At 67.3% G+C, this 57,671-nt stretch carries 45 protein-coding genes and 1 tRNA gene (2 of these 46 running past the window's edge); 27 read left to right on the top strand and 19 right to left on the bottom strand.

Going from position 1 to position 57,671, the window contains the following annotated elements; translation table 11 throughout:
• Positions 1-163, top strand: partial view of a glycosyltransferase gene (locus Q9R31_RS13330; RefSeq protein ID WP_397428246.1) — the 3' portion only. 3,203 nt of this gene lie to the left of the window's left edge; 163 of the gene's 3,366 nt are visible here — the last part of the coding sequence; its start codon lies off the left edge, out of view; the stop codon is at positions 161-163.
• The gene (locus Q9R31_RS13325; protein WP_311263201.1) at positions 156-1,886 is read left to right on the top strand and encodes a DUF5719 family protein; all 1,731 of its coding nucleotides are present in this window, start codon (positions 156-158) and stop codon (positions 1,884-1,886) included. The genes Q9R31_RS13330 and Q9R31_RS13325 overlap by 8 nt, the downstream gene beginning before the upstream one ends.
• Positions 1,887-1,912: 26 nt before the next feature.
• Here the strand turns inward: Q9R31_RS13325 and Q9R31_RS13320 are convergent, their stop codons facing one another.
• The gene (locus Q9R31_RS13320; protein WP_311263200.1) at positions 1,913-2,425 is read right to left on the bottom strand and encodes a metallopeptidase family protein; all 513 of its coding nucleotides are present in this window, start codon (positions 2,423-2,425) and stop codon (positions 1,913-1,915) included.
• 87 nt (positions 2,426-2,512) lie between these two features.
• Here Q9R31_RS13320 and Q9R31_RS13315 point away from each other — a divergent pair, with 87 nt between their 5' ends.
• From Q9R31_RS13315 to Q9R31_RS13300, 4 genes are all read left to right on the top strand, one after another.
• Complete coding sequence (locus Q9R31_RS13315; protein WP_397428245.1) at positions 2,513-2,929, top strand: DUF3499 domain-containing protein; 417 nt, start codon at positions 2,513-2,515, stop codon at positions 2,927-2,929.
• A gap of 78 nt (positions 2,930-3,007) precedes the next feature.
• Positions 3,008-3,235, top strand: coding sequence for a hypothetical protein (locus tag Q9R31_RS13310; RefSeq protein WP_311263198.1), 228 nt, complete (start codon positions 3,008-3,010; stop codon positions 3,233-3,235).
• A 75-nt stretch (positions 3,236-3,310) separates the two neighbouring features.
• The gene (ahcY, locus tag Q9R31_RS13305) at positions 3,311-4,777 is read left to right on the top strand and encodes an adenosylhomocysteinase (protein WP_311263197.1); all 1,467 of its coding nucleotides are present in this window, start codon (positions 3,311-3,313) and stop codon (positions 4,775-4,777) included.
• Between the two features lie 64 nt (positions 4,778-4,841).
• On the top strand, positions 4,842-6,080 hold the full coding sequence (locus Q9R31_RS13300; RefSeq protein ID WP_311263196.1) for an Ig-like domain-containing protein: 1,239 nt from the start codon (positions 4,842-4,844) through the stop codon (positions 6,078-6,080).
• Position 6,081: 1 nt separating this feature from the next.
• Here Q9R31_RS13300 and Q9R31_RS13295 read toward each other — a convergent pair whose 3' ends face one another.
• Positions 6,082-6,882, bottom strand: a complete 801-nt coding sequence (locus Q9R31_RS13295) for an RDD family protein (protein ID WP_311263195.1) — start codon at positions 6,880-6,882, stop codon at positions 6,082-6,084.
• Positions 6,883-6,978: 96 nt separating this feature from the next.
• On the opposite strand from Q9R31_RS13295, the gene Q9R31_RS13290 reads away from it, so the two are divergent.
• Both Q9R31_RS13290 and Q9R31_RS13285 read left to right on the top strand, forming a co-directional pair.
• Entirely contained in the window at positions 6,979-7,971 is a 993-nt protein-coding gene (locus Q9R31_RS13290; protein ID WP_311263194.1) for a stage II sporulation protein M, read from the top strand.
• 124 nt (positions 7,972-8,095) lie between these two features.
• Entirely contained in the window at positions 8,096-9,433 is a 1,338-nt protein-coding gene (locus Q9R31_RS13285) for a TIGR01906 family membrane protein (protein WP_311263193.1), read from the top strand.
• Here Q9R31_RS13285 and Q9R31_RS13280 read toward each other — a convergent pair.
• On the bottom strand, positions 9,424-11,253 hold the full coding sequence (locus Q9R31_RS13280) for an AMP-dependent synthetase/ligase (RefSeq protein WP_311263192.1): 1,830 nt from the start codon (positions 11,251-11,253) through the stop codon (positions 9,424-9,426). The two genes, Q9R31_RS13285 and Q9R31_RS13280, sit on opposite strands and share 10 nt — an antisense overlap.
• Before the next feature lie 67 nt (positions 11,254-11,320).
• Positions 11,321-13,048 carry a phospholipid carrier-dependent glycosyltransferase gene (locus Q9R31_RS13275; protein ID WP_311263191.1) on the bottom strand — a complete coding sequence of 576 codons (1,728 nt, stop codon included), beginning with the start codon at positions 13,046-13,048 and terminating at the stop codon, positions 11,321-11,323.
• Positions 13,049-13,093: 45 nt separating this feature from the next.
• Here Q9R31_RS13275 and rsmI point away from each other — a divergent pair, with 45 nt between their 5' ends.
• Together rsmI and Q9R31_RS13265 are read left to right on the top strand one after the other, a co-directional pair.
• Positions 13,094-13,969 carry a 16S rRNA (cytidine(1402)-2'-O)-methyltransferase gene (gene rsmI / locus Q9R31_RS13270; protein WP_311263190.1) on the top strand — a complete coding sequence of 292 codons (876 nt, stop codon included), beginning with the start codon at positions 13,094-13,096 and terminating at the stop codon, positions 13,967-13,969.
• Between the two features lie 181 nt (positions 13,970-14,150).
• Positions 14,151-15,650, top strand: coding sequence for an NAD-dependent succinate-semialdehyde dehydrogenase (locus Q9R31_RS13265; protein ID WP_311263189.1), 1,500 nt, complete (start codon positions 14,151-14,153; stop codon positions 15,648-15,650).
• A gap of 60 nt (positions 15,651-15,710) precedes the next feature.
• Here the strand turns inward: Q9R31_RS13265 and Q9R31_RS13260 are convergent, their stop codons facing one another.
• Genes Q9R31_RS13260 through Q9R31_RS13250 form a run of 3 tightly spaced genes read right to left on the bottom strand, consistent with a single transcriptional unit; the run spans position 15,711 to position 20,839 of the window.
• Complete coding sequence (locus Q9R31_RS13260) at positions 15,711-18,251, bottom strand: DUF3488 and transglutaminase-like domain-containing protein (RefSeq protein WP_311263188.1); 2,541 nt, start codon at positions 18,249-18,251, stop codon at positions 15,711-15,713.
• Positions 18,248-19,729, bottom strand: coding sequence for a DUF58 domain-containing protein (locus Q9R31_RS13255; protein WP_311263187.1), 1,482 nt, complete (start codon positions 19,727-19,729; stop codon positions 18,248-18,250). The genes Q9R31_RS13260 and Q9R31_RS13255 overlap by 4 nt, the downstream gene beginning before the upstream one ends.
• A 9-nt stretch (positions 19,730-19,738) precedes the next feature.
• Positions 19,739-20,839, bottom strand: a complete 1,101-nt coding sequence (locus Q9R31_RS13250; RefSeq protein WP_311263186.1) for a MoxR family ATPase — start codon at positions 20,837-20,839, stop codon at positions 19,739-19,741.
• Between the two features lie 161 nt (positions 20,840-21,000).
• Here Q9R31_RS13250 and Q9R31_RS13245 point away from each other — a divergent pair, with 161 nt between their 5' ends.
• The 5 genes from Q9R31_RS13245 to Q9R31_RS13225 all read left to right on the top strand — a co-directional run bounded on the left by Q9R31_RS13245 (position 21,001) and on the right by Q9R31_RS13225 (position 27,185).
• The gene (locus Q9R31_RS13245; RefSeq protein WP_311263185.1) at positions 21,001-21,906 is read left to right on the top strand and encodes a TatD family hydrolase; all 906 of its coding nucleotides are present in this window, start codon (positions 21,001-21,003) and stop codon (positions 21,904-21,906) included.
• Between the two features lie 281 nt (positions 21,907-22,187).
• Entirely contained in the window at positions 22,188-23,366 is a 1,179-nt protein-coding gene (locus Q9R31_RS13240; RefSeq protein WP_311263184.1) for a ubiquitin-like domain-containing protein, read from the top strand.
• Positions 23,367-23,478: 112 nt separating this feature from the next.
• Complete coding sequence (gene rsmA / locus Q9R31_RS13235) at positions 23,479-24,351, top strand: 16S rRNA (adenine(1518)-N(6)/adenine(1519)-N(6))-dimethyltransferase RsmA (RefSeq protein ID WP_311263183.1); 873 nt, start codon at positions 23,479-23,481, stop codon at positions 24,349-24,351.
• Positions 24,348-25,325, top strand: a complete 978-nt coding sequence (locus Q9R31_RS13230; RefSeq protein WP_311263182.1) for a 4-(cytidine 5'-diphospho)-2-C-methyl-D-erythritol kinase — start codon at positions 24,348-24,350, stop codon at positions 25,323-25,325. The genes rsmA and Q9R31_RS13230 overlap by 4 nt, the downstream gene beginning before the upstream one ends.
• Positions 25,326-25,358: 33 nt before the next feature.
• Complete coding sequence (locus Q9R31_RS13225) at positions 25,359-27,185, top strand: ABC-F family ATP-binding cassette domain-containing protein (protein ID WP_311263181.1); 1,827 nt, start codon at positions 25,359-25,361, stop codon at positions 27,183-27,185.
• On the opposite strand, the gene Q9R31_RS13220 is transcribed toward Q9R31_RS13225, so the two are convergent.
• Positions 27,182-27,808: a TetR/AcrR family transcriptional regulator gene (locus Q9R31_RS13220; RefSeq protein WP_311263180.1), complete on the bottom strand. Its 627-nt coding sequence runs from the start codon at positions 27,806-27,808 to the stop codon at positions 27,182-27,184. The two genes, Q9R31_RS13225 and Q9R31_RS13220, sit on opposite strands and share 4 nt — an antisense overlap.
• 133 nt (positions 27,809-27,941) lie before the next feature.
• Here Q9R31_RS13220 and Q9R31_RS13215 point away from each other — a divergent pair.
• From Q9R31_RS13215 to sufU, 9 genes are all read left to right on the top strand, one after another.
• Positions 27,942-28,013 (top strand) — tRNA-Gln (locus Q9R31_RS13215).
• A 102-nt stretch (positions 28,014-28,115) separates the two neighbouring features.
• Complete coding sequence (gene glmU / locus Q9R31_RS13210) at positions 28,116-29,594, top strand: bifunctional UDP-N-acetylglucosamine diphosphorylase/glucosamine-1-phosphate N-acetyltransferase GlmU (RefSeq protein ID WP_311263179.1); 1,479 nt, start codon at positions 28,116-28,118, stop codon at positions 29,592-29,594.
• Positions 29,595-29,596: 2 nt separating this feature from the next.
• Positions 29,597-30,577, top strand: a complete 981-nt coding sequence (locus tag Q9R31_RS13205) for a ribose-phosphate diphosphokinase (protein ID WP_142030676.1) — start codon at positions 29,597-29,599, stop codon at positions 30,575-30,577.
• Between the two features lie 223 nt (positions 30,578-30,800).
• Positions 30,801-31,412: a 50S ribosomal protein L25/general stress protein Ctc gene (locus Q9R31_RS13200; protein WP_311263178.1), complete on the top strand. Its 612-nt coding sequence runs from the start codon at positions 30,801-30,803 to the stop codon at positions 31,410-31,412.
• A 107-nt stretch (positions 31,413-31,519) separates the two neighbouring features.
• Positions 31,520-32,125: an aminoacyl-tRNA hydrolase gene (gene pth, locus Q9R31_RS13195; RefSeq protein ID WP_311263177.1), complete on the top strand. Its 606-nt coding sequence runs from the start codon at positions 31,520-31,522 to the stop codon at positions 32,123-32,125.
• A gap of 211 nt (positions 32,126-32,336) precedes the next feature.
• Positions 32,337-34,973, top strand: coding sequence for a LuxR C-terminal-related transcriptional regulator (locus tag Q9R31_RS13190; RefSeq protein ID WP_311263176.1), 2,637 nt, complete (start codon positions 32,337-32,339; stop codon positions 34,971-34,973).
• Positions 34,974-35,043: 70 nt separating this feature from the next.
• Entirely contained in the window at positions 35,044-37,617 is a 2,574-nt protein-coding gene (locus tag Q9R31_RS13185; protein ID WP_311263175.1) for a helix-turn-helix transcriptional regulator, read from the top strand.
• A gap of 540 nt (positions 37,618-38,157) precedes the next feature.
• A complete protein-coding gene (locus Q9R31_RS13180) occupies positions 38,158-39,483 on the top strand; it encodes a SufS family cysteine desulfurase (RefSeq protein WP_311263174.1) in 1,326 nt (441 codons plus the stop codon).
• A 23-nt stretch (positions 39,484-39,506) separates the two neighbouring features.
• The gene (gene sufU / locus Q9R31_RS13175) at positions 39,507-39,956 is read left to right on the top strand and encodes a Fe-S cluster assembly sulfur transfer protein SufU (protein WP_142030681.1); all 450 of its coding nucleotides are present in this window, start codon (positions 39,507-39,509) and stop codon (positions 39,954-39,956) included.
• 105 nt (positions 39,957-40,061) lie between these two features.
• Here the strand turns inward: sufU and Q9R31_RS13170 are convergent, their stop codons facing one another.
• Genes Q9R31_RS13170 through Q9R31_RS13160 form a run of 3 tightly spaced genes read right to left on the bottom strand, consistent with a single transcriptional unit; the run spans position 40,062 to position 42,333 of the window.
• Positions 40,062-40,283 (bottom strand): SCO4848 family membrane protein, encoded by a 222-nt coding sequence (locus Q9R31_RS13170; RefSeq protein WP_311263173.1) that lies wholly within the window; start codon positions 40,281-40,283, stop codon positions 40,062-40,064.
• Between the two features lie 3 nt (positions 40,284-40,286).
• A complete protein-coding gene (locus tag Q9R31_RS13165; RefSeq protein ID WP_311263172.1) occupies positions 40,287-40,784 on the bottom strand; it encodes a DUF2505 domain-containing protein in 498 nt (165 codons plus the stop codon).
• A gap of 43 nt (positions 40,785-40,827) precedes the next feature.
• Positions 40,828-42,333 (bottom strand): SDR family oxidoreductase, encoded by a 1,506-nt coding sequence (locus tag Q9R31_RS13160; protein WP_311263171.1) that lies wholly within the window; start codon positions 42,331-42,333, stop codon positions 40,828-40,830.
• A gap of 384 nt (positions 42,334-42,717) precedes the next feature.
• On the opposite strand from Q9R31_RS13160, the gene mfd reads away from it, so the two are divergent.
• Positions 42,718-46,362: a transcription-repair coupling factor gene (gene mfd / locus Q9R31_RS13155; RefSeq protein ID WP_311263233.1), complete on the top strand. Its 3,645-nt coding sequence runs from the start codon at positions 42,718-42,720 to the stop codon at positions 46,360-46,362.
• A gap of 6 nt (positions 46,363-46,368) precedes the next feature.
• Positions 46,369-47,181 carry a metal-dependent hydrolase gene (locus Q9R31_RS13150; RefSeq protein ID WP_311263170.1) on the top strand — a complete coding sequence of 271 codons (813 nt, stop codon included), beginning with the start codon at positions 46,369-46,371 and terminating at the stop codon, positions 47,179-47,181.
• Positions 47,182-47,330: 149 nt separating this feature from the next.
• Here Q9R31_RS13150 and Q9R31_RS13145 read toward each other — a convergent pair whose 3' ends face one another.
• From Q9R31_RS13145 to nirB, 6 genes are all read right to left on the bottom strand, one after another.
• Positions 47,331-47,594, bottom strand: a complete 264-nt coding sequence (locus Q9R31_RS13145) for a hypothetical protein (RefSeq protein ID WP_311263169.1) — start codon at positions 47,592-47,594, stop codon at positions 47,331-47,333.
• A gap of 52 nt (positions 47,595-47,646) precedes the next feature.
• Positions 47,647-48,366, bottom strand: coding sequence for a deoxyribose-phosphate aldolase (gene deoC / locus Q9R31_RS13140; protein WP_311263168.1), 720 nt, complete (start codon positions 48,364-48,366; stop codon positions 47,647-47,649).
• 90 nt (positions 48,367-48,456) lie between these two features.
• Positions 48,457-49,353: an FAD-dependent oxidoreductase gene (locus Q9R31_RS13135; protein ID WP_311263167.1), complete on the bottom strand. Its 897-nt coding sequence runs from the start codon at positions 49,351-49,353 to the stop codon at positions 48,457-48,459.
• Between the two features lie 225 nt (positions 49,354-49,578).
• Positions 49,579-50,826, bottom strand: a complete 1,248-nt coding sequence (locus tag Q9R31_RS13130; protein ID WP_311263166.1) for a uroporphyrinogen-III synthase — start codon at positions 50,824-50,826, stop codon at positions 49,579-49,581.
• Between the two features lie 14 nt (positions 50,827-50,840).
• The gene (gene cobA / locus Q9R31_RS13125) at positions 50,841-51,872 is read right to left on the bottom strand and encodes a uroporphyrinogen-III C-methyltransferase (RefSeq protein ID WP_311263165.1); all 1,032 of its coding nucleotides are present in this window, start codon (positions 51,870-51,872) and stop codon (positions 50,841-50,843) included.
• Positions 51,873-51,874: 2 nt separating this feature from the next.
• Positions 51,875-54,517 carry a nitrite reductase large subunit NirB gene (nirB, locus tag Q9R31_RS13120; RefSeq protein WP_311263164.1) on the bottom strand — a complete coding sequence of 881 codons (2,643 nt, stop codon included), beginning with the start codon at positions 54,515-54,517 and terminating at the stop codon, positions 51,875-51,877.
• A 258-nt stretch (positions 54,518-54,775) separates the two neighbouring features.
• Between nirB and nirD the strand changes: the two genes are divergently transcribed.
• Positions 54,776-55,156 carry a nitrite reductase small subunit NirD gene (gene nirD / locus Q9R31_RS13115; RefSeq protein WP_311263163.1) on the top strand — a complete coding sequence of 127 codons (381 nt, stop codon included), beginning with the start codon at positions 54,776-54,778 and terminating at the stop codon, positions 55,154-55,156.
• Between the two features lie 106 nt (positions 55,157-55,262).
• Here the strand turns inward: nirD and Q9R31_RS13110 are convergent, their stop codons facing one another.
• Positions 55,263-57,011 carry a phospho-sugar mutase gene (locus Q9R31_RS13110; protein ID WP_311263162.1) on the bottom strand — a complete coding sequence of 583 codons (1,749 nt, stop codon included), beginning with the start codon at positions 57,009-57,011 and terminating at the stop codon, positions 55,263-55,265.
• A gap of 56 nt (positions 57,012-57,067) precedes the next feature.
• Positions 57,068-57,671 carry the 3' portion of a purine-nucleoside phosphorylase gene (locus Q9R31_RS13105; protein WP_311263161.1) on the bottom strand. The gene runs 215 nt beyond the window's last position, so the window shows 604 of its 819 coding nt (coding positions 216-819); its start codon lies beyond the right edge, outside the window; its stop codon occupies positions 57,068-57,070.

The raw sequence follows: 57,671 nt of genomic DNA, 5'->3' as shown, positions 1-57,671 counted from the left end.
CACCGTTCGCTATGAAAACCCCTGGTCGTTCTGGACTGCAGCCGCGCAAATCACCGTGATAGGACTCACGGTCATCCTTGCCATCCCCATGCCGGCCCGACGACCGCGGACCGGCCTCTCACGTGACGAGGGCTCCCTGCGTAAGGAACACCAACATGCATGACAACATCCCGCCGGCCCCGCCGACGCCACCGGCTGGCCCCGAAACGCCAGGTACAAACGAACCGCCGCTTGCAGGCGGAAAACCGGCTCGGGGCGGGACCGGGACCGGTGCAGGCAGGAAGGCATCCGGCCGCGGTGCTACCCTGCTGCCGGGCGGCAAGGGCCGCGCCGCAGCCGTGGCCGGGGTGGCCGCAGGAGTCCTCATCCTTGCCGGCGGAGCGGCCGTAGTGGCCGCAGGTTCATTGACTCCGCACCCTGAAACCAGCCGGATTGTGCCGGCCGCGGAAGCCGCTGTCCCCGCAGGCGCCAGCGTCGGCGTCTGCCCCGGCCCTGCACGCCTGCTGGAAGGGACGGATGCCGGCACTGACGCCCAGTTCCGGCCTGAGTCCGCCACGGCGGCAACCAGGATCAATGCCGCCGTGCTCAGCGCAGGTGGTGTGCTGCCGGGGAGCCGGCTGGCACGGCTGGACGGAACGGCCGCCGTCGAAATCGCCAAGGACGCCGGTCCGGCACCCTCTGCCGGTGCTCCCCAGGAGCTCCTCGCCGGAGTGGTTGCCGACCGTGCCGTGGACCAGGTCAACGTCCTCACCGCCAACGCGCTGGCAAACCAGAACGCGTCCTCTGCGGGAGCCGTGAAATACACCGCCAGTGACGGTGACCTGCAAGGCAGTGCCGCGGCAATGTGCGGGCAACCCTCGAACGACCAGTGGCTGGCAGGCGCCGGCACCGCTGTTGGACGCACCTCCGTGCTCGCGCTGACCAACGCCTCCAGTACACCCGCCACCGTAAGCCTGGAGCTGTTCGGGGCCGGCGGCCAGATCCAGGCACCGGGCAGCCGCGGCCTCCTGGTTGCCCCCGGCACCACGCGCAGCGTCGTCCTCGCCGGCCTGGCACCCAACGAGTCCCAGCTCACCGTCCACGTCCGCAGTGCGGGCGGACCGGTTGCCGCATCCATCCAGCAAAGCGTCCTCCGCGGCCTCACCCCGGGCGGGGTGGATTTCATTAGCCCGGGGACCGCACCCGCGGTGCGGCAGGTAATGACAGGAGTGGACATCCAGGACCCCGCCGGGGTGGCCGCACTGACGGCGCGGCCCGGATACCAGGACGCCGGGCCCGCCGTGGAGCTGACCGTTCCCGGCGCTTCCGATGCCGTGGTGGAAATCAAGCTCTACGGACGGGACGGGCAGCACGCGCTTCCATCCGGCGGCGTTATCACCGCAAAAGCCGGGTCAACCACAGAGGTATCCCTGGCCGGGGTTCCTGCCGGGCAGTACACCATCGCCGCCTCATCCGACGTATCCTTCATCGCGGCAGCACGCATGAGCCGCGGGCTCCAGGCGGGGCAGGCCTCGGATGTGGCGTGGGCGGCCTCCGCCGTGCGCCTGGGCAGCCAGCACGTGGTTCCCGTCCCCAAGGGAGGACTTCGCCAATTGGTGTTCGGGGCACTGGACGCCCGGGCCACCATCACTTACGCGCCCATCACGGCTGATGGGAAGGTGCGGGCAGCCGCTGCTGCGGACATTGCCGGCGGAACAACCGCCTCCATCAGTGTTCCGGAGCAGGCCGAAGGGGCCGACGTCGTGGGCTTTGTAGTGTCAGCATCAGGTGACGCCGCCTATGGCGCCGTGCTCGTGGGCCAGGACGGCCGGAACGATGTCTCCTCCCTGCCGTTCCTGGCCGCCGCAGCCGGCCGCGAAACAGTCACGGTCGCACTGGGCTACTAAGGTACTGAGCTTCCCTGCTGCCCGTATCAGTAGCGGCGGCGGTACACGGGATCCAAGGTCTCCGGCGCCACGCCCAGCATCTCCGCAGTGTGTTCCACCACCACATCGTGGACCAGGTCCTGGAGCTCTTCCGCGCTGGAGCAGGCCTGCTCCACCACCCGCCGGTACACGGTAATCATGGGCCCATCCTCACCGGCAGCAGGAGTGTAGGAACCCATGGGCGCCGTCGACGCATTGGCGGCCAGCTGCTCAAGGTCCGGCGGGATCTCGTCCACGCCAAAGCGGACACCGTCGAGTGTTTTGCCCCAAATGTCGTGCAGCCGCTGTGCTGAGTCCAGCACCATGTCGTCAAAGCGGTCTGCACGGGTCCGGTATCCGGGGTGCGTGGGCAGCATCACCTCGCCGCGCAGGCCACGGCCGTGGCGGTTCCGGCGCCGCCGGAAGAAGCTCCTGCCGGCCGTCTCCCCGCCCGTTGCCGCGCGGGCATCCGGGTCAGCCAACCGGACCGATAAACCTGATTCATGGTTCGATGACTGCATACATCGACTGTAAACCCGGGGGAGGATTTACGCGATACATCCCCTTGGTGCGAGGGGCGCGTTGGGCCGTCCGGCAATGCGCGGTTTTTGTGCGGTGAAGGGGTAGTCTGTGATGTCGTGGGAGCTATCCGTCAGTGTTCAAGGTCTGCCTGCCGCCAGTCGGCGGTAGCCACCCTGACGTACGTGTATGCAGACTCCACCGCCGTCCTGGGTCCGCTGGCCACCTACGCGGAACCGCACTGCTATGACCTCTGTGAGCAGCACGCTGATTCGTTGACGGTTCCCCGCGGCTGGGAAGTGCTGCGTTTGGCCATGCCATCGACACCACAGCAGCCAGGGCCCGATGACCTGCTGGCGCTCGCCAACGCCGTTCGCGACGCCGCCGCCCTGCCTCCGGAGCCGCAGCAGCCCGCGCAGCGCACCCACCATTCCGCCCTTGAAGCTCCGGCAGGCGCTGAAGGGGTTCGCCGGGGGCACCTGCGGGTCCTCCGGGAACCTTCCTGACCCGCATCTGGCGGTAGGCTGGAAGCTGCACATCTTTCCGCTACCGGCGCGAGCGCGCCCGCCAGGGAGCATGAACAAATGCCAAAGATCAGTCCCGAGCTGTTGTCCGTCCTGCGTTGCCCCGTGACCGGTTCGCCGCTGGTCCAGGAGGGGGAAGAGCTGGTGGCCACTGATGCCGGGGACACAAGGATCAGGAACCGCTACGCCATCGAGGACGGGATCCCGCTGCTGCTGCCTCCGGAACTGCTGGCTGCAGCAGCCTCGGCGGGTTCAGACCAGCATGATCCGTCCGCGGCAGGGCACTAGTTCACCTGTATCCGCCCGCACAGAAACAGCAGAACGGGGACTGGACCAGGACCCGGACCAAGCAAAGGACCATCCATGACTTTTGACTACAAAGTTGCCGACATCTCGCTGGCGGAAGCCGGCCGGCACCAGATCCGCCTTGCGGAGCACGAAATGCCCGGCCTGATGTCCCTCCGCGAGGAGTTCGGCCCCACCCAGCCGCTCAAGGGTGCCCGGATCGCCGGTTCCCTGCACATGACAGTGCAGACCGCCGTGCTGATCGAGACCCTTACCGCGCTGGGCGCCGAGGTCCGCTGGGCCTCCTGCAACATCTTCTCCACCCAGGATGAGGCCGCGGCCGCCGTGGTGGTGGGCAAGGGCACCGTCGACGACCCGCAGGGCGTGCCGGTATTCGCTTGGAAGGGCGAGACCCTTGAGGAGTACTGGTGGACCGCCGAGCAGATCCTTACCTGGCCCGGCGCCGACTCCAACCCTGAACTGGGTCCCAACATGATCCTGGACGACGGCGGAGACGCCACCATGCTGGTCCACAAGGGTGTCGAGTTCGAGGCCGTGGGCAACGTGCCCTCCGCCGATCCCGAGGATTCCGAGGAATACGGCATTTTCCTCGACGTGCTGCGCCGCTCCCTGGCGGCGGATCCCCAGAAGTGGACCCGGACTGCAGCCACAATCAGGGGCGTCAGCGAGGAGACCACCACTGGTGTCCACCGCCTGTACCAGCTGGCTGACCAGGGCAAGCTGCTCTTCCCGGCCATCAACGTCAACGACTCCGTGACCAAGAGCAAATTCGACAACAAGTACGGCATCCGCCACTCCCTGCCCGACGGCATCAACCGGGCCACCGATGTGCTCATGGGCGGAAAGGTCGCCGTCGTCTGCGGTTATGGCGACGTCGGCAAGGGCGCGGCGGAAGCGCTGCGCGGCCAGGGCTCGCGCGTCATCGTCACCGAGATCGACCCCATCTGCGCGCTGCAGGCCGCCATGGACGGCTACCAGGTGGCCAAGCTGGAATCGGTCCTGGCGCAGGGCGACATCTTCATCACCACCACCGGCAACAAGGACGTCATCCTGGCCGAGCATATGGCCGGCATGAAGAACAAGGCCATCGTGGGCAACATCGGCCACTTCGACAACGAAATCGACATCGCCGGCCTGGCCCGCATCCCCGGTGTCAAAAAGGTCGAAATCAAGCCGCAGGTCCACGAATGGGTCTTTGATGAAGGCACCGGCACGGAGCGCTCCATCATCGTCCTGTCCGAGGGCCGGCTGCTCAACCTTGGAAACGCCACCGGCCACCCGTCCTTCGTCATGAGCAACTCGTTCGCAAACCAGACCATTGCGCAGATCGAGCTGTGGACCAAGCGGGACCAGCACGAGTACGAGAACAAGGTCTACGTGCTGCCCAAGGTCCTGGACGAAAAGGTGGCCCGGCTGCACCTGGACGCCCTGGGCGTTGAACTCACGGAACTGACCAAGGACCAGGCGGAATACCTGGACATCGACGTCGCCGGTCCGTACAAGCCCGAGCATTATCGTTACTGAGACGTGAGGGCCCGGGCGCCACGGAGCGCCCGGGCCGTTATTTTCTGCACGTAGGATCGAAAACATGGAGCCTGATGTAAAGCCCCGTCGCCGGAGGACTGCCAAGAAAATCCTCGCCGTGGCTGCCGTATGTGTCCTGGCTGCCGTGGGCGGGGTTTTCGCCGCCGTCGCCCCGGGCCTCGCCGGTGGACCGCTTGAATCCGAAGCAGGTTCCGCGCTGCGGACATCCCCGGGCATCGCTTCGCCGGTGGTGCCGCCGGTGGCCCTTGACGCGGTCCCGGCCAATGGTGCCAAACAGGTGAACCCGGCAGCCCCGGTTTCCCTGAAAGTGGGCAACGGGACAATCCAGCGCGTCACCCTCGCCAGCACGGCAGGGAAGACCGTGGACGGCAGCATCGACGCCAGCGGGACGGCGTGGTCCGCCACAGGGCCCCTGCAATTCAACACCGAGTACAGCTACACCTACGTGGTCAGGGACGCCGCGGGGCGCGAGACCAGCACCACGCAGTCCTTCAACACGGTGACGAGTTCACACGAGGCAGACGCCGCCATCTACCCCCTGAACGGCATGAAGGTCGGCGTGGGACAGCCACTGCAGATCATCTTCAGCGAGCCCGTGACCAACCGTGCCGCTGTGGAAAAGGCCATCAAGATCACCACCACGGCAGGGCAGGCCGGAGCGTTCCACTGGTACAGCGACACCATGGTCCGGTACCGGCCCGAGAACTTCTGGGCGGCGAACTCCACCGTCACCATGGACATGCAGCTCTTCGGTGTTGACCTGGGCAACGGCCAGATCGCCAACTTCAACAAGAAGGTGAACGTCTCGATCGGAGACAAGAAGGTTGCCGTTGCCGACGCCACCGCGCACACTTTCACGCTCAGCGTCAACGACCAGCCTGTCAAGACCCTGCCCGTCAGCATGGGGGATAAGCGATTCCCCTCCGCAAGGGGATACGCGGTGCTGATGGAGAAGAACCGTTACGACCATTTCAGGGCGGCAAGCATTGGCCTGAAACCGGACGATCCTGCCTACTACGGCGAGGCTGACGTGGAATACACCATCCGCCTCACCTTAAGCGGCGCCTACATCCACCAGGCCCTCGAGTCGGCCTACCCGTTCATCGGGAACGCCAACGTGTCCCACGGATGCATCGGCTTCCTGCCCGACGGGGCGGCCTGGGTGTTTGACAACATGGGAACCGGTGACGTGGTCCAGATCATCAACACCGAGGGTGACTTCGCGGCTAACACCGACGGTTTCGGCGATTGGAACATCCCGTGGAGCGAGTACGACAACTAGGTCAGGTGCCAAACGGCAGCCGTTGAAGCCGTTGCGCCGTCCCGGTGGTCCGCCGGCGCAACAGCGACAGCTTGGTGAACTCCCTGTTCCGCCGTTCAGCGACGACGGCGGCGAGGTAGTCATCGGCGCCCGTTCCCGGCGGCGGGGGCGGGGCAACGTGGGCGGAAAGTTCCACGGCGATTGCCTCCGCCATGCCTGCCCTCGACAGTGGTGCCATCCGGCCCGCCTGGCGGATGAACTGGGTGGCCCTGCGGGCCGTGGCGTCCGGGATGCGGCCAATGTCCGCCGCCGCAGCCCATGACTGCAGATGGGGTGGAACCAAAACCAGGATGGCCTGGTCGGCAGGAATCCGGCTGCGGACAGCGTAGGTGCCGGCCAGCAGGTCGCCGAGCCGCCGGGACTTGTCGTTGAAGAGCGCCACGGCGAGGGCAAGCCCGCCGAACGTCAGATAGATTTCGAGGAATCCGGTGAGTCCGCGGATCAGCGCGTGCCTGAACCGGATGGCGCCGCCGTCTTCGCGGACCACCCGCAGGCCCGTGGCCAGCTTGCCCAGGGACCGGCCCCTGCCCAGGGTCTCGACGCCCACCGGCACTACCACCAGGCAGAATACGACGGCGGCCAGGCCGAGTGCCCGCGCGGCCGCCTCATCAAGGTCCGCGCCGGCGGCGGACAGGCCAATCATGATCAGCACGAGCAGGACCAGGTGGACGACGACGTCGACGGCAAGGCCCAGGGCCCGCGCGGCGAAGCTCGCCGGCCGGAGTTCGAGGACCACTGCCTCGCCGGTGATTATCGGGCTCACACGGTGTCCCTGCCCTTCGCAGCCGGTGGTTCCAAGGATGAAGACCATCACATGTGCAGACGGTCAAAGTCTAATACCGGACGCTAGGCTGTAGCCGTGGACATGGATGCCTTCGCCGCCGTCAATGCTGACAAGTGGGCGCGCCTGCAGCAACTCGCCGGCAAACGCAGGCTCACCGGTGCCGAGGCCGATGAATTGCTGGCGCTGTACCAGTCCACGTCCGGCCACCTGTCGATGGTCCGTTCCGTCGCCCCGGAAAGCGGGCTGTCCGCCTCCCTCTCGGCCACGCTGGCCCAGGCACGGACCCGCTTTACCGGTGTCCGCTCCAACGCCATGGCAGACCTGGGAAGATTCTTTATCGTGGCCCTGCCGGCGGCCTTGTACCGCTTGACGTGGCTCACCGTGGCGTGCGGCACGGCTTTCGTGCTCATCGCCGCCGCGTACGCCGCCTGGATCGGGACGTCCCCCGAAGCGCTCAGGGCCGTGGCTTCAGAAACCGCTGCCGCGCAGTACGTGAACAAAGACTTCATCAACTACTACTCGGAGAACCCGGCAGCATCCTTTGCCGGTGCTGTCTGGACCAACAATGCCTGGATCAGTGCGCAGGCGGTGGCCCTCGGGATCACCGGGGTCTGGGTGCCGATGATCCTGTTCAGCAATGCCCAGGGAGTGGGCATTGCTGCCGGCATTTTCGCCTCCGCCGGCAAATCCAACGTCTTTTACAGTTATATCCTGCCGCATGGGCTGATGGAGCTCACCGCCGTCTTTGTTGCCTCCGCCGCGGGCCTCCGGATCTTCTGGGCGATGGTCTCTCCGGGGCCGCGGACCCGGGGCCGCGCCGTGGCGGAGGAAGGGCGGTCGCTGATCACCGTGGCCCTGGGGCTCGTGGCGGTGCTTTTTGTCTCGGGCCTGGTGGAAGGGTTTGTCACCCCAAGCCCGCTCCCGGCCTGGGCCAGGATCGGCATCGGGGCGGCGGTTCTCGCCACGTACTGGGTGTATGTCCTGGTGTGGGGCAGGCGCGCTTTCATGGACGGGGAGCGTGGGGACCTCCGCCGCGAAGATGCCGGGTACACGGAAATCGCTGCCTGAATCGTTGTAATCCTGCCGGGGTGGTTCCTCGCCCAGCGGAACTTCCGGACGGTAGGCTCGTCTGCAGAATGAATCGCACCGGCTGCTGTGGACCGGTGCGGAACCCAACGGAAGTGACGCTGCTGTGAATGACGAGACACCGGCCCGCGCCAAAAGCGCCGCGCCGCAGCCGGAGCCTTTCCTGGACACGTCCGGGGATTCCGACGAGCCCGCGTTTTCCTGGCTGACGGCCGCCGCCGGGGACACACCCTCCGCGGACACACCTGCCGGGGACAAGCCCGCCGGAGACAAGTCCGGCCGGGATAACTCCGGCCTGGATGAGCCTGGCGCAGAAAAAGCCGGCCGGAGTGAAGCAGCGGCAGAGACCATAACAGCCCAGCCTGGAAGCCGGGCGGACCGCAAGGCGGCGGAAGCCGCCGTCGGATCTTCCGCCACTGCCGGGTCCACAACTGCCAGTTCCTCCGCCACTGCCGGGTCCTCCACCCCCGGCTCTTCCGCCGTCACCACCACCCGCACGGCCGCGGCGGGAACGTCCACTGCAGTCCCCTCCGCCCATCAGTCCGGCGCCGGCGCCGGATCGCCGGTCTTCAAGGAACCTCTTCCCACCTCAGCACTGCACGTCCGTCCCCCGGAGGAGGAAGTGGAGCGCCGCAACGCCCAGCGCGAAAGCGCCGCCAATGCCAAGCCAGTGGCGCCGCGTGTCATGCAGGTCCTGCTGGCCATCATCTACCCGCTGATCCTGCTGATCCTGGCCGTCCGGGCGGTGACCAGCCCGCTCTTCCTCTGGGTGGAGTACAACCGTCCCGGCTTCCCCGGTGACGGATACGGTTTCAGCACCGACGACAGGATGACGTACGGCTCGTACGCCGTGGACTACCTCAGCAACTGGGCCGGCCCCCGGTACTTGGGCGACCTGGTGCACCGCGGCGGCGAAAAGCTCTTCAAGGACGGCGAAGTCAGCCACATGGCGGACGTCAAGGCGGTCATCCTGTCCACCCTTAGTGCCGGTGCAGTGCTTCTCCTCCTTGCACTGATCGCCATCCTGTACCTGCGCAGGCGCAGCACCGGCGGGATCCGGCGCGGTCTCTTCGCGGGCTCCATCATTACGCTGGCCCTGATCCTGGGCCTCGGTACGCTGGCGGCTTTGGGCTGGCAGCAGTTCTTCACTGAATTCCACCGGGTCTTCTTCGCCGAAGGATCCTGGACCTTCAGCCTGGACGACACCCTGATCCGGCTCTTCCCCAGCCAGTTCTGGATCGACGCGGGCATCGTCATCGCGGGCCTGGTGCTTGTGGCATCCATCGTGACCCTGGTGCTCACCTGGCCCACGCGCCGGCGCCGCGGCCTTGCGCCGCAGGCAAAGCCGGGCAAGGCAAATCAGGAGAACGCGGAGCAGAAAAAGGCGGAGCAGAAAAAGACCGGGCAGAAAAAGGTTCGGCAGGAAAAGGTGGATCAGCCGTAGATTCCGGCGATTTCCGCCCTGAACTCCTGAACGACCGCTGAGCGCTTCAATTTAAGGGACGGTGTCAGGTGCCCGGACTCCACGGTGAACTCAGCGTCCAGCAGCCTGAACGTGCGCACCGACTCGGCCTTGGACACCGTCAGGTTGGCCAGGTCCACCGCCTGCTGCAGGGCAGCCAGGACCTCTGGGTCGTCCGCGGCTTCGCTGAGGGGGAGCGGGGGCAGGCCGCGCTCAGAGCGCCAGTTGGCAACGCCCTCGGGGTCCAGGGTCAGCAGGGCTGACACAAACGGCTTGCCGTCACCCACCACCACGGCATGCCCCACCAGTTGGTGGCTGCGGATCTTCTCCTCCAGCGGTCCGGGGGCCACGTTCTTGCCGCCGGCCGTGACCAGGAGGTCCTTCTTGCGTCCTGTGACAGTGAGGAAGCCGTCCTTATCGAGCTCGCCAAGGTCTCCTGTGCGGAAGAAGCCATCCACGAACGCCTCGGCGTCCGCCTCCGGATTGGCGTGGTAGCCCCGGAACACACCGATTCCCTTGACCAGGATTTCGCCGTCTTCGGCCACGCGGATGGTGGTGCCCGGAATGGGGATCCCCACTGTTCCCACCTTGGTGCGGGAGGGCGTGTTGGCGGTGCACGGCGCCGTGGTCTCGGTCAGCCCGTACCCTTCCAGGACAGGGATGCCCACGCCGCGGAAGAAATGGGCATCCTCGGATGCCAGGGGACTGGCGCCGGACACCGTGTACCCCACCTCGCCGCCCAGAGCCTGGCGCAGCCGCGGGTAGACCAGCCGGTCAAACACTCCATGCCTGATCCGGCTGAGCAGGCCCGGGCCCGGCCCGTCCCCGCGGCTGTGCCGGTCCTGTTCACGCGAGTACTCGATGGCCGCAGCTGCCGCGGCGTCGAAGATCCTGCCTTTGCCTGCCGCAGCGGCTTTATGCGCGGCCGTTGCCCGGACTTTTTCGAAAATGCGCGGCACCACCAGCAGGAAGGTGGGCCGGAAGGTTTCCAGGTCCTCAAGGAGTTGGGCGGCTCCCGGGGTATGTCCCAGGGTTGCACCGGCAGTAAGGCAGACCACCTGGACGGCGCGGGCCAGCACGTGGGCCAGCGGCAGGAACATCAGGGTACGGGCCTGGTCCTTCTGCAGGATTTCGGGCAGGAACGCAACGATGTTCTTGGCCACCAGGGCAAAGTTGCCGTGCGTGATCTCGCACCCCTTGGGCTTGCCGGTGGTGCCCGACGTGTACACCAATGAGGCGAGGTCCGCCAGCCCTGCGCGGCTGCGCTGCCGCTCCAGCTCCGCATCGCTGACCCCGGTGCCGGCAGCGGCGAGGCTGGCAAGGTCCGGGGCCTCGCCGTCGTAATCCATCCGCACGACGTGGACCAGACGGTCGGCCAGCCCAGCGGAACCGGCCACCACTCCGCTGACCAGCTGCACCGTGGCGCGGTCGCCGGCGAAGACACGGCGGACCCCAGCATCCCGGATAATCCACTCCACCTGGCTTGCGGAGGACGTCTCATAGATAGGCACCGTGACGCCCCCGGCGAACCAGATGGCGAAGTCCACCAGCGTCCATTCGTAAGTGGTGCGGGACATGACGGCCACGGTGTCACCCGGTTCCAGGCCCCCGGCGATGAGCCCCTTGGCCAGGGCACTGACGTCCTGGAGGAATTTCCGGGCGGTAACATCCACCCAGCCGTTGGGGCCCTTCCGCCGGTAAAGGGCGCGGGCCGCGTTGGCGGCATGCTGCTCCAGCAGCAGGTCAGTCACGTTGCTGTCGGCGTCAAGCTCAACCAGCAGTTCCGTGCTCGCTTCTCTCACAGCAGGCCTCCGTTTCCGCTGCCACGCCGCGGCAGCGGCTCCTTCAGGTCTCTGCTGCCATCCTGCCCTAGATCCAGGACGGCATCCACATCCGGACCTTCCAGTCAACGTAGGGGATGACCTCCGCGGCCCAGATCGGGTAGAAAAACGCTGACAGCAGGACTGCCGCCGCGAGGAACAGGACTACCAGGTACATCCCGGAGCGCCGGCGCCACGGCGGATCCGAGGCCCGGCCCAGGACCAGCCCCAGGCAGTACACCAGCGCCAGGATTAGGAACGGTTCAAAGGACACCGCGTAGAAGTAGAACATGGTCCGCTCCGGGTACATGAACCACGGCAGATAGCCCGCGCCCACGCCGGCCAGCACAGCCCCGGCCCGCCAGTCCCGGCGCCCCACCCACCAGAACAGCAGCACCACCAGGGAAATGGCTGCCGCCCACCAGATCAGCGGGTTCCCGACGGACAGGATGGCGGAGGTGCACTTTTCCACATTGCAGCCCGGAGTGCCCTGGGGCGGGGACTCATAAAAGAACGACGTCGGCCGTCCCAGCACCAACCAACTCCAGGCGCTGGCTTGGTAGGGGTGCTCGGAGCTCAGTCCCTGATGGAACTTGTACGCTTCCAGGTGGTAGTGGACAAGGGACCGGACGGAGTTGGGCAGCCAGCCCCACTCCGCTGACGGGTTGGTCTCAGCCCAGTGGCGGAAGTAGGCGTTGTCCGATAGGAACCAGCCCGTCCAGGTCGCGGAGTAAACAATTGCTGCCACGGGCACCAATGCCGTGAATGCGGGAATCCCGTCCTTGATCACGCCGCCGCTGATCCAGCCGCGGAGGCCCGCCACCCGCCGGGCGTTCAGGTCCCACAGCACGGTGAGGAGGCCAAACCCGGCGAGGAAGAACAGGCCGGACCACTTGGTGCCCACCGCCAGGCCCAGGCAGACCCCGGCGGCCAGCCGCCACCAGCGCACGCCCAGCCATGGCCCGGACAGCAGCGCGCCGGCCGGGGGCTGTCCGCCGTTGGCGGCAGCGGTCCGGGCAAGCCGCGCGGCCAGGCGCCGGCGCCCGTCGTCGCGGTCCATCAGCAGGGCGCCGAAGGCGGCAAGGATCCAGAACGTCAGGAAGACGTCCAGCAGGGACGTCCTGGACATCACCAGATGGTGGCCGTCGACGGCGAGGAGCAGTCCCGCGGCGCCCGCAAGCGGAAGCGAGCGGAACAGTTTCAGGGCGACCAGGCAGACCAGCAGCACCGTGAGGGTGCCGGTGAGGGCTGCCGCGAAGCGCCAGCCAAAGGAATTCTCCGGCCCGAACAGCCACATGCCCGCCGCGATCATCCACTTGCCCACCGGCGGGTGGACAACATATTCGGGTGTGTTCAGCAGGACGTCCGGATTGCCGGCGTTGAAGGAATCGTTTGCCTTCTCCGGCCAGCTGCGTTCATAGCCGCTCACGAGGTATGAGTAGGCGTCCTTGACGTAGTAGGTTTCGTCGAATACCAGCTTGTGCGGCACTTCGAGGCGGACGAACCGGAGGATGCCGCCGGCCACCGACGTCAGGACCGGGACCAGGATGAACCAGAGCCGGAGCGAGGGCGGATAGTCCCGCCAGGACGTGCCGGCGCCGATGAGCCTTTCCCTTAGTGCCTCGGCGGTGAACGCCTCATCCGGCCGGCTGATCCAGGGCCGGGCGGGCTTCCCGCCGGTCTCCGTTCCAGTTGCCCCGGCTCCGGCGGGGGATCCCGCCGCGTCGGGTTTCCCGGGCCCCGTGGGCCGCGTCGAGGTCTGCGTCACGAGCCCCATGCTACCTTTTGCGGCTGGAAGACCCGGCGGCAGTAGGCTTGGTGGGTGGACCCGAACCCCAGCCCCCTCTCCGAACCCGGCCCTGCGACCACGGGACGGATCGTCCTCGCCGCCACTCCCATCGGGAACACCGGAGATGCCTCCGCCCGGCTGGTGGAACTGCTGGGCACCGCGGACATTGTGGCCGCCGAAGACACGCGGCGCCTCCACCGTCTGGTCCAGAGCCTCGGCGTTGCCGTGGCGGGCCGGGTCATCAGCTACCACGAACACAATGAGGCCACCAGGACCTCCGAGCTCCTGGACCAGGTGCGTGCCGGCAGCACGCTGCTCATGGTCACTGACGCCGGGATGCCGGCGGTCTCCGATCCCGGCTTCCGGCTGGTGGAGGGCGCCATCGCGGCGGGACTTCCCGTGACCGCGGTTCCGGGGCCCTCCGCGGTCCTCACGGCCCTGGCGCTGTCCGGCCTGCCCACGGACCGGTTCTGCTTCGAAGGATTCCTTCCCCGGAAGGCCGGCGAACGTGCCTCCCGGCTGGCGGATCTTGCTGGGGAACGGCGCACGATGGTGTTCTTCGAGGCACCGCACCGGCTGGAAGCGATGCTGCGTGCGCTGCGTGAGAGGTTCGGGCCGGACCGCCCCATCGCTGTATGCCGGGAACTGACCAAAACGTACGAGGAAGTCATCCGCGGGACCGTGGGCGATTTGCTCCAGTGGGCAGAGGAGACGGAGGTCCGGGGCGAGATCGCCGTAGTGCTCGGCGGGGCACCTGAACAGCCGGCCGGCACGCCGGAGGATCACGTGGCGGCCGTCAATGAGCTGGTGGCCCAGGGCATCCGGCTGAAGGAGGCCGTGGCCGCCGTGGCCGAGGACGTCCGGGTCAGCAAGCGGGAGCTCTACTCCGCTGTCCTTGCCGCCCGGTAACCAATACACGGGCCACCTCCGGCGCCTGTGCAGGTGCACAGCGAAGCCCGGATTCCGCAGTGCGCAACGGCGTAGACCATAGGAGTGCCCCGCAGTAGTCTGGCTGTTAATAAGCCCCATGATCCCGGTCACTCCGGCCGCGGCGACGGGCTGCCACAACCTTACTGACGAGGGAGTCATCGTGACTGTCACTGCACAGCCGGCCGTTACCGCCGAGCGCGAAACCCGGCTTTTGGCCTCCGTTCCCACCGGACTGCTCATCAACGGTGAGTGGCGCGACGCCGCATCAGGCAAGACGTTCGACGTCGAGGATCCCGCCACCGGCAAGGTGCTGCTGAGCGTTGCCGACGCCGGTCCCGAAGACGGAGCTGCGGCCCTTGATGCTGCTGCGGCTGCCCAGGAATCCTGGGCGAAGGTTCCGCCCCGCGAACGCGGCGAGATCCTCCGCCGGGCCTTTGACCTGGTCACCGAACGTGCAGAAGACTTCGCGCTGCTGATGACCCTGGAAATGGGCAAGCCGCTGGCAGAGGCCCGCGGTGAAGTGACCTACGGCGCCGAGTTCCTCCGCTGGTTCTCTGAAGAGGCTGTCCGTGCCTTCGGCCGCTACTCGGTCTCCCCGGACGGCAAGTCCCGCCTCCTGGTCACCAAGAAGCCGGTGGGCCCCTGCCTGCTGATCACCCCGTGGAACTTCCCGCTGGCCATGGCCACCCGCAAGATCGCCCCGGCCGTCGCCGCGGGCTGCACGATGGTGCTGAAGTCGGCCAACCTGACGCCGCTGACCTCCCAGCTGTTCGCCGCCGTCATGCAGGAAGCCGGCCTGCCCGCCGGTGTCCTCAACGTCATCCCCACGTCCACGGCAGGTGCCACCACCGGGCCGCTGATCAAGGACTCACGCCTGCGCAAGCTGTCCTTCACCGGCTCCACCGAAGTGGGCCGCCGCCTGCTTTCCGATGCGTCCGAAACCGTGCTGCGGACCTCCATGGAGCTCGGCGGTAACGCGCCGTTCGTGGTGTTCGAGGACGCCGACCTGGACGCCGCCGTGACCGGGGCCATGCTGGCGAAGCTGCGGAACATGGGTGAAGCCTGCACCGCAGCCAACCGCTTCATCGTCCACGAATCCGTCGCCGGTGAGTTCGCGGAGAAGTTCGCCGCGAAGATGAAGGAGATGACCACCGCCCGCGGCACCGAGCCCGAGTCCAAGGTGGGCCCGCTGATCGACGCCAAGAGCCGGGACAAGGTCCACGAACTCGTCTCCGACGCCGTCGCCTCCGGCGCCAAGGCTGTCCTAGGCGGCGGACCGGTGGAGGGCCCGGGCTATTTCTACCAGCCCACCATCCTGTCCGGCGTCACCGAAGGCACCCGGATCCTGTCCGAGGAAATCTTCGGCCCCGTCGCCCCGATCATCACCTTCAGCAGCGAAGACGATGCCGTGCGGCTGGCCAACAACACCGAATACGGGCTCGTGGCCTACGTCTTCACCAAGGACCTCAACCGCGGCATCCGGATGGGCGAAAAACTCGAAACCGGCATGCTCGGCCTGAACGCCGGTGTCATCTCCAACGCCGCTGCTCCCTTCGGCGGCGTCAAGCAGTCCGGCCTGGGACGTGAAGGCGGCCTGGAAGGCATCGAGGAGTACCTCTACACCCAATACATCGGCATCGCCGACCCCTACGCCGGTTAGCCCCGGCGGTTTCGCAGCCCGCATGTGCCGGCCGGGGCTTCCCCGGCCGGCACATGCCGTTTAACGCTGCCGTGCCCTGCGTCCGCCGTCGTCCGCCCCTGCGCTGGAACGCCCTCCTGCTGTTGGCTGCCCTCCTGCTGCCAGGCGGGCGGGCCGGAAGCCTTCGGCAGCGTGCACCGCTTTGCGGACGGCCCTGCCGCCCGCGCTGAACGGTGTCCTGAGCAGCAGGCCCATCCGGCGGGTGACCGACGGCGGAAGCCACGCCGCGGCCAGGCGCCTGGGCATGGTCGCATTTGCCCGGAGCGACGCCTCCACGGCGACAACCCCGGCAGCAATATCCTGTACCGCCATGCCGGTACCTGTCCCGGGGGAACCGTCACCGCCCGGGCGGCCGTATCGGTATTGTTCGAACGCCGAGGTGAAGGACGACACGGCCTGGTGCGCGTCCTGGTCCATGCCGGCAGGCTCCCCCAGCAGTTCAGCGCGGAAGCGGGCCGAGTATGCCCTGGGGGTTTCGCTGTCCGCGGCGGGCAGTCCGTAATCGGTGCCAAGATCGCTGATCTCGCTCCACGCGAGTGGGACGGCCAGATCCTGGCGCTTTGGACGCAGCCGCCGTGACCTGGTGCCCACACGGACCAGGTGCGGGGCGGCCGCCAGGAGAACCAGGCCCGCCACGGCGGCCACACCAAGGAGCCACGGCATCAGTTGCGGGCCCTCGCCGCTGTTGCTGCCGCCTGCGCCGGGGACGGCCTGCGCTGTTGCGCTGGGGGATGCAGCGGGGACCGGGGCCGTGTCGGGGATGAGCCCGTCGTTGTTGCCCAGGGACTCTGCCACGGACGGTGTCGAGGCATCGGTGGCATAATCCGGGACCACCCCGCGCGAGGGCGTCGGCTCGAACGGCACCCAGCCCAAGCCCTGGAAGTACAGCTCCGGCCAGGCGTGGGCGTCGCGCGCATCCGCCTCATATTCCGGGAGGGCGCCTTGACCGGCCACCGTGACTGTGGCGCCGGTCAACCGGCCGGGGGCATAACCCACGGCGATCCTGCTGGGTATTCCTTCCAGCCGGGCCATGACCGCCATCGCCGAGGCGTAATGGATGCAGTAACCGCTCTTTTGCTGCAGGAAGTCTGCCAGGACGGAAAGGCCGTTGCCATCGTAGCCACCCTGCACAGGAGACTGCAGCGAATACGTGAACTCCGAAGAGCGCAGGTACTTCTGGATGGCCATGGCCTTCTGGTATGGCGTCCCCGCAGCTCCAGTGACGGTCTGTGCGGTGTTTTTGACGATGTCCGGGACGTTGCCCGGAATCCGGGTGAAGATGTCAGGGATATCCCGTACGGGCGCTGAGGACTGGGCCAGGAGCAAAGCGGACAGCTTGGGCACCGCCGAGGTCACCAGGTACTCCTGCCGCCGGGTAGTGGCATCGGTGCCTTTGATGCTCAGCGTCGCGGGATCCCACGTCCACTGGCCGCCGAGCCCGCGGATGTTTTCCGGCGCGTAGGGGACAGGCAGGTAAGGACTGGTGAAGGAGCCGGCGTCGATGGCTGTCACCAGCCGCACCTGCTCGTCGGCCAGGACGGCGTAACCGGGGTCGATCCGGCCATCAAGGGGCACCCTTGACGCGGTGCGGTCGTCCGGTCCCCACGAATCGCCGTCGAAATTGTCCACGGTGACGGAACGCAGGTACAGGGGGTTGGGCGAATTGGTGGCGTAGGTGATCCGGCCGCTTCCGTCCGGCGTGCGGAGGCTGTTTCCCAGCGTGATCATCGGGTTCAGGCCGGTGGCGGCGCCCCACGGATTGAGCCGTGAGCCCTGCGGGAACGTGCCGCGGTCGAACCCGGGAATCGCCAGGGGCAACAGCAGGGTGGCCACCAGGGCCACGGCGCCTGTCAGCACTGCCCTGCGCACCAGGCCCGGGCTTCGGGCCGAGCCGCCCTGCAATGTGCCATCGGGGGCAAACCACTGGCTGCAGGCAAGGATCAACAGGTAGCCCGCTGCGGTGGCAACGAAACTCCATATCCCCACACTCTGCGGTTTGATCATGGCCGGAACCACCAGCAGGGCAAGCAGGCCTGTCCCGGACGCGGCCGGCATGCCCAGCGGCACCGCGAGTGCATCGACCAGGATGACCGCCAGGCCAAGCACCGCGCAGACCACCATGACGATCCCGGCGTTGGGCGCCACGGGCGCTGTCTCTGCCAGGACTGACTCGCTGGCCCGCCGGATCAGCCGGTCCAGATCCGGGAAGGTGGCACCGGTGGGGAGCACCCAAAGGAAACTGGAGCCGCGGAAGAACGTCAGTGTCAGGACGGCGCCCAGTGCCACGAACCCGCCTGCGGTGACCAGCAGGGGCTGGGCGCGGACGGAACGCAGGGCGGCCAGGGCGAACGCCACCACCAGCACGGTGGTCAGCGCCGGCCAGTACCAGTTCCAGCCCCGAAGGACGCCGTTCAAGGACAGGGCAGCCCCGCAGACGGCCACGGTGATGGATGCCGCCATGGCCCAGGGGTAGGCGCCGGCGCGCATGCGCCCAGGGGGCATCTCGGGACGTGGTTGTGCGTCATGCCCGGTCCCCGTTGGCCGGGCTGGTGCCATGGTCATTCGGCCACCCCCGCTCCGCGCCGGACCTCTGATGCCGGAGCCACCGGCAAGGCCGCTTCCTGGTCGAACCGGCCCCAGGCGGTGGCAAGCTGCGTCATCGGCGCCACGGCCGCCGCCCGCCAGCCGCCCTGACGCAGCACTTCCAGGACATCCTGGAACTCCGCGGGCCGTTCCACCGCCAGGATGGCGAACGAGTTGGTGCCGTACGCCGCGGCCGGTGCCAGCGCCCCGGCCTCCTCGGCGGTAATGCGTCCGAGTACCGCGATCAATGGCCCCCGCATTCGGTGGGCGGACAGTTTGTCCATCAGATGGTCGTCAAAGACCGGCGGGCCCTGCTCCGCACCGGCCGGCGTCCGGACTCCGGGAGCCCCGCGGCGCTCCACGTTCCTGGCCGCGCCGTCCCCGTGCATGCCGTCCCGATGCATGCCCTCCCATCGGGGGTGGGGCGGCCCGGACAGGTGGATTGCGGCCAGGCTTTCGGCTATGGACTGCAGGCCGGATGCCCCGCTGTATTCCTCCACCGCCGGTTCGGGGGACGAGGGCGAGTGGAGGAATGCCGGTTCCCCGCCGGTGTCCAGCAGCCGAAGGCTGTAGTTGCGCTCGGCAAGGTGCGCGCTGAGGGACATGGCGGCGACAACGGACCACTCGAAGGTGTCGCTGGTGGCCGGTCGGTGCCCCTCCGGGGCGGGCAGGCCGGGCATTGATGTGCCGGGGCCACCGCCGAAGGCCCCGGCACGGTGGTCCAGGATGATGGTGGCTTCAGGCGTGGTGACGGACTCCTCCTGGCGGACCATCAGGGATCCATGCCGGGCCGTGGCAGGCCAATGGACCCTGCGCATCGGGTCTCCGTGCCGGTACTCTCGCGTCATGATGTCGTCATCGCTGGGGTTCGCCCTGACACGGGTGGCGGTGACGCCGTCACTCCCGCGCGCTCCGGCCAGCCCGGCGGCAGGCAGGACGACGGCGGCAGGCGTCACGGTGAGGACGTCGCCGTCGTCAATTGCCTGGCGGTGCAGGGAGAGGCCGAAGGGATCGGTGAACTCCGCCGTGACCGGCCCGATCCTGAACTGCCCCCGGTGCCGGGACGTCAGGTGGTACTCGTAGCGGCTTGTGCCGCCCGTGGCGGAACGGGACGGGAACCGGAAGACAGGTGCCTGGCCTAAGTGCCACGGCAGCCGCTCCTCCATGGCCACGCGTCCACTGCCCGGGCCCGTCCTGGCCACCGCAAGGTGGACCGTTGCCGGGACGGAGGTTTCAACGGGGGAGGGGTCGAATTCGCGGTAGACGCGGAACCGCGGTTTGACCAGCCGGACTCCGGCGAGTGAGACCAGCGGCAGGACCAGCAGGAGGAGGGCCAGCGTCAGGAGGTCGCGGCGGCCCATGACCTGGGCCGCTGCCAGTGTGAACGCCCCGGCTGCGAGCATGCCCCAGCCGCGCCGGGTGAACAGGTGCCGCGGAAGCTTGTCCAGCAGGGCCATGGTCCGCGCCTAGCGGTTCCTGCTGCCGGCGGCAGCCGCGGCCCGGTTTGGCTGCCCCTGGTGGGCCTGGGGCACGGGCAGCCGGGACAGGATGCCCCGCAGGACGCTGTGCGGGGTCTCGCCTGCGCCCGCCGCCTTCCGGTCCAGGATGATGCGGTGCGCCAGGACGGCCTCGGCCACGTCCCGCACGTCGTCCGGCAGGACAAAATCGCGTCCATCCAGGGCGGCTGTGGCCTTGGCGGCACGCAGAAGCTGCAGCATGGAACGGGGACTGGCGCCAAGCCGCAGCAGCGGGCTCTCCCTGGTGGCCCGGCCCACTGACACCGTATATTCCTTCACGGATTCTGAGACATACACCTGCTGGACGGTGGCGGTCATGGCTGCGACGTCGGACGCGGTGACGACGGGGGAGACGTTGGCCAGCGGCGAGACCGCCTGGTGGGTTTCGAGCATCTGGATCTCGGCGGCCTTGTCCGGGTAGCCCATGGAAATCCTGGCCATAAAGCGGTCCCGCTGGGCCTCCGGCAGTGGATATGTGCCCTCCATTTCAATGGGGTTCTGGGTAGCTACCACCATGAACGGCTCATCGAGCTTGTAGGACGTGCCGTCCACCGTGACCTGGTGCTCCTCCATGCACTCCAGCAGGGCGGACTGCGTCTTGGCGGACGCGCGGTTGATTTCGTCGCCGATGACGATGTTTGCGAAGACCGCACCCGGCCGGAATTCGAACAGCCTCGAGGCCTGGTTGTAGATGGACACGCCGGTGACGTCCGAGGGCAGCAGGTCCGGGGTGAACTGGATGCGGTTGACGGTGCAGTCGATGGTCCGGGCGAGCGTCTTTGCCAGCAGGGTTTTTCCGACGCCGGGCACGTCCTCCACCAGCAGGTGGCCTTGGGCGAGGAGGACAGTGAGCGCCAGCTTGGCAGCATCGGATTTGCCGTCGATGACCGTATTGACCGTAGTGAGAATGCGCTGCGCCGCGGCGTGGAAGGACGCCGAATCCATGGCTGCCGGCCGGTGCCCGTTCAGGTGGCTGACGGACTCGGCGACACCGGCCAGGTTAAGGTTCGGTGCGCTTCCATCGTTGGCAGTGCGTCGGTGGGGTTCCATCGGCAACCTTTCAGCCCGGGTTTCACCTGGACGGGACAGCAAGCCTGCCTTCGCCCCTTGGTGGGCGTGCGGGTGTGTTCGTTCCAGACTACTAACAGAACTGCCGTGCCTGACAGAGAGTTCCGGCAAATATGGGGGTACTTCGCCGATATTCTGGGTGGATGTGCAATTCGACGATTCCCGCCGCTTACCGGGCGCCCGCTGAAGAGGGCACCCCGGACCCGGACGCCGGCCGCCGGAGGGATTTCCCGCCCGCGCCGGAGCCCCTGCCCGTACCGGTCATGGACAACCACACCCACCTGGACTTCCCGGAAGGAAAGGGGCCCGTCGGGATCAAAGCTGCCCTGGATGCGGCTGCGGCCGTAGGGGTCCAGGGTGCCGTGCAGGTGGGTTGCGATCTGGAATCCTCACGGTTCACGGTGGAGGCGGTGGACCGGGACGAACGTCTCCTGGGAGCCGTGGCGCTGCATCCCAATGATGCTCCGCACTACGCTGCCCGGGGAGAACTGGAAACGGCCCTTGCCGAAATCGAAAGCCTGGCGGCGCATCCCCGGATCCGTGCCATCGGCGAAACCGGCCTGGACTTCTACCGCACCGAAGGTGAGGGACTGCGGCACCAGGAGTACTCGTTCCGCCGGCACATTGACATCGCCAAACGCCTGGACCTCACCCTCCAGATCCATGACCGCGACGCGCATGGCGACGTAGTGCGGGTGCTCCAGGAAGAGGGAGCGCCGGACAGGGTGGTTTTCCACTGCTTCTCCGGGGACGAGGACCTGGCAAAGACCTGCAATGAACAGGGCTGGTGGATGTCCTTTGCCGGCACACTGACGTTCAAGAACGCCACCAACCTGCGGGCTGCGCTCGCCGTGGCAGACCCGCAGCTCATCATGGTGGAAACGGATGCGCCCTTCCTGACGCCGCACCCGCACAGGGGGCGTCCGAACGCCAGCTACATGGTCCCGTACACGGTACGGGCCATGGCAGAATTGACAGGCTCGGACCTGGCGGACCTGTGCACCGGAATCAGCGAAAATACCATACGGGCATACGGATCCTGGGCCTAACGTTACCTCCCGCCCCTGCCGCTCGTTGCATATCGGGTATGCAAAAATGTTGGCCGCTTTATAACGCTACGGTTACAGTGGGAAACTATTAGCCGGGGTCGGGGAAGGCCAACGGGTAATTTCACTTCATGCGCAGCCGGCCCGGCCTGTCCAGTAACCGGCCATGCCGCTGCGCGGAGTGTGGCGGCGCACCGGTGCCCGGACTGTCCTTTTCAAGGTTGTTCCGGGCATTTTATTGCGCGTTTCCCCGTGCCCGGATGGACCGAGAGTTACGGGCAATCGTGATCAAGTTCTTCACATCGGACGGCAAGTTCAGCTATATCAAAGTTGGCGCCCAGCTGCTGGTGCTTTGCGGCCTGGTCGCAGGCCTCGTAGCCTTCGTGGGTAATAACAAAACAGTCACGCTTAACGTGGACGGCAAAACCTCGTCCGTGCAGTCCTTTGGCGGAACAGTGGGACAGGTGGTCAAGAGCGCCAACCTGGAACTGAAGCCCGGCGACCGCGTGTCCCCTTCCCTTGACGCGACCGTCCAGAACGGCACTGTCATCAACGTCAACCAGGCCAAGGAAGTCAAGGTCAGCCTTGACGGGGCTGAAAAGACGGTGAACACCACTGCCCAGGACGTCGAAGACCTGGTGACCGAACTCGGCGTCGCCAGTGCCTCTTCCGTTTCGGCGCCCAAGGATGCCACCCTCTCGCTGGCCGGGTCCTACGTCTCGATCTCCACGCCCAAGACCGTCAGCATTGTGGCTGACGGCAAGGTGAACACCGCCACCACCACTGCCCCCACCGTTGGCAAGGTCCTGGAGGACTCCGGCGTGACCCTCGGTGCCAACGACCGCACCTCGCAGCCGGCCAACGCCAACGTCGTGAACAACATGGTCATCAAGGTCTCCCGGGTGGACACCAGCCAGACCGCCGTCACCAGTGAGAACGTGCCCTTCGAGACCGTCACCGCCGAAAGCGCGGACATGCTCAAGGGCGAGAAGGAAGTGACCCAGGCAGGCGCTGCCGGGAAGCTTGAACGGACCTTCAAGCTGGTGCTCGTGGACGGACGGGAAGCCTCCCGCACGCTGGTGTCCGAGAACGTGGCCGTGCAGCCCGTCACCGAGAAGGTCACCGTAGGCACCAAGGCCAAGCCTGCACCCCAGGCCGCACCTGCGGCCGCTCCTGCAGCTGCTGGCGCCAACACCGGCGCGGCGGCCCCGGCCATGATGAACGAGGCCATGTGGGACAAGATTGCCCAGTGCGAGTCCACCGGAAACTGGAGCATCAACAGCGGCAACGGCTACTACGGCGGCCTCCAGTTCGATATCCGCACCTGGATCGGGGCCGGCGGCGGCGCCTACGCTCCTAACGCCAGCCTGGCCACCAAGGCGCAGCAGATCGACATCGCCAACCGCGTTTACGCGCAGCGCGGCCTGTCGCCCTGGGGCTGCGGCTGGGCAGCAACCAGCTGATCCACCGGATATAGACGCACAGTAAACAGCGTGGCCGGGCCCGGGTACTCCGGGCCCGGCCACGGCCGTTAACCCGGCAGGGCCAAGGTGCCGCGCGGGATAGGATACCTAGGTGACTGAACCGACCCCCGCCGTGCCCGCACCGTTGTTCGGTGCCTCCGACATACGCCGGATGGCAGAGGAAATCGGGGTCAGGCCCACCAAGACCCTGGGCCAGAACTTTGTCATCGATGGCAACACCATCCGGCGGATCGTCGCCGCAGCAGGCGTGGGCCCGGAAGAGACAGTGCTCGAGGTCGGTCCGGGGCTGGGGTCCCTCACGCTGGGGCTGCTTGACGCAGCAGCGGCAGTTGTCGCCGTCGAAATCGATCCTGTCCTTGCGGCAAAGCTTCCGGAAACGGTGCAGGAATGGCGTCCGGCCGCCGTCAACGCGTTCCACCTGGTGCACGCCGATGCCATGAAGGTCACCGAACTGCCGGTGGAGCCGACGGCCCTGGTGGCCAACCTGCCCTACAACGTGGCGGTGCCCGTGGTGCTGCACCTCCTGCAGCATTTCCCCAGCCTGCGGCACGGCCTGGTGATGGTGCAGGACGAGGTGGCTGACCGGCTGGCAGCCGGCCCGGGATCCAAGACCTACGGGGTGCCGTCCGTCAAGGCCGCCTGGTACAGCCAGATGCGCAAGGCCGGCGTGATCGGCATGAACGTTTTTTGGCCGGCCCCCAAAATCCATTCCGGGCTGGTGGCCTTCACCCGCCGCGAACCGCCGGCCACCACTGCCACCCGTGAGCAGGTGTTTGCCGTGGTGGACGCCGCGTTCGCGCAGCGCCGCAAAACGCTCCGGGCAGCCCTGGCCGGCTGGGCCGGGGGAGCCCCGGAAGCGGAACGCTGCCTGCTGGCGGCCGGCGTCGACCCCACCGCACGGGGCGAAGTCATTGACATCGCCGCGTTCGCCAGGATCGCTGAAGCCAGGGAAAGCCGCCCGTGAGCGCGGGACGTGAAAGGGCAGGCAAAGGTCGGTTCGCCGCCAGGACGGTCCGGGTCAAGGCGCCCGGCAAAGTCAACGTCTCCCTGGCCGTAGGCCCGCTCCGGCCGGACGGCTACCACTCCGTGGCCAGCGTCTACCTCGCAGTATCCCTCTACGAGGAAGTGGCAGCCACCAGTACTGCTGCACCCGGGATCACCATCAGCCTCAGCCCCGAAAGCACCGTGGACCTCGACGCCGTCGACATCCCCCTGGACAGCAGCAACCTGGCCCATAAGGCGGCCGCCATCATGGCAGACGTCTCCGAACACGCCACGGGGGTGCACCTGGAGATCACCAAACGGGTTCCGGTGGCCGGCGGGATGGGCGGCGGCTCCGCCGACGCCGCCGCCACGCTCGTGGCCTGTGACGCGCTCTGGAACAGCGGGCTGTCACGGGAGGAACTGGCGCACCTGGCGTCCGAACTGGGCGCCGATGTCCCCTTCTCGCTCCTCGGCGGGACCGCCGTCGGCCTTGGCCTCGGCGACGAACTGTCCCCGGCACTGGCCAAGGCGCAGACCCACTGGGTGCTCGTGGTTGCCGACTATGGCCTGTCCACCCCGGAGGTCTACCGGACGCTGGACCGGCTGCGCGCGTCCGAAGGGGTCGACGCCGGTGAGCCCACGGGAGTGGATCCACAAATCCTGACGGCGCTGCGGAGCGGGGACGCCGAATCCTTGAGCCGGGTGCTGGTCAACGACCTGCAGCGGGCTTCCATTGAATTGTCACCCGCACTGCGCGATACGCTGGGGATGGGCGAATCCCATGGGGCCATCGCAGGAATCGTTTCGGGTTCCGGCCCCACCGTGGCTTTGCTGGCTGATGACTCCGTTGCGGCTGAGGCACTGGCGGAGGACCTGCAGCGCTATGGCCTGGCGGCCCTCCCCGTCCACGGCCCGGTCCCCGGGGCGCGCATCATCTCCGACACCCTCCTTTAGAACTTCCAGTCCGGCAGCAGAAAGCAGTTCCCTTTGGCACACCTTCTTGGCGGCGAGAACCTCACGGTTTCCTACGCAACCCGCACCGTCCTGGACGGCATCACCCTGGGACTGGAGGAGGGGGACCGGATCGGCATGGTGGGCCGCAACGGTGACGGCAAGTCCACCCTGATGCGGCTGCTGGCCCTGCGTTCCACCCCGGACTCCGGCCGCGTCACCAAACGCGGCGACGTCAACGTGGGATACCTGGACCAGAGCGACGTGCTCGACGGCGACCTGACAGTAGGTGCCGCCATCGTGGGGGACCAGGCCGACTACGAATGGGCCCGGAACCCGCAAATCCGCGAAATCATGGGCGGCCTGGTGTCCGACGTCGACTGGCACGCCAACGTTCACGCCCTCTCCGGCGGCCAGAAGCGGCGCGTGGCGCTCGCCAAACTGCTCATCGAGGACCACGACGTCATCATGCTGGACGAGCCCACCAACCACCTGGATGTGGAGGGGGTGGCCTGGCTGTCCCGGCACCTGAAGACCCGCTGGCGGGCCAACCAGGGCGCCTTCCTGGTGGTCACCCACGACCGCTGGTTCCTCGACGAAGTATGCAACAAGACCTGGGAGGTCCACGACGGAATCGTGGACCCCTTTGAAGGCGGCTACGCAGCCTACGTGCTGGCACGCGCTGAGCGTGACCGGATGGCGTCCGTGGTGGAAGGCAAGCGCCAGCAGCTGGTCAAGAAGGAACTGGCCTGGCTGCGCCGCGGCGCCCCTGCCCGGACCGCCAAGCCGAAATTCCGGATCGAGGCCGCCAACGCCCTCATCGCCGACGTCCCCGAACCCCGGGATTCCATGGCCCTGAGCAAAATGGCCACGGCGCGCCAGGGCAAGGACGTGCTGGACCTCGAACATGTGTCCCTTGACTTCCAGGGCAGCGACGACGGCCGGAAGCTGTTCGACAACATCACCCTTCGGCTGGCTCCGGGGGAGCGCCTGGGCCTGGTGGGCGTCAACGGGGCCGGCAAGACCACCCTGCTGAAGCTGCTCAACGGCGAGATCACGCCCGACGCCGGCAAACTGAAGCGGGGAAAGACGGTGGTCACCGCCGTCCTCACCCAGGAAGTCAAGGAGCTCGACGACGTCGCTGACCTTCGCGTCATCGAGGTGATTGAGCGGGAAAAGCGTTCGTTCAACGTCGGCGGAAAGGAATTCAGCGCCGGCCAGCTGGTGGAGCAGCTCGGTTTCACCAACGAGAAACAGTGGACGCCGGTCAGGGACCTCTCCGGCGGTGAGCGGCGCCGCCTGCAGCTCCTGCGGCTGCTGGTGGGCGAACCCAACGTGCTGATGCTCGATGAGCCCACCAACGACCTGGACACCGACACCCTCGCCGCCGTGGAGGATGTCCTGGACGGCTGGCCCGGCACCCTGGTAGTGGTCAGCCACGACCGCTACCTGCTCGAACGCGTCACCGACCACCAGATGGCGCTGCTCGGCGACGGCAAGCTCCGCGGCCTGCCCGGCGGCGTGGACCAGTACCTGGAACTGCGCGAAGCCGCCCTGGCCGGTTCCACCGTGACCGGCGGCGGAAACCCGGCCACCAGCGCCGGCGGAACCGCCGCAGCCACCGGGACCGGCCCGTCCGAAGCCGAAAAGCGGGACGCCCGCAAGGCCCTCAACAGGATCGAGCGGCAGCTCAAGAAGCTCGACCAGCAGGAGAAGAAACTCCACGACGACATGGTCAAGAGCACGGAGCAGTCCGACTTCGACGCCCTCGCCGAACAAAACAGGCAGCTCAAGGACCTGGCTGACGAAAAGGACACCCTGGAACTCGAATGGCTCGAGGCCTCCGAGCTCCTCGGGGACTAAGCCTCGGACTTCAGCTCAGGGTCCTTCTTGAGGCCGGTCAGGCCGTTCCAGGCGAGGTTGACCAGGTGCGCGGCGACCGTGTGCTTGTCCGGCTGGCGGCTGTCCTGCCACCACTGGCCGGTCATCGCCACCATGCCCACGAGCATCTGGGCGTACATGGCGCCGTCCTCGCCGCTGAAGCCGCGGCGGGAGAACTCGTCGGAGAGGATGTGCTCCACGCGGGCCGTGACGTGGGAGAGCAGGGTGGAGAAGGCGCCCTCCGGCTGTGACGGGGGAGCGTCGCGCATGAGGATGCGGAAGCCCTCGGTGCGTTCCTCAATGTAGGTCAGCAGGGCCAGGGCGGCGCGTTCGACGAGGACGCGGGGTTTGGCTTCCTCGGTGAGGGCCGAGTTGATGGCGTCCAGGAGGATGTGGAATTCACAGTCCACCACCTCGGTGTACAGCCCTTCCTTGGAACCAAAGTGTTCGTAGATGACCGGCTTGGACACTCCTGCACACGCTGCGATTTCCTCAATGGTGGTTCCGTCCAGCCCGCGGACGGCGAAAAGGCTGCGCCCGACGTCGATCAGCTGGCTTCGGCGCTGCAGGCCAGTCATCCGCATCCGCGGAAGGTTGTTGCTCACCTTCCCATCATGCCTCACCGCCGGCGGCGTGATTCGGCGGGACCTGCGGGAGCGGAATGGCCCGTGTCGCGCGGCGGCCTGAACCCATGGCAAAATAGGGACTTGTGCCCGGGCCTTGAGTCTTTCGGCACGGTCCGCTCTGGTGTAACGGCAGCACCCCGGCCTTTGGAGCCGTGGAGTATAGGTTCGAATCCTATGGGCGGAACTGCTGCGCAAAAAGCGATCATGAGGATGGCACCGGTGCCCGGCGGGCTGACCCGCCGGACGCCGAAAAGCGCCAGCACAACCAAGCAAGGAGAACCCGTACGTGATCCCCGAGAATACCGGCCCGGCCGCTGTAATCGTTCTGGCAGCAGGCGCCGGTACCCGGATGAAGTCGCGTACACCGAAGATCCTCCACGAAATCGGCGGCCTGTCCATGGTGGGCCACGCGCTCCGTGCCGCCCGCAGCATCAACCCGCAACGGCTCGCCATCGTGGTTCGGCACGAGCGGGACCTGGTGGAAAGCCACGTCGCCGCCCTGGATCCGCAGGCCGTCATCGTGGACCAGGACGATATCCCCGGCACCGGCCGCGCCGTAGAGGCCGCACTCCATGCACTGCACGCCGAACAGGACCTGTCCGGCACCGTCGTCGTCACCTACGGTGACGTGCCCCTGCTCTCCGGGGAACTGCTCACCGAACTCGTCGCCACCCATGAACGTGAAGGCAACGCCGTCACCGTCCTCACCGCTGTCCTTGACGACGCCACCGGCTACGGCCGCATCCTGCGCGGCGACGACGGCTCCGTTACCGGCATCCGCGAACACAAGGACGCCACAGAGGCCGAGCGGCTGATCCGGGAAGTCAACTCCGGGATCTACGCCTTTGACGCCGCAGTGCTCCGCGAGGCCCTGGCCAAGGTCACCACCGACAATGCGCAGGGCGAGAAATACCTCACCGACGTGCTGGGACTGGCACGCCAAGCAGGCGGCCGGGTTGCCGCCGTGGTCACCGCCGACCGCTGGCAGGTGGAGGGCGCCAACGACCGCGTCCAGCTGGCCGCCCTCGGCGCCGAACTCAACCGGCGCACCGTGGAAGCCTGGATGCGGGCCGGCGTCACTATCGTCGACCCGGCCACCACCTGGATCGATTCCTCCGTCACCCTTGAGGAGGACGTCCGGCTCCTGCCCAACACCCAGCTGCACGGCGGCACCACCGTGGCCAGGGACGCCGTCGTGGGCCCCGACACCACCCTGACCGACGTCACCGTGGGCGAGGGCGCCACGGTGATCCGCACCCACGGTTCCGGCTCGGTGATCGGCCCGCGCGCCGCCGTCGGCCCCTTCACGTACCTGCGCCCCGGCACCGTGCTGGGTGAAAAGGGCAAGATCGGCGCCTTCTACGAAACCAAGAACGTCACCATTGGGCGGGGCTCCAAGCTGTCCCATCTCGGCTACGCAGGCGACGCCGAAATCGGCGAGGACACCAACATTGGCTGTGGAAACATCACAGCCAATTACGACGGCGAGAAGAAGCACCGCACGGTGATCGGCTCGGGCGTGCGCACAGGCTCCAACACCGTCTTTGTTGCCCCGGTCACCGTGGGGGACGGCGCCTACAGCGGCGCCGGCGCGGTGATCCGCAAGGACGTACCGGCGGGCGCACTTGCGGTGAGCGTTGCCGCGCAGCGCAACGCCGAAGGCTGGGTTCCCGCAAACCGTCCGGGAACCCGCTCCGCCGAACTGGCCCAGGCGGCCACCAAAGACTCCTCAAGTACCCCGGCATCTACAGAAGAGGGCAAGTAATAATGAGTGAAATTACGGCGCACGGCGAGAAGAAGCTGGTGCTCGCCACCGGGCGGGCCCATCCGGAGCTTGCCCGGGAAATCGCCAAGGAACTCGGCACTGACCTGCTTCCCGTTGATGCCTACGACTTCGCCAACGGCGAGATCTATGTCCGGGCCGGCGAGAGCGTGCGCGGCACCGACGCCTTCGTGATCCAGGCGCACCCCGCACCGCTGAACAACCACCTCATGGAACAGCTGATCATGATCGATTCGCTGAAGCGGGCCTCCGCCAAGCGGATCACCGTGGTTTCGCCGTTCTACCCCTACGCCCGGCAGGACAAGAAGGGCCGCGGCCGTGAGCCCATCTCTGCCCGCCTGGTGGCTGACCTCTACAAGACCGCCGGTGCGGACCGCATCATGAGCGTGGACCTGCACACCTCCCAGATCCAGGGTTTCTTCGACGGGCCGGTCGACCACCTCATGGCCATCCCGCTCCTGGCGGACTACATCCGCACCCGCGTGGACGCCGAAAACATCACCGTGGTCTCCCCGGATACCGGCCGCGTCCGCGTCGCGGAACAGTGGGCTGAGCGGCTGGGCGGCGCGCCCCTCGCCTTCGTCCACAAGAGCCGTGACCTCACCGTCCCCAACCAGGCCGTTTCCAAGACCGTGGTGGGCCAGATCGAAGGACGCACCTGCGTCCTGATCGACGACATGATCGATACCGGCGGAACGATCTCGGGAGCCGTCACGGTCCTGAAGAACGCCGGCGCCAAGGATGTCATCATCGCCGCCACACACGCCGTCTTCTCGGATCCGGCCGCACGCCGTCTCTCCGAGTCCGGGGCGCGCGAAGTCGTGGTCACCAACACCCTCCCGCTGACGTCGTCCCAGCAGTTCCCGCAGTTGACGGTGCTCTCGATCGCACCGCTGATTGCCAGGGCCATCCGGGAAGTGTTCGACGACGGCTCCGTCACCAGCCTCTTCGACGGCAAGGCCTAAGGCCCGGCGCCGGGCTTCGTTTAAGGAAACGGGCCCGGCGCTGGTAAGCTGGTCAGCGATACCTTGGCGAGGGAGGGCATAGCCTCCGTTATCGACTGGGTCTGAGCAGTCCTTCAATAGAAGGACTACCTTCTTGAAGGGCAGCCGTCCGGCGCCCGGCGTTGAAGGTCACACCAGACCTCCGCCCTTGCTGAACACCGTTTAGTCTTTCAAGGAGATATCCATGTCTGAGCAGAAGCTCGCAGCAGAACTGCGCACCGAATTCGGCAAGGGCTACGCCCGCCGCGCCCGGATGAACAACCTGATCCCCGCCGTGATCTACGGCCACGGCGCAGAGCCCATCCACGTCACCCTGCCGGCAAAGGCAACCACCCTGGCCGTCCGCACCGCCAACGCCCTGCTGTCCCTGGACATCAACGGCGAGGGCCACCTTGCCCTGGTCAAGGACGTCCAGCGCGATCCCGTAAAGCAGATCATCGAGCACATCGACCTCCTGACCGTCCGCCAGGGCGAGAAGGTCACGGTTGACGTTCCGGTCCACGTTGAGGGCGAAACCGCTCCCGGCACCGTCCACAACCTGGAACTTACGGTTGTGTCGCTCGAGGCTGAGGCAACGCACCTGCCCGAGTCCGTCGTCGTCAGCATCGAAGGCCGTGGCGCGGGCGAGCACATCCACGCCTCCGACCTCGTCCTGCCCAAGGGTTCCGCTCTCCTGACGGACGCCGAGGCGCTCGTGGTGAACATCTCCGAGGCCACCGCTACCGAAGAAGAGACCGAAGCTGCCGCTGAGGCAGCAGCGGAGGCTCCCGCAGCCGAAGAAGCCGCAGCCGAGTAATCGCCCGGTAATTTCTGACAATGGCCGGACCCGGGGGTCCGGCCATTGTCATGTCCGCAGGCCGGCCAGCATGCCCGCCCGAACCGCCCCCCCATAGGATTGACCCCATGACAGATACCTGGCTGATCGTTGGCCTCGGCAACCCAGGCGCACAGTACCAAGGCAACCGGCACAACGTGGGCCAGATGGTGCTCGATGAACTTGCCGCCCGCATCGGGGCCGGATTCAAGACCCACAAAGCCCGCGCCCAGGTCCTCGAAGGCCGGTTGGGTATTGGTGGCCCGCGTGTGGTGCTGGCGAAGCCGATGAGCTACATGAACGTCTCAGGCGGCCCGGTCTCCGCCCTGGCCAATTTCTACGGAATCCCCGCAGACCGCGTGGTGGCCGTCCATGATGAGATCGACATCCCGTTCAACACAGTCAAACTCAAGCTCGGTGGCGGCGAGGGCGGCCACAACGGGCTGCGGGACATCTCCAAGGCACTGGGCACCAAGGACTACCTGCGGGTCCGTGTGGGGGTGGGAAGGCCGCCCGGCAGAATGGACACCGCCGACTACGTGCTGCGTGACTTCGGCACTGCGGAACTGAAGGAACTGCCCTTCCTTTTGGACGATGCAGCCGATGCCGTCGAGTTCCTGATCCGTGACGGACTCACTGCCGCCCAGCAGAGGTTCCACCCCGCCAAGTCGGGATCACAACAGCCGGAATCGTAAAAGTTCCTTTCGACCCTGTTTCCTTGTCAGTGCCAAGGGGTACTCTTCTTCCTATGCGGGGGAGCAATGGGGCTACATCCCGCTATTGCAGGATGTAGGGGATAAGTTCATGTCAATCGAGCCACTCAGCTGGGGACGTGGGTCGTCAACACCTCAGGGTGACGGACTGCCCACGCCAACCTCCGCGGCGCCGGAGGGCCAGCAATGGTCCATGCCTGCACGAAGCGCCAACCTGGACGACGTCCGCACAGCCCTGACCAGCGAAGACTCCCTGGGTGTTGTCATCACGGGGGCCAGGGGCGTGGGTAAGTCCTCCCTGGCGCGGGCGGCAGTGGCAGACCTGGGCCCCGATATCTGGTCCCTGCAGCTCCGGAGCGGCCCTTCCGGTTCCACTACCCCATACGGCTGCCTGTCGTTCCTGTTGGCCCGGCTGCCGCAGGCCTACATGGGCTCGCCCACCGCCATCCTGCGCGGCATCACCTCGCTAATCCGCAGCGACGCCGCGGGCCGGCCCTGCGTCATTACCCTGGACACCTCCGCCAGCATCGACGACATGAGTGCCGGGGTGCTGCTGAATGTCCTGTTGACCGGTACGGCGAAGATCATCGCGGTCGCCCCCAACGCCAGCGACCTGCCCGCGGACTTCCACTGGCTCCTGACCGAACGGAAGCTGACGGAGGTGCGGCTCAACAACCTCAACGAGCTGCAAACACGGCAGGTCCTGTTGTCCCTGCTGGGGCACCGCGTGGCTTCCTCCCTGGTCACCACCTACCACCAGATGGTGGGCGGAAATCCCCTGCTGCTCAAAGCCCTGGTCACCGAGCAGCAGCTCTCCGGAAACCTGGTCCTGTCGGATTCGGTCTGGACGCTGCGGGACAAAGTGGTGCTCGACGGCGCTGCCAGCCTCGATGACATCGTCCGGTCCCGTTGGTCCCGGGAGGCGCCGGAAACCCGGGACGTCGTCGAAATGCTTTCGTGTGCCCGGCGGGTGGAACTGGCCGGCCTGACCGCGATCTACGGTGCGGATGTCGTGGCGGACATGGAGGACGGCGGCCTGCTGGAGATCGACGACTCCGAGCACCGCTGGGTGTCGCTGCGGGAGAAATACATCGGCGACGTCGTCAGGACCTGGCTGAGCATTTCCCGCCGGCGGGAGCTGCGCAGCATATTGCTGGGCGGCCAGGAGCCGGATCCGGCGTCCATGACAGTGGAAGAGCTGATGTCTTTCGCCGCCTGGACCCATGAGTGCGAGGCCGCGCTGAGCCCGGCGCTGGCGCTCGCGGCCGCCCAAGCCGCAGTCCAGCTCTTCGACCCCCGGTTTGCCTTGACCTACGCGGATATGGTGCAGAGGACCGACGCCGGCTGGGCCGCGGCGCAACGGCAGAAGGCCGCGGCGTACCTTCAGCTGGACATGCCGGTTCAGGCCCTTTCCGCCCTGGACAGCATCTCCCGGCCGGAACTCGAGGCCCTGGATCCCCAAGAGTACGCCGAGGTTGTCGCCGCCAAAGCGCGGGTCATGCTGTGCATTCCGGACCAGGCCCATAAAGTCCGGGAACTGCTCGCCGCGGCGCGGGAACGGCTTGAGGAATCGGACAGCAACTCTTCCTGGCCTGCACCCGCAGCGGTGGCAGCGAACCGTATCTCGTTGAGTGAGTTCGAATACCTGGCCCATGCCGGCGATTACGGGGACATGATCCCGGCGCTTGAGCGGGCGGCCGATCCCGCAGCCAACCCGGATACGGGGTTCCGGCTCCAGTCCACGGTCATCCTGATGGGCGCACTCGCACTGACCGGACGCGAGATGGACGCGCTGGGCCTCATGCGAAAGCTCGGTGGCCAGCTCACCGACGCCTCGCACATCGTGGGCCTGCGCGAGCGTTATACCAGGGAGGCATACTTCGTCGCGCTGATGAGTGGCCAGTGGCGGCGCTGTATCGACCTCCTCAGCCCCTTCAGCACGGGGCAGCCCCACCGGCTTCCATACCGCAGCGCCGCCACCGAACTCGCAGCCGGCGTGGCCTATGTCTTTTCCGGCCGCGGCGAGGCCGCACTTGAGCCATTGATCTCAGCCGCCGCGCAACTGGAGTTGCAGCCTGTCCAGACCGCGCTGCGCACCGCCTACGCGGCCACGGCTCTGGCCTACGCCCAGACCGGCAACGCCACGCTTGCCCGCAAGTACCTGGCCAAACTGCAGAGGACGGCCGGCAGGGCAGGGTTCGCCGCGGAGAGCATCATCGATTTTTGTTCGCTCGTTGCTGGACGCTGGCTGGGCGACTCGGAGGCAGTGGCAGCACTGAAACAGGGGGCACGCCGGAACCTGGAAGCGGGCCGGCACACCGTCGCCGGCATCTACCTGCTGGCAGCAACAGTGAATGGCAGCGACGCCGACTTCCGCCTCCTGGAAGAGATCGCCGGCCACCGGCAGGGCCCGCTGGCTGAAGTCTCGCGGCTGATCGCCGTCGGCAGCAGGACAAAGGATGCCAAGGCCCTCCTCGCCGGTGGCGAAATCGCGGCCACGCTCGAACTCGATGCCGTTGAGGCCCGGTGCATGGCGCTGGCGGTGGACTTCGCCCGGCAGGACGGGGATGCCCTTTCCGCGAGGACGGCGCAGGCACGGCTGGACATCCTGGCCGCCACTGTGGCGAACCTTCCCATCGTGCCCAGCAGCGGGAGCCCGCTGCTGACCAGCCGGGAACGGCAGATTGCCCGGATGGCCGGCCGCGGCGTCTCCAACCGTGACATCGCCATGGAGATGGGTGTTTCCGTGCGCACGGTGGAAGGCCACTTGTATCAGGTCTTCACTAAACTTGGCGTGACTTCAAGGGGTGATCTGACTGGACTCGTCTAATGGCCACAAGCCGGCAACGGCGCACCGGCTCCTGACCGGCCGACGGGAGCCGGTGGACCGCATCTGCACCATGGTCCGGAACGGAACCCACCGGGCGGTGTTCATCATGGCCGGCCCTGGCATTGGAAAGTCGGCAGTCACTGACGCCGTGACCGAGCGCCTTGCCGGGAACATGAAAATCCTGCGCATCCACGCCAGTTCGGCCCTGGCCGGGGTGCCCTTCGGTGTCCTCACGCCGTATACCGGGGAACTTACTGCCGAGGAGTCCGTCTCGCCCGTCGCGGTGCTGCGTTCCATGTGGTCATACTTCGAGAAGCTTAAGGCCGGCAACGGGGGAGCAGTCCTGCTGGCAGTGGACGATGCCCACCACTTGGATGAGGCATCGGCAGGGGTGCTGGCCGAAGTGATTTCGGCCGGATGGGCAACGGTGCTCGCTGCCGCCAGGCCACGGCCCGGCCTGCCGCAGCCGCTGGACCAACTCTGGTATGACGGCCTTGCCGAACGGGTGGACCTTCGGCCCCTTAACCGGGAACAAGTTGAAGAGGTCCTCGCCCACGTCCTTGACGGGACCGTACCCGCCGCAACAGTTGACTCCATATGGAACGCATCAAGCGGCAACCCCCGGATCCTCGACGCCCTGCTGCACGACGCCGCTGAAGCCGGCGTCCTGGCCAAGCGCAACGGAATCTGGATGCTGCTGGGCGCGCTGCCTTCGGACGGGGTCCGGCTGGCCGGCGTGGTCACCAAAGACCATCTCCGGCGCCGGACTGAGGAGCAGGAAGCCCTGAAGCTCATCGCCCTTGCCGGACCGGTCGGCAGGAAGGTCATTGAAGACATCAGCGGGGCAACAGTGGTCCGGTCCCTGCTGGACCAGCAGATCATCGTCGAGGCGCCCGGCGTCCCGGCCGAGCTTTCCATCTGGAACGGGCTCTTTGCCGGCGCCATCAGGAACACCGTGTCGGTCTCCCGCAGCCTCCAGCTGCTGGAAAAGGTCAAGGCCCACCAGGACCCCACCCAGCTGCAGGGGGAGGGCCGGTTGCGGGCCGTGGAGTGGGCCCTGGAATGCGGCGTCCGGGTCAGTGACGACGAGATGCTGGCAGCGGCCAAAGAGGCTCTGTTGAGGTTCCGAAACGACAGCGCACGGTCCATTGCCGCCCGCATCCACGATCCCGCCATGGTTCCGCTGGCCCAGGCCATCCAGGCGCGGGCGCTGTATAACGAGGCCGCGTATCCGGAAGCCGCTGCCCTCCTTGACGAGTGCTGGCTCCCCCTCGCTGAAGACCCCCAGGGACCGGCCGTCCTGCTGCTCCGCGTTATGGCCCACCAGGCGGTGGGCCATCCACTGGGGATGATAGCGGAGGAAGTCGAAAAGCACGGGGCACTTTCCGGTGACGGCGAAAGGAGCTGGCAGGAAGAGCTCCTGCACCTGCTCCACCTTGGCGCCGAGGTGAAATTCCAGGCATTGAACGACGAAGTGGACGCGATGCGGAAGCGCCACCCGGCAGAAGCCGGAGAACCGCTCCGCGCCGTGGCTGAGGGGCTCCTGGCCCACGCCCTCGCGTCGGCGGGACGCCCCGTCCGGGGTTTGGAGGCCGCGCTGCTGGCGGCATCGGAACTTCCCCCGCTCGAAGGCAGCCTGTTCTTCTTCCCTGAGCTCGTGCTCGGAAGGCTCGTCTCCGACTACCTGGCGATGGGTGAGTGGGAGTCCGCAGAGCAGGAGATCAACCATTACGCCGCCGGACATGCGCCTGGTGCCGCCACCTTCAACGGGAGCCTCCAGTTGCTGCGGGGCTACTCGCTGCTCCGGCAGGGGCGGATGGAACGCGCTTATCAGGTCCTGCTGCCCGCCGTCGAAGCGCTGCGGCTCAACGACCCCTTGCAGCTGTACCGTTTCGGGGCGGCGCTTGGCTTCTACGCGGCGGCCCGGCTTGGGGACACCGAACAGGCACAGCGGCTGGAACAGGATCACAAGGATGCCGACGCCGGGTGGCCCGCGCACGATCTCCTCGCCGAAGCCTACGTGGCGGCGGCCGCCGAATACCTGGTCCGTGACGGCAAGGGCCTGGCCGCGCTGCAGACGCTGATGACAACCACCGAGGCCTCCGCCCGGACCGGGAACTTCCTTGAGATCCTCGCCGTGTGCTGGGACCTCGGGGACCCCTCGGTGATCCCCATTGTGCAGGCAACCGCCAAGGACGTGGAAGGCCGCTGGGCAGAGGCGCTGCTGACCCTGGCCACGGAATGGGAAAACGCCGACGGCGACGCCCTGATGGCAACGGCTGCCTCGCTGGAGGAGGCAGGCTTCGTCAACCTGGCCCGTGAAGCCTACGCCCGCGCCAGCACCGTACTGGATCAGGCGGGGGAACGCCGCAGGTCCCGGCAGGCGGTTGCCCAGCGCGAAAAGTGCGACCACGAACTGGGTGAGCGGTTCCGCGAAGGACGCTTCATCGCTGCGGCGCCCACCGTGCGCCTCACCAGGCGGGAGCAGGACATCGTCGAACTGGCTGTGCAGGGCCTGACGGACCGCGAGATCGCGCAGCGGCTCATGGTCTCCGTCCGGACTGTGGAAGGCCACCTGTACCGCACCTACGTCAAGCTCGGGGTCCGCAGCCGCGATGAGCTGGAAGCGGCCCTGCCTAAGTAGCCCCTGGCCTTCACGCCTTTGCCGCACCGCTGCCCCGACGCTGTGCTTCCGTCCGCCGTCGGGCTGCCCAGCGGGCCCCTCCCAGCGCGTCCTGCCCCGGGAGACGGCCCCGAAACGGCCCCCGGAAACCCGCTGCGGGCCGCCGTCGCGCTCCTGTGCGCAACTCACCCCGGACCGGATGGTGCGCTCGAGTGCCGTCCCGGTAGTGCGCCCGCCGGGATTCGAGTACACCCTACTCGTGTACGGAAGGGCCCCACGGGATTTACTTAAGGAGGCAAAGCAAAGCGGAGGCCCGAAGCCGCTGAGCAGCCGATCAGGACATTGAGCCCCTCTCAACTTCCGGTCCCCAGGGGCCGGGTCAAGACGGGGCCGGCGACGTCAGAGTCTTCTGAGACCGAGACTCTCCCCCCAGCCGTCGCCGGCCCTCTGCTCCCTCGGCTGAAGCCCGGGGCAGCGGTGGCGGCCGCCCCTCCCGGGCGGCCGCCACAGCCGTGTGTGGGACAATTGGGTGTCAGACATTGGCAGCCCAAGGAGTTCGTTTTGGCCGTAGTATCAACGCCAGCCACACTGGAACGTGCTGTACCTGTCATGGACAACGCCGAGGTGCTGCGCATCCGCAATGACTTCCCGGTCCTCAACCAGCTGGTGAACGGACAGCCGCTGGTCTATCTTGACTCCGGGGCCACGTCCCAGAACCCCGTGAGCGTCATCGAAGCGGAGCAGGAATTCTACGAGCAGCGCAACGCCGCCGTGCACCGGGGCGCCCACCACCTTGCCGTGGAGGCCACCGAAGTCTTTGAAGATGCCCGGCAAACCATCGCCGACTTCATTGGTGCCCACTACGAGGAAACCATCTGGACGTCGAACGCAACGGAGGGACTGAACCTCCTCTCCTACGCGCTGTCCAATGCCGGGCTGTGGGCCGCCCAAGGTCGTGGCGACCAGCGGCTCGGGGAACTGGCCCCGGGCCCGGGGGACGACATCGTGGTGACCGAGATGGAGCACCATGCCAACCTGATTCCATGGCAGGAGCTGGCCTTCAGGACCGGGGCCACGCTCCGGTACATCCCGATCGGGGACGACGGCAACCTTCGGATGGACCAGGCTGCGGGGATCATCGGCCCACGCACCAAGGTCCTTGCCTTCACCCACGCTTCCAATGTCCTGGGAATCATCAACCCGGTGAAGGAACTGGCAGCCCTTGGCCATGCAGCCGGTGCCCTGGTTGTTTTGGATGCCTGCCAGTCCGCTCCGCACCTGCCCTTGAACGTCAAGGAACTCGACGTGGACGTCGCGGTCTTCTCCGGCCACAAGATGCTCGCGCCCACGGGGATTGGCGTCCTTTACGGGCGGCAGGAGCTCCTGGATATCCTCCCGCCGTTCCTGACCGGCGGGTCGATGATCACCACCGTCACGATGGAACGGGCCGAGTACCTGCCCGCGCCCCAGCGTTTCGAGGCAGGCACCCAGCGCATCTCCCAGGCAGTGGCCATGGCGGCTGCCGCGAATTACCTGACGGAAACCGGGCTGGCCCGCATCCATGCATGGGAGGCGGCACTGGGCCAGCGCATGGTGGCGGGGCTGGAATCCATCCCCGGCGTCCGGGTCCTGGGCCCGGCAGCCGGAAAAGAACGGATCGGCCTTGCCGCATTCGACGTCGAAGGTGTCCACGCCCACGACGTGGGGCAGTTCCTGGACTCCCGGGGAATCGCCGTCCGCGTGGGACACCACTGCGCCCAGCCGCTGCACCGCCGGCTGGGACTGACCGCCACGACCCGGGCGAGCGCCTACCTCTACAACACCACGGACGACGTGGACCGCTTCCTCGAAGCCGTAGCCGGCGTCCGGGCCTATTTCCGCGCATAGCGGAGAAGACGAAAGTTGACATCATGAGCCTTGACCAGCTGTACCAGCAGATCATCCTGGACCATTCCAAGGCCCGCCACGGCAGCGGGCTCGCCGCTACTGAAGCACCCCAGGGCACCTCCACCGGGCAGTCGCACCAGCTCAACCCGGTATGTGGGGACGAAGTCACCCTCCGGCTTGCCGTCCAGGACGGGAAAGTGGCGCAGGTTGCCTGGGACGGCGCCGGCTGCTCCATCTCCATGGCCTCGGCGTCCGTCCTCAGCGACCTCGCTGAAGGCATGACCGTGGCCGAACTGCATGAAGTCATCGACAGCTTCCGGGAGGTGCTGCGTTCACGCGGCAAGGTTCATGCTGATCCTGAGCTGCTGGGCGATGCCGCAGCGTTCGAGGGGGTGGCCCGTTACGCAGCCCGGGTCAAATGCGCCATGATTTCCTGGGTGGCCGCCGAGGATGCGCTCAACCAGGCAGCCTAAGAACGCAAAAACCAAGACAGCAAAACGTCCGGCCCTCCTCCCCAACGGGATGAGGGCCGGACGGATTTAATGCCTGGCGGGGCCTGGTTTGATGCCTGGCGGTGCCTAGCTGAACAGCCCCAGAATTCCAATCAGGGCCGTAGCCGCACCCAGCACCATGGAGATGCTCACCAGCACCACATGAACGGTCAGGAACCTGGTGGCCTTGCCTGCCGCATCGCGGGCCCGGGGATCCTTCATCACGCGGCGCAGGAACTGGGGCCAGACCGCCAGCGACCAGACGCCGGCGACGATCAGGACCACCGCGGCGAAGACGGGGAGCTGCATGGGTTAGTGGCTTTCGAGCCAGGCCTGAGCCTGGGCGGCCTGCAGGTTCAGCGCCTTGGCCACCATGGGTTCGGCGGCCTCGGCGATCTTGCCGCCCAGGAACGGAACGGAGGACTTTACCGCACCCTCAAGCTCCACCCGGGTTCCGCCGGCGTCCGCCACCAGGCGCTGGACGGCCGTGACGTCCACCGGAGCGCCCGCGATCTTCAGCGTGATGTTGCTCTGGCGGGAGCCGTCCGCCGCGGGGGCTTCCCAGTTTTCAACCTGGGTCACCTTGAGGTGCTCACCCACGAACTTCCGGGCGATTTCGGGCAGGCGCGTGGTGGGCAGGGTACGCACGGAGGTGGTGTTGAAGGCCCCCGCGATGTCACCGTCCACGCTGAAGGACTCCAGGTTGCCGCCCACCAGCTGGCTGATGTGGCGCTGGAAATCCTCATTCACCAGCACAGCGGTAACGCTGTCAACGGAGTGCGGAAGGGTAGTGGTTGCGCTCAGCGCCATGGGTCCTCCTGGGACGTGGGGAACGGATTAAGCCTCCAACATCCTACGGGGTGGCAGCCGCGGGCTCCGCATCCGACAGTTTCTGCGCGGCCGTAGTGATGTTGCGGGCCATGGCCGGGAAGATCAGGCTGTGGAACGGCAAAACGGCGAGCCAATACAGCAGTCCGCTCAACCCTTTAGGGAAGAAAATGGCGCGCTGCCGGTAGCGGCTGCCTGCGCCGTCGGGTTCCACGGAAAGCTCCAGCCAGGCCCTTCCCGGCGCCCGCATCTCGGCCCGCAGCCGCAGCAGGCTGCCGCGGTCGATCCGTTCCACCCGCCACCAGTCCACCACCTCGCCGGCGGCCAGGGTGTGGGGGTGCCGGCGGCCGCGCAGCAGTCCTGCCCCGCCGGTGAGTTTGTCCAGCCACCCCCGGACCTGCCAGGCCAGCGGCAGCGAATACCAGCCGTTGCGCCCGCCGATGCCCTCGATGATGGTCCACACATGGGCCGGGCCCACATCGCCGTGGAAGGTCCTTTCATCGATGAACACCTTGTGCCCGGCCCAGTCGGGGTCGCTGGGCAGGGGATCGGAGTCCGCGCCGGCGTTGGCCCAGGTGGTCTCCACCTGGCCGTCCCGCTCCTTGCCCAGCGCCAGGGCCACCGCCGTCCGGTAGGGGGTCAGGCCGCCGTCGGGCTGCGGGATGTACTGGTCGATGTCGTGCTCGTTGGATACCGCGTCATGCTGCAGCGACTGGACCAGCGGCACGGCCATGGAAAGCGGGATGGGTGTTGTCAGGGCCACCCACATGCCTGCCAGCTTGGGCGCCGGAACCGGCAGCGCCAGCACCACCCGGTAGGGCAGGCCCGCTTCCGCGGCGTATTCCTTCATCATCCCCGCGTATGTCAGCACCTGCCGGCAGCCGACGTCGAAGGTGCGGTTGATGGCACCCTCCAGCGACGCCGCGGAGACCAGGTAGTAGAGGACGTCACGCACCGCGATGGCTTCGATTCTGTTGCGCACCCAGCTGGGCGCCGGCATCAGGGGCAGCGTTTCGGAGAGGTGGCGGATCATCTCGAAGGAGGCGGAGCCGGAGCCGATCACCACCCCCGCCTGGAAGACGACGGCGTCCACCGGACTGTCCAGGAAGACCTTGCCCACTGCCTCCCGTGACCGCATGTGGGTGGAGAGCTCCACGCCCTGGGGGTGCAGGCCGCCAAGGTAGACGATCCGGCGTACCCCCGCAGCCGCTGCAGCGTCCGCGGCCGTGGCGGCCATCGCTTTTTCCTTCGCTTCGAATCCTGCACCGGCGGCCATCGAGTGCACCAGGTAGTAGAAGACCTCGACGCCGGCCAGGGCTTCGCGGAGCGCGTCGCCGTCGTCCAGGCTGCTTTCCACCACGTCCACTTTGTCCCGCCAGGGCACGCCGGCAATCTTGTCCGGCGAGCGGACCAGCACCTTGACGGTGTGGCCTGCTTCCAGGAGCCTGGGCACCAGGCGGCCGCCGATGTAGCCGGTGGCCCCGGTGACGAGGACAGTCTTTGGTGTTGGCTGGGCGCTCATTGCAGTCATGCTGGCTCCTGTTCGTCCTGGCCCCTGATTTCGTCCAGGTCCTGATTTCGTCCTGGCCCTGTTCGTCCCGAGGAGCGTTATCCCAAGCGGTTCGGAGCCGCGGCCGGTCCGGACGGCTGCTCCGGTCGAGTTCCGCCCGGCCCTGCCAGCCTAGGCCCGTTGGCACCGCGCTGCCATGTCGTTCCTGCGCGGTAGGCTGGGAGTACCCGGGATTCGCAGCGAATTTCGGGTTTTCGCGTTGCCTGCTTGTCTTCGATGAACACCACAGGAGCTTCTGCCATGAGTCTTCCCGGCCAGTCCGCCGCCGGCACAGCCAGCACAGGCACGTCCCGCGCCGGAACGGGCCGCACCGGCACATCCCGTGCCGGCAAAACCAGCGCGGCAATGTCCGGTGCAGCCCCGTCCCTGGATGGACTGCGCCGCGCCTTGGCGCCGGACCAGACGTTCGCCCGGGTCCGTGCCGAGACCGCCCGGGGGTTCGCCGTCCGCGGACAGGACTACCAGATCAGCGCTCCCGCGGGGCTTCGTCCGGTACTTCTTGCGGAAATGGCGGACGGGCTCGCCGCCATGGCAGAACAGGCCGACGGCCTGGCGCCTGGCGTGGTGCTGGCCGTTACCGCCACCGGCAGGGAGGCGGAGGATCTCACGGCAGCCCTGCGCGCCTACCTGCCCGCGGATTCAGTGGCAGAGTTCCCCAGCTGGGAGACCCTCCCGCACGAGCGGCTTTCGCCACGCTCGGACACCGTGGGCCGCCGGCTGTCCGTCTTGCGCCGCCTTGCGCACCCGGAAAGTTCGACGGCGGGACAGCTCCGGGTGGTGGTGGCGCCCGTCCGCGCAGTGGTCCAGCCCGTTGTGGCCGGCCTGGGCGACCTGGTTCCCGTCACGCTGAAGGTGGGCCAGGAGAAGCCGTTCACCGGCGTGGTGAAGAGCCTGGCCGACGCCGCGTACGCCCGGGTGGACATGGTGACGCACCGCGGCGAGTTCGCCGTCCGCGGCGGCATCATCGACGTGTTCCCGCCCACGGAGGACCACCCCATCAGGGTGGAGTTCTTCGGGGACGAAGTGGACCAGATGCGCTGGTTCGCCGTGGCCGACCAGCGCTCGCTGTCCGCTCCGGGCATCCACCACCCCACCGAACTGCACGCCCCGCCGTGCCGTGAAATCCTCATCACCCCGTCCGTCATGTCCCGCGCCGCCACGCTGAAGTCCCAGCTTCCGGCCGCGGCGGACATGCTGGAAAAGATCGCCGGCGGCATTGCCGTGGAGGGCATGGAGTCCCTGGCACCGGTGCTGGTGGATGCAATGGTCCCGTTCGTGGACCAGTTGCCCGCCGAGTCCATCGCCGTGGTGATCGAACCGGAAAAGGTGCGCACCCGCGCCCACGACCTTGCCGCCACCAACGAGGAGTTCCTCGAGGCGGCCTGGTCCACGGCGTCCGACGGCGGGGCGGCACCTTTGGACCTCAGCTCACAGGCGAGTGCGGCGCTTCATTCGGCGAGCTTCCGCTCGCTGGCCGAAACGCGGGGGTCCGCCCTGGAGCACGCGGTGTCCTGGTGGTCCATCACGTCGTTGGCGCAGGACGCGGAACTGCTCCCCGAAATCGACGTCCTGAACCTGCATGCCCGGGAGCCGCGCGGCTACCAGGGCGACGTGGCGGAAATGATGGACTTCATCGGCTCCCACGTCCGGGACCAGTGGCGGATCGTGGTGGCCACCGAAGGTCCCGGCCCGGCCCAGCGCCTGGCCGAGCTGTTCCATGAGAACGACATCCCCTGTGCCCGGGTGGACAGCCTGGACCACGAACCCCAGGCGGGCATCATCGAGGTGACCACTGCCGCCGTCGGCCGTGGTTTTGTCCTGGACGGCCTCAAACTGGGCCTGCTCACCGAAGCCGACCTGCTGGGCCGGACCTCGGCCGGGTCCACCAAGGACATGCGCCGCATGCCCTCCAAGCGGCGCAACGCCGTGGACCCCCTGCAGCTGGTGGCGGGGGACCACGTGGTCCATGAACAGCACGGCATCGGAAAGTTCGTCGAGCTGATCCAGCGAAAAGTCACCGGCGGTGGCGACGGCGTGCGCGAGTACCTGGTGCTGGAATACGCACCCTCAAAGCGCGGTGCCCCGGGCGACCGGCTGTTTGTCCCCACGGACCAGCTGGACCAGGTGACCCGCTACGTGGGCGGCGATACGCCCGTGCTGAGCAAGATGGGCGGCGCGGACTGGGCCAGCACCAAGTCCAAGGCCCGCAAGGCCGTCAAGGAAATCGCCGGCGAACTGATCCGGCTCTACTCGGCCCGGATGGCCTCCCGAGGGCACGCCTTCGCCCCGGACACTCCCTGGCAGCGCGAGCTCGAGGAAGCCTTCCCCTACGTGGAGACGCCGGACCAGCTGACCACCATCAACGAGGTCAAGGCGGACATGGAACGCGAGATCCCCATGGACCGCCTGGTCTCCGGCGATGTGGGCTACGGCAAGACGGAAATCGCGGTGCGGGCGGCCTTCAAAGCCGTCCAGGACGGCAAGCAGGTGGCCGTGCTGGTGCCCACCACCCTGCTGGCCCAGCAGCACTACGAAACGTTCACCGAGCGGTTCTCCGGGTTCCCGCTGCGGGTCAAGGCCCTGTCCCGGTTTCAGGGGACAAAGGAAACCAAGGAAACGGTGGAAGGCGTCAAGAGCGGGTCTGTGGACGTGGTGATCGGCACGCACCGCCTGCTGTCCAAGGACTTCGAGTTCAAAGACCTGGGCCTGGTGATCGTGGATGAGGAACAGCGCTTCGGCGTGGAGCACAAGGAAGCGCTCAAGAAAATGCGCACCAACGTGGACGTGCTGGCCATGAGCGCCACCCCCATCCCGCGCACCCTGGAGATGTCCCTCACCGGCATCCGGGAAACCTCCACCCTGGCCACCCCTCCGGAGGAACGGCACCCTGTCCTGACCTATGTGGGCCCCTACACGGACAAGCAGACCTCCGCCGCCATCCGCCGCGAGCTGATGCGCGAAGGCCAGGTGTTCCTGGTCCACAACCGGGTGTCCACCATCGAACGCACCGCAGCGAAGATCCGCGAACTGGTGCCCGAGGCACGGGTGGAGGTGGCGCACGGCAAGATGTCCGAGAGCCGCCTGGAACAGATCATCGTCGACTTTTGGGAGAAGCGCTTCGACGTGCTGGTGTGCACCACCATCATCGAAACCGGCCTGGACATCTCCAACGCCAACACCCTGATCGTGGACGGCGCGGACAAGTACGGCCTGTCCCAGCTGCACCAGCTCCGCGGCCGCGTGGGCCGCGGCCGGGAACGCGCCTACGCCTACTTCCTCTACCCGTCGGAGAAACCGCTGGGCGAAGTGGCACTGGAGCGGCTCAAGGCGGTGGCCACGCACAACGAGCTCGGCGCCGGTATGCAGCTGGCCATGAAGGACCTGGAAATCCGCGGCGCCGGCAACCTGCTGGGCGGCGAACAGTCCGGCCACATCCAGGGGGTGGGCTTCGACCTGTACATCCGTTTGGTGGGCGAGGCCGTGGCGGACTTCCGGGGCGAAGCCGAAGAAAAGGCCGCGGAGATGAAGATTGAGCTGCCGGTCAACGCCCACCTGCCGCACGACTACGTTCCCGGCGAACGGCTGCGCCTGGAGGCCTACCGGAAGCTCGCGGCGGCCCTCACCAATGAGGCCATCGACGAGGTCCAGGCCGAACTCGTGGACCGCTATGGAGAACTGCCGCTGCCCGCGCAGAACCTGGTGGCAGTGGCACGCTTCCGTGTTGGTGCCCGCGAAGCCGGCCTGTCCGACGTCGCACTGCAGGGCAACTTCATCAAGTTCTCCCCGGCCACGCTCCCGGAATCCAAGATCATGCGCCTGAACCGGATGTACCCGGGCTCGCAGTCCAAGCCTGCCCTGGACGCCGTGCTCATCCCCAAGCCCAAGACAGCGAAAATCGGCGGCCGGGACCTGCAGGACGCCGAGATCCTGGAATGGGCCAACGGCGTGATCCGGAACATCTTCTCCGACGCCCCATTGGCGGTGGGTTAAGACGTGATGGGAGGACACCACGCCGCGTCGGGAGCCGCGGCGTGGGTAGCTGTTGCGTCCACCGGCCCATACACCCTGGGCTGGTACCCGCTGGATCCCACCGGCATCCTCATCGGCGGCATGGCCACCGCGGGCACGGCCCTGGTGTGCGACTGGGACCACCGGGCGAGCACAGTGGCCCATTCGCTGCCGCCGCTGTCCAACGTGATCGCGCGCGGCATTGAGAATGCCAGCGGCGGCCACCGGCAGGGCACGCACTCCGTCCTGGGCGCCGCGGGTTTCGTTTTCCTGGCCGGGCTGGCATCGCAGGTGCACATGGACACCGGCTGGGGCCGCCTGTCCGTGGGCGCCGGGCTGCTGTGCATGTTCCTGATCAACATTGCGGCCAAGGCACTGAAGCTCTTTCCCAAGAGCGGATTCATTTCCAACTGGATCTTCGCGCTGGTCATGGCCGGGCTGGTCACCTGGTTCGCGCCGGATCAGTGGACCTGGCTGCCCACGTCGATGCTGATCGGGGTGGTGGTGCACATCGTGGGCGACCTCATCACCACCGGGGGAGTGCCGCTGCTGTGGCCGCTGGTGGTCCGGCCGCCCAAGGTGCTGCGGCGGCTGCCCCTGCTGCGGAACGTATGGCGGGCCAACGGCGCCCTGTCCCTGCCCCTGCTGGGGCGCGCCGGTTCTAAGCGGGAATGGCTGGTGCTGATCCCGGTCAGCGCGTACGCCATGGTGGGCATGTCCATGGCCGGGTGGGCCATCGCCCAACAGCACGGGGGGCGTGTGGCGGCTGCCGCGGGAGCCTGGATCAGGCTCTGGTTTTAGCAGGCAGCACCCTTTCACCGGCAGGCACCAGTGCCGGCAACCAACAGCAAACGGACCGGCGGAAAAGAGCAGCGTCCAGCAGAAAACAGCAACGGACCGGCGGAAAAGTCCGCCGGTCCGTTTTGCTTTACCGCTGTTTGGCTTCGGGTTTAGTGCTCGCCCGCAGAGTCGGAACGTCCCAGGATGGTCTGCGGGATCCAGAACGCCAGCGCAAACAGGACCAGGCAGACGGCCATCGGCCACGGGTTGCCCAGGCTGAGGAAGGACAGCGAGTAGATGGCGCCAAGGAACAGTGCGAAGCAGACCACGAAAAGGATGGCGCTGGTGGCGAGGTTGTTTTCGTTCTGCGGGGTCCGGACATGGTCCGGGTTCGACGCCGTGTCCCGGTTCGAACCGTTGATCTGGCTGGACATGTGTTCCTCCTCGGCCCCGCGGGGCTTAATCTGCGGCCGCCTCCGGGTCCGGTCAGTAAGCGGCTGAACCCTGTTCACCCTTGACGATGGCAATTCCGGAGCTGGCACCAATTCGTGTTGCACCTGCTGCAATCATAGCCTGAGCGTCGGCCAGGGACCGTACGCCGCCGGAGGCCTTGACGCCCAGGCCGGGGCCCACCGTGCTGCGCATCAGGGCCACGTCTTCGGCCGTGGCGCCGCCGCCGTTGAAACCCGTGGAGGTCTTCACGAAGTCCGCCCCGGCCTCCACGGCCGCCTGGCACGCCAGTACTTTCTGCTCATCCGTGAGGAGGGCTGTTTCGATGATGACTTTGAGGATGGCCCCGCCCGCGTGCACGGTTTCGGCCACCGCGGCAATGTCATCCGTCAGGGCACCCTTGTCGCCGGCCCTCGCGGCGGCAATGTTGATCACCATGTCCACCTCGTCCGCGCCGTCCAGGACGGCGCCGCGGGCTTCGAACGATTTCACATCCGTGGGGGTGGCTCCCAGCGGGAAGCCCACCACGGAGCAGGTGAGGACGCCGGAGCCCTTGAGCGCGGTGGTGACGGTCTTGACCCAGATGGGGTTGACGCAAACCGACTTGAACCCGTACTCGGCCGCCTCTGCACAGACCTTCAGCACGTCAGCTTCCGAGGCTTCGGGCTTGAGCAGGGTGTGGTCGATGTAGGAGGCGATGTTCGCGGTCCCGGCCGTATCAGCGGTCCCGGCGTGAACGGTGGCTTCGTTGCTCATGATGGTCCTCTCGAAGGGCCTTGTGGGCCCGGCGTTGACTCGGTTTCGGGAACCATCTTGTCACAGCGCACGGCGCCCGTGGCGGCCCCCTCAGGCAGCCACCTGCAGGACGGGGGCTGCCGATGCCGCGGTCAGCAACTCGGTGGCGCAGGCACCTGCCGCGGAGGCGGCCGCCACCAGCAGCCCCAGCCGGACGCCGTCGAACGCTGCTGCGTCACCAATGGCCCAGATTCCGGGCACGGACGTGCGGAAGTCGCGGCTGATCGCGATGCCGCCGCCGGCTGCCGTCCGAAGGCCGGCGCTGGCGGCGAGGCCGTCCCGGGAAACCCGTTCCTCGGCCAGGACCACCAGGTCGCCGGTCATGCTGCTGCCGTCCTCGAACACGACGGCGGAGGCCGCGAGAGGGGTACCGGACCCGGCGGAAAGAACGCCGGAAACGACGCCGGAAACGACGGCGGGGACGACGGCGGCGGGCCTCGCGCTGGTGCGGATGGGCCGGACCCCCTTGGCCCGGAGCACCGCTTCGGCCTGCCCTGCCGCTGCCCCCGTGCCCACCAGGATTCCCACCGGGCGCCGGCCCAGCTCCCGGGCGACTTCCTGCACTCCGTCGGCAATGCGCTGGGCGTCATCGATGGTGGAGTAGCTGAGGCACTGCGCTGCGCCGTCCACGGGGTTGGCCACGGGAGCTGAACCGGTGGCAATCACCAGCTGGTCGTAGCCGAATTCCATGCCGTCGGCAGTTGCCACCGTGCGGTTGGCGGCATCGATGTGGCTGGCCGGCTGGCCAAAGCGCACGGAGACCTGGGGCAGCAAGGCCAGCTCCAGCAGCTCCTCCGGTGTGTCATCGCGGTTGCTCAGCACCGTGATGGTGCCGGCGAACCGGGCCCGGTCCAGCTGTGCCACCAGGGCCTGGGCAGCGGGGCCGGCACCGGCGATGACAATTCGGGTTGCGGTGGAGGTGGACGTTGAGGGTGCCGGAGCGGACATGTGCTGGCCCTTTCGCTGGCGGCCGGAAACCGGCCGGAACTTCGTGATGGAACCCAGCGTAGGGGCATGCTTTTTCGGTTGTGTTACCCGTCCATTGCTGTTTCCCGGGCCTGTGTTCGCCAGTTTTTACCGGCCGGTAACAGAACTGGTGACGCACCTCTCATTCATCCGCCGGCGGACACAATCCAGCCGGCGGCGCGCCCTGGGAGGCCGGGCCTGGCGCCCTTAGACGCGGATCCGGTATCCGCGCTTGACCACAGTTTCAATGAGCTTGCCGTCCGGCAGTGATGAACGCAGCCTGCTCACGGTCATGTCCAGCGCGTGTACGGACCCCCGGAGTTCCAGCAGGTCGGAGAGCGATTCCCGGGACAGGACAGCGCCGCCGGCACCGAGCAGGGCGCGCAGGAGCAGCAGGGGAGCGGGGGCCAGTTCCACTGCCTGGCCGTTTATCCGCAGGCTGCGGCCGCGAAGTTCGATGTTGCCGGAGCGGGTGTCCAGCCGCCGGACATGGTTCAGCGCCAGGTGCTCGCACACCAGCCGGATCAGGGCGCCCATCCGGAAGCGCTCGGGGATCAGCGGGGTCACGCCCGCGTCCAGGAGGGGCTGTGCCGTGACGGGACCCACCACTGCGGTGGTGACGTTCAGTTTCAGGCTCTCCACCAGCTGCTTGTAGAGGCCCATCTCATGGGCGGTGCTCCACATTGCGTCCACCGCGGGGGCGCTGGTGAAGGTCAGGACGTCCAGGTTCCCGCTGCAGGCGGCCTCGATCAGCCGCGGCAGCTTGTCCTCGCCGTCCGGCTTCACCCAGCGGTAGGGCGTCACGGTCAGGACCGTGGCGCCGGACATCCGCAGGCGCTCGATCTGGCGGACGTCGGTGTAGCCGTGCAGCTGCATGGCGACGGTCTTGCCCCGGACGCCTTCGGTGAGCAGCATGTCCACCAGCGTGGAGGTGGTTTCATCGCTGCTGATGCCGACGTCGGCAAGGCCGGCCGCACGCACGGCACCGCGGGCTTTGGGCCCCCGGACGAACATGCGGGTGCTTCCGAGCGTTTCCAGGAGTTCGTCCCCGATCCCGAAGGAGTCCGCGGCCTCGCACCACCGGCGCATGCCGTAGGCGGTGGTGGCGATGCACAGGTCCGGCTTGGCGGCGATGATGGCCTTGGTGTCCTCGATGAGCCGGATGTCCTCCTGGACGGGCGCGATTTTCAGCGCCGGCGCATGCAGCACTTCGGCACCCCGGCGCTCCAGGGCCTCGATCAGGTCACGTGAGCGCCGGTCGGAGGTAACGCCGATACGGAACCCTTCCAGCGGCGACTCCGCGGCGTCGGTGGCTTCTTCGGCCTGCGCCGTCGGTTCGGCCTGCGCCGTCGGTTCGGCCTGCGCCGTCGGTTCGGCCTGCGTTGGTTGAGCCTGTGCCAGTTCAGCCTGGGCCGGTTCAGCCTGGGCCGGTTCAGCCGGTGCAAGTGCAGTCATGGGGGTCAATCCTTTCATGATCCCAGCAGCGAGGCCGCCAGCCTGTCCAGGTCTGCGGCGGCACCGGCGTGGTCCCGGTTCGCTTCAGCAACCCGCACCACCTCGCCGATGACCAGCACTGCCGGGTTGCTGCAGCCGGCAGCGGCGGAGGTGATGGTGCCGAGGTCTGCGATGGTGGTGCGCTGGCCGGGCCGGTAGCCGCGCTCCACCACGGCCATGGGCATGTCGGTGCGCATCCCGGCGCGGCGCAGGCCCGCCGCCAGCTGGTGCAGGGTGCCGATGCCCATGAGCACCACGATGGTGCCGCCCAGGCCGGCCAGGTGGTAGTGCTCCTTCTCAGTCAGCGGCGCGTGCCCCGAAACCACGGTGAACATGTGGCTGACTTCGCGGTGGGTCACCGGGATACCGGCGGCGGCCGGGACTGAAATGGCGCTGGTGACACCGGAGATGACGTGCACTTTGACGGCGGCTGCCAGACACGCGGCAACTTCCTCGCCGCCGCGGCCAAAGACATAGGGGTCGCCGCCCTTGAGGCGGACCACGTTGTTGCCGGCGAGGGCGCTTTCCACCATCAGCTTTTCGATGTCCGCCTGGCCGACCTTGTGGTGCCCCGGCTTCTTTCCGACGTCCACGAGTTCCGCGGACGTCAGCCGCGGCAGTTCCTGGTACGGTGCCAGGCGGTCATAGAACACGACGTCGGCATCGCGCAGCGCCTTGACGGCCGCAATGGTGAGCAGGTCGCCGGTGCCGGGGCCCCCGCCTACCAGGGTGACGTGTCCAGCGGGGCCGGCCGCAGGCTCTGCCGCGACGGGAATGCCGGTCTTCCGGCAGCTTTCCAGGAAAGCGTCCCAGCCGGGCTGTCCGTCCTCGACGGCGGCAACCAGGAACAGCCGCTCCGGCAGGTGGACGAAGCGGGCCTCGCCGGGGCTGCCAAGGCGGTGCACGACGGCGCCCGCGGCTTCGTACCGCCGCACCGCCTGCCGCGCGGCAGCGGGGCTGCCGGCCACCAGGACGTTCCGGCCGGTGAGGTCGATGCTGAGCTGCATGGCTATGCCTCGCTTCCGATGGTTTCCGGTGTGGCGGCACGGACCGGGATGGAAGCGCCGATCAGGACCTTGCCTTTTTCCTCGGGTGTGGCGGGGCGCATCTGGCCGCGCTCGTCCGGGACGAAGGTGATGGAGTCGTCCTTCTGGTCGGGGGCGTTGACGAACGAGCGGAACCGGCGCAGGCGCTCGGGGTCCTTGAGGGTGTCTGCCCATTCATCGACGTAGGTGTCCACGTGCTTGGCCATGGCGGCTTCAAGGTCCGCGGCGATGCCCAGGGTGTCTTTGACCACCACGTCCTCAACGTGCTTGATGCCGCCGTCGAGCTCCTCCTGCCAGCGGGCCGTGCGCTGCAGGCGGTCCGCGGTGCGGATGTAGTACATGAAGTAGCGGTCGATGTACTTGATGAGGGTTTCGTCGTCGAGGTCCTTGGCGAGGAGCTGGGCGTGGGCCGGGGTGGCTCCGCCGTTGCCGCCCACGTACAGGTTCCAGCCGTCGGCGGTGGCAATGACGCCTACGTCCTTGCCGCGCGCTTCCGCGCATTCACGGGCGCAGCCGGAAACTCCCATCTTGAGCTTGTGCGGGCTGCGCAGGCCGCGGTAGCGCAGTTCCAGCTGGATGGCCATGGCCACCGAGTCCTGGACGCCGAAGCGGCACCAGGTGGAACCGACGCAGGACTTCACGGTGCGCAGGCTCTTGCCGTAGGCCTGGCCGGACTCGAAGCCGGCGTCCACCAGTTCCTTCCAGATCTCCGGGAGCTGTTCCAGCCGGGCACCGAACATGTCAATGCGCTGGCCGCCGGTGATCTTGGTGTACAGCCCGTACTTCTCGGCCACGGCAGCGATGACGCCGAGCTTCTTGGGGGTGATTTCGCCGCCGGCGATGCGGGGGACCACCGAATAGGTGCCGTCCTTCTGCATGTTGGCCAGGGCGCGGTCGTTGGTGTCCTGGAGGGTGCCGCGGCCGGCGTCGAGCACGTAGGCGCTGTTCTGGCTGGCCAGGATGTTGGCGATGGTGGGCTTGCAGATGTCGCAGCCGGCACCGGTGCCGTACTTGGCCATGATCTCTTCGAAGGAGGTCAGTTCCAGGACACGGATGGCGTCGAACAGTTCCTGGCGGGACAGTTCGATGTGCTCGCAGAGGGCCTTGGAAACCTCGACGCCGGACTTGGTCAGCTCGGTTTCCAGCAGCTTCTTCAGCATGGGGACACAGGAACCGCACTGGGTGCCGGCCCGGGTGCAGCCCTTCAGCTCGCCCAGTTCCTGGACGGGAGCGTTGCCTTCGCAGGCACCGCAGCCGTTGATGGCGTCGCGGATGCTGCCGGCGGTGACGTTGTTGCAGGAGCAGAGGGTGGCGTCGTCCGGCAGTTCGGTCTCGGGGGCCTCGCCGCCGCCGGCCGCGCTGAGGAATGCACCCGGCTCGGCCGGGAGTTCACGGCCCAGCAGGGGGCGCAGGCTCATGTAGGGGGAGGCGTCACCGACGAAGATGCCGCCCAGGAGGGTCTTGGCGTCGTCCGTCGTCACGATCTTCTGGTAGACGCCGCGGGCGGGGTCGGCGTAGACGATCTCCAGGGCGTGTTCGGTCCTGGCGAACGCGTCGCCGAAGCTTGCAACATCCACTCCGGACAGCTTGAGCTTGGTGGCGGTGTCGAAACCGGGGAAGGTGGCGTCGCCGCCGTGCAGCCGGTCGGCAACGATTTCAGCCATGGTGTTGGCAGGCGCCACGAGGCCCAGGCACATTCCGCCGAAGTTGGCCACTTCACCGATGGCCCAGATGCCATCCACCTCGGTGGCGCAGTAGTCGTTGATGACCACGCCGCCGCGCTGGCCCAGGCTGAAGAGCTGGTCTTCGCCTTCAGCAGCGCGGAAGAGCTCGTCGCGGGGCTTGACGCCGACGGCGACGATCACCAGGTCGGCCGGGATGATGCGCCCGTCCGCCATCAGCACCCCGGTGACCTGGCCGTCGTCGTCCGCCAAAATTTCGGAGGGGAACACGCCGCCGTGCACTTCGAAGCCTTTGGCCTCGATGAGGCGGCCCAGGGCCTGGCCGGCGCCCTCGTCCAGCTGGGTGTTCATCAGCCAGGGAGCCCCGTTGATGACAACGGGGGTGGCGCCCAGCTGCTCGGTGCCGGCGGCCGATTCGAGTCCTAGGAGACCGCCGCCGATGGTGACGGCGTTGACCTTGCGGCCGAGCTTGGCGGTGAGTTCCGCGATGGCCTTGTTGATGGCCCACACGTCCTCAAGGGTGCGGTACACGTGGGCGTGTTCGGCGCCGGGGATGGGCAGGCGCACGGCGTCCGAGCCAGTGGCCACCACCAGTTCGTCATATTCGTAGGCGTTCCCGGCAGCCGTCAGCACCGTCTTTGCGCCTGCGTCGATTTTCACCACGCGCTCACCGGTCTTCAGGATCAGGGAACCGTGGTCCCACATCGAAGCTGTTCCCAGGGTGAGGTCCACCCCGGTATCGGTGAGAGCCTTGGAGAGTGCCACGCGGTCGTAGGGGAGGTGGGCTTCTTCGGTGAGGACCGTGACATGCCAGCCGTCGAGGCCCCGGGCATGCATGGCGTCCGCAAAACGGTGGGCCGCGGGGCCGCCGCCGGCGACGACGATGCGGCGCGGCGTCTCTGTGCTTGAAGTCTGTTCGGTCACTGTGGGCCTTTCGCATGGGCCGCAGACGGTGCTCTGCAGCTTGTGCCTCCAGCCTAGGGAGGGGCAGTTTCGCCTCAGTTTCCCAATTGTTTCGCCAACTTAACTTCTGCATCACGAACGCGTTTCCGGCCGGGTTAGGTCTCTTTTACCCGCCGGACACATTCACCGCACCCCGTTGAAACACCTGGACCCTAGCGTGGGACACGGCAGCAAAAGCAGCCACTGCAACGACAACAGGCACAGGGAAAGGGGCCGGACATGACGGCAACACTGGAACTTGGGGCGCTCGCCGCCGAATCAGACCTCGCTGGATTCCATACCGGCTGGCACCGTGTCTGCGCGGTGGAGGACCTCGAACCGGCCTGGGGCGAGGCCGCACTGGTGGCAGGCCGCCAGGTGGCGCTTTTCCGCACCGGACCGGCCGAAGTCTTTGCCGTGGCACATGAGGACCCGGCCACCGGAGCCCATGTCATGGCGCGCGGCATCCTCGGTTCCAAGGGGGCCAGGCCCACCATCGCCTCCCCGCTGCACAAGGAGGTCTACGACCTCGAAACCGGCGAATGCTTCACCAGCCCGGGCTTGAGGCTGGCAGCGTTCAGCACCCGCGTCACCGACGGCTTCGTCGAGGTGCGGCTGTAGCACGCACACCCCCCAAGGGGCGCAGGGCCTTTACCGGCCCCGGCGCCCCTTTGGTCGTTAAGCCCGGCTTGGTCTTTAACCCAAGGTGGTCTTTAACCCAGGGGTGCTAAAGACCCAGTGCCTCGCTGACGTCGTGCAGGACCTCATCCAGCGAAGCGCGCGCGGCCTGCCGCGCTGCCGGAAGCTCCGCGGCGGAGCCCACCTGGTGGATGACCTCCAGGTAGCACTTGAGCTTGGGCTCGGTGCCGCTGGGCCGGATGATCACGCGGGTCAGGTTGCGGGTGATGTAGAGCAGCCCTTCCGTGGGCGGCAAGTGGGCGCTGCCTTGGGCCAGGTCCGTGAAGACCTCCACTGCTGACTGTCCGAATGATTCCGGCGGCGATACCCGCAGGCGGTTCATCATGGCGTCCAGGAGCCCCAGGTCCGCAACCCTGATGCTCAGCTGGTCGCTGGCGTGCAGGCCGTGCTGGAGGTACAGCTCATCCAGGGTGTCGAAGACGGTCTTGCCGGCGGCTTTGGCGGCTGCCGCCATCTCGGCAATCAGGACGGCGGCGGAAATGCCGTCCTTATCCTTAACCAGATCCGGGGCCACGCAGTACCCCAGCGCCTCCTCATAGCCGTAGACCAGCCCGGGTACCCGGGAGATCCACTTGAAGCCGGTCAGTGTTTCCTCGTGGGCGAAGCCGGCCGCGGCGGCGATGCGGGCCAGCAGCCGTGAGGAAACGATCGAATTGGCGAAGACGCTCCGGCCGTCAGCCTCCACTCCGGCGGCGCCGTCTGCGAGCCGGGCCACCATGTGGGCGCCCAGCAGGGAACCCACTTCGTCGCCGCGGAGCATCCGCCAGGCTCCGGTATCGGGGTCTTTCGCTGCCACGGCTGCCCTGTCGGCGTCGGGGTCGTTGGCGATGACGAGGTCGGCATCCAGCTGCGCGGCCGCTTCGAGGGCAAGGTCCAGCGCCCCGGGTTCCTCCGGGTTGGGGAAGCTTACGGTGGGGAAATCGGGGTCGGGTTCGGCCTGTTCGGCCACCACGGTGACATCTTTGAAACCTGCCGCTTCCAGGACATCCAGTGCGGTCCCGCCGCCGACGCCGTGCAGCGGAGTGAGGACCACCCGCAGGTCGCGGGCGGGGAAGCGGTCCGGCATGGCGAGCGCCGCCGTCGCCTGTTCATACTCCGCTGCCAGCGAGCCGTCCAGGACGGTCCAGCCGCCCTCTGCCAGCGTGATGGATTCCAGTGGTCCCACGGCGCTGATCCGCGCGGCGATTGCCGCATCGTAAGGCGCCACGATCTGGGCGCCGCCGCCGTCCGCCGCCATGGCATGCCTGCCCAGGTACACCTTGTACCCGTTGTCCTGGGGCGGGTTATGGCTGGCGGTGACCATGACGCCGCCGTCGCAGTCCAGGGCGCGGACGGCGTACGCCAGCAGGGGAGTGGGGAGGGGTGCCGGGAGCAGGAAGGTTTCGATGCCGGCCGCGGTGAAGATCGCCGCCGTTTCGGCGGCGAAGGCATCGGAGTTATGCCGGGCGTCATACCCGACGACGGCGCGCGGCCGGGTGCCCGGCGCAGACTTGGCTACGGCGTCGAGGAGGAAGGCGGCGAGACCAGCTGCGGCGCGGCGCACCACCACCCGGTTCATCCGGTTCGGGCCCGGGCCCAGTGCAGCGCGCAGCCCGGCCGTGCCGAACTGCAGCGTGCCGCGGAAGCTGTCTTCCAGTTCCTGCCGTGCCGCGGGATCGCCGTCCTCAACCAGGCGGACAAGCTCCAGGAGCGACGTCCTGGTGGCGGGATCCGGGTCTTGGGCAGCCCATTCGCGGGCTTCGGTGAGCAGGCGAAGTTCGGCATCGGAAGACGTCATGGGCACAACGCTATCGTCATTGCCGGTCCACGTGACGCACCCGGGCGCCTGATGCGTCAGAGCCGGGCGATGATATCGGCCAGCAGCCTGGAGATGCGCGGTCCCGCTGCATGGCCGGATTCAAGCACTTCCTGGTGGCTGAGCGGCTGCGGGCTGATCCCGGCTGCCAGGTTGGTGACCAGTGAAATGCCGAACACTTCCATGCCGGCGTGCCGCCCGGCGATGGCTTCCAGCGCGGTGGACATGCCGATGAGGTCGGCACCGATCCGCTTGGCGTACTGAACTTCGGCCGGCGTCTCGTAGTGGGGGCCGGGGAACTGTGCATACACGCCCTCGGCCAGGCTGGGGTCCACATCGCGGGCCAGCCTGCGGATCCGGGGCGAGTACAGGTCTGTCAGGTCCACGAAGGTGGCACCCTCCAGGGGGGAGGCCGCGGTGAGGTTGATGTGGTCCTTGATCAGTACGGGCGTTCCCGGGGCCCAGTCCTCGTTGAGTCCGCCGCAGCCGTTGGTGAGGACCAGCGTGCCGCACCCGGCGGCCGCCGCGGTCCGGATTCCATGGACCACTGCCCGGACGCCCCTGCCCTCGTAGTAGTGCGTGCGGGCGCCCAGGACCAGGGCCCGCTTTCCCGACGGGGCGAGGATGGAACGGATGGTGCCC

The organism is Pseudarthrobacter sp. BRE9 (assembly GCF_031844305.1).
In the GTDB taxonomy this organism is placed as follows: domain Bacteria; phylum Actinomycetota; class Actinomycetes; order Actinomycetales; family Micrococcaceae; genus Arthrobacter.
Note: the sequence above shows the minus strand (reverse complement) of the source record. Positions and strands in the feature narration are given on the sequence as shown.

Excerpts from the sequence above, each read along its gene's own strand:
- Q9R31_RS13325 (WP_311263201.1), top strand. The coding sequence starts at position 156 with ATGCATGACAACATCCCGCCGGCCCCGCCGACGCCACCGGCTGGCCCC.
- Q9R31_RS13320 (WP_311263200.1), bottom strand. The coding sequence starts at position 2,425 with ATGCAGTCATCGAACCATGAATCAGGTTTATCGGTCCGGTTGGCTGAC.
- Q9R31_RS13310 (WP_311263198.1), top strand. The coding sequence starts at position 3,008 with ATGCCAAAGATCAGTCCCGAGCTGTTGTCCGTCCTGCGTTGCCCCGTG.
- ahcY (WP_311263197.1), top strand. The coding sequence starts at position 3,311 with ATGACTTTTGACTACAAAGTTGCCGACATCTCGCTGGCGGAAGCCGGC.
- Q9R31_RS13300 (WP_311263196.1), top strand. The coding sequence starts at position 4,842 with ATGGAGCCTGATGTAAAGCCCCGTCGCCGGAGGACTGCCAAGAAAATC.
- Q9R31_RS13275 (WP_311263191.1), bottom strand. The coding sequence starts at position 13,048 with ATGGGGCTCGTGACGCAGACCTCGACGCGGCCCACGGGGCCCGGGAAA.
- Q9R31_RS13260 (WP_311263188.1), bottom strand. The coding sequence starts at position 18,251 with ATGACCATGGCACCAGCCCGGCCAACGGGGACCGGGCATGACGCACAA.
- Q9R31_RS13255 (WP_311263187.1), bottom strand. The coding sequence starts at position 19,729 with ATGGCCCTGCTGGACAAGCTTCCGCGGCACCTGTTCACCCGGCGCGGC.
- Q9R31_RS13250 (WP_311263186.1), bottom strand. The coding sequence starts at position 20,839 with ATGGAACCCCACCGACGCACTGCCAACGATGGAAGCGCACCGAACCTT.
- Q9R31_RS13245 (WP_311263185.1), top strand. The coding sequence starts at position 21,001 with ATGTGCAATTCGACGATTCCCGCCGCTTACCGGGCGCCCGCTGAAGAG.
- Q9R31_RS13205 (WP_142030676.1), top strand. The coding sequence starts at position 29,597 with ATGAGTGAAATTACGGCGCACGGCGAGAAGAAGCTGGTGCTCGCCACC.
- Q9R31_RS13200 (WP_311263178.1), top strand. The coding sequence starts at position 30,801 with ATGTCTGAGCAGAAGCTCGCAGCAGAACTGCGCACCGAATTCGGCAAG.
- pth (WP_311263177.1), top strand. The coding sequence starts at position 31,520 with ATGACAGATACCTGGCTGATCGTTGGCCTCGGCAACCCAGGCGCACAG.
- Q9R31_RS13190 (WP_311263176.1), top strand. The coding sequence starts at position 32,337 with ATGCCTGCACGAAGCGCCAACCTGGACGACGTCCGCACAGCCCTGACC.
- Q9R31_RS13185 (WP_311263175.1), top strand. The coding sequence starts at position 35,044 with ATGGTCCGGAACGGAACCCACCGGGCGGTGTTCATCATGGCCGGCCCT.
- sufU (WP_142030681.1), top strand. The coding sequence starts at position 39,507 with ATGAGCCTTGACCAGCTGTACCAGCAGATCATCCTGGACCATTCCAAG.
- Q9R31_RS13170 (WP_311263173.1), bottom strand. The coding sequence starts at position 40,283 with ATGCAGCTCCCCGTCTTCGCCGCGGTGGTCCTGATCGTCGCCGGCGTC.
- Q9R31_RS13165 (WP_311263172.1), bottom strand. The coding sequence starts at position 40,784 with ATGGCGCTGAGCGCAACCACTACCCTTCCGCACTCCGTTGACAGCGTT.
- Q9R31_RS13160 (WP_311263171.1), bottom strand. The coding sequence starts at position 42,333 with ATGACTGCAATGAGCGCCCAGCCAACACCAAAGACTGTCCTCGTCACC.
- mfd (WP_311263233.1), top strand. The coding sequence starts at position 42,718 with ATGTCCGGTGCAGCCCCGTCCCTGGATGGACTGCGCCGCGCCTTGGCG.
- Q9R31_RS13150 (WP_311263170.1), top strand. The coding sequence starts at position 46,369 with ATGGGAGGACACCACGCCGCGTCGGGAGCCGCGGCGTGGGTAGCTGTT.
- Q9R31_RS13145 (WP_311263169.1), bottom strand. The coding sequence starts at position 47,594 with ATGTCCAGCCAGATCAACGGTTCGAACCGGGACACGGCGTCGAACCCG.
- deoC (WP_311263168.1), bottom strand. The coding sequence starts at position 48,366 with ATGAGCAACGAAGCCACCGTTCACGCCGGGACCGCTGATACGGCCGGG.
- Q9R31_RS13135 (WP_311263167.1), bottom strand. The coding sequence starts at position 49,353 with ATGTCCGCTCCGGCACCCTCAACGTCCACCTCCACCGCAACCCGAATT.
- Q9R31_RS13130 (WP_311263166.1), bottom strand. The coding sequence starts at position 50,826 with ATGACTGCACTTGCACCGGCTGAACCGGCCCAGGCTGAACCGGCCCAG.
- cobA (WP_311263165.1), bottom strand. The coding sequence starts at position 51,872 with ATGCAGCTCAGCATCGACCTCACCGGCCGGAACGTCCTGGTGGCCGGC.
- nirD (WP_311263163.1), top strand. The coding sequence starts at position 54,776 with ATGACGGCAACACTGGAACTTGGGGCGCTCGCCGCCGAATCAGACCTC.
- Q9R31_RS13110 (WP_311263162.1), bottom strand. The coding sequence starts at position 57,011 with ATGACGTCTTCCGATGCCGAACTTCGCCTGCTCACCGAAGCCCGCGAA.